This window comes from Microbacterium sp. CFBP 13617, from assembly GCF_014839445.1.
Classification (GTDB): domain Bacteria; phylum Actinomycetota; class Actinomycetes; order Actinomycetales; family Microbacteriaceae; genus Microbacterium.
On the sequence record NZ_JACYNW010000004.1, the window covers coordinates 564,556 to 622,226 of the forward strand.

A 57,671-nucleotide genomic window follows, 5' to 3' on the forward strand; every position below is an offset into this window, starting at 1 on the left:
ATCCTGGCCATGAGTGCCACGCCCATTCCGCGCACACTCGAGATGGCGGTCACCGGTATTCGCGAGATGTCGACGCTGGCGACTCCGCCCGAGGACCGGCATCCGATCCTGTCGTACGTGGGTCCGCGTAACGACAAGCAGGTGGCTGCTGCCATCCGCCGCGAACTCCTGCGCGAGGGACAGATCTTCTACGTGCACAACCGCGTGTCGTCCATCCAGCGGGTCGCCGCCCACCTCTCCGAACTCGTCCCTGAGGCGCGCGTCGTGGTCGCGCACGGGCAGATGGGGGAGCACGCCCTCGAGCAGGTCGTCGACGACTTCTGGGAGCGCCGGGCCGACGTGCTCGTCTCGACGACGATCATCGAGACCGGCCTCGACATCTCGAACGCCAACACGATCATCATCGACCGGGCCGACAAGTACGGTCTCTCGCAATTGCACCAGCTGCGCGGACGCGTGGGCCGTGGGCGCGACCGGGCTTACGCGTACTTCCTGTATGACGAGATGAAGCCGCTCTCCGAGACGGCGGCCGACCGTCTCGAGACCATCGCCGTCAACAACGACCTGGGTAGCGGCATGCAGGTCGCCTTGAAAGACCTCGAGCTGCGCGGCGCGGGAAACCTGCTCGGTGCCGAACAGGCCGGGCACATCGCCGGCGTCGGGTTCGATCTGTACCTGCGCATGATCGGCGAGGCCGTATCGACGTTCCGCGGCGAAGACGTCGACGGCCCCACCGAGCTCCGTCTCGAACTGCCGATCGACGCGCGTCTGCCGGAGTTCTACATCGACAGTGAGCGGTTGCGCCTCGAGGCGTACCAGAAGCTGTCGGCGGCGGCATCCGCCACGGCCAAGAACGACGCCATCGACCTGGTGGTCGAGGAGCTCCGCGACCGGTATGGCGAGCCACCGGCCGAGGTCGAGGGGCTCATCGCCGTCGCTCGACTTCGCCGGCGGGCCGCGCAGGCGGGTCTCGCCGACGTGGTCGCGATGGGGTCGAACCTGCGGGTCGCACCGGCGAACCTCGCCGACTCCATGCGGGTGCGCCTCCAACGCCTGTACCCCAAGGCGAAGCTCGTCGCGGGGGGAGACGCCATGGTGGTTCCGCTTCCGCAGGATGCCGATGATGCGAACCTCCTCGCGTGGGTGCGTCAGCTGCTCGACGCCCTCTGGCCGCTGCCGGTCGACAAGGCCGCCGAGCCCGCGTCGGTCTGATCGGATGAGACCCGCACCCGTGACGGGGCGGGTCTCCGGGGGAGCGGCGACTTCCGCGTCATTCCGGTGATCCGGCGCCGTGACACGCCCGGGATGTGCCTGGATTCGCCGAGTCGGTGTCCCGCACGTAATCTTTTACTTGTTCGCCCCACAGGGGAGAGCGGCTCGGCCGAAAGGCCCCGCATCCTCTCAAGTGGTGAACCACCCAGAACACGCACCGAATGGTGTAACGTTCTGGTCTGGCCTTCGGCCCGCTTCTCACGACGTTGATCTTCTACAGGTCCCACAGTGAGAGACAAGGGATCGTGGGTCGTAGGCGTGAATTGCCTCACGGGTAGGTCGAGAGATTGTTTCTGTGGGTGCGTCCGTTCCTTGAGAACTCAACAGCGTGCACTTGTCAAATGCCAATTTTATCCTCGTTGGTCTTCGGATCGCGAGAATTCCTTTGGATCAAAGTCCAATCCTCTTTTTGGGGGTTGGCATCTGGATAGTCAGTTTTGACTTCCTGTTTGGTCAGATTGAACTCGCTTGCCTTGACCTTATTCCGGTTGGGTGGGCATTTTTCTTTTACGGAGAGTTTGATCCTGGCTCAGGATGAACGCTGGCGGCGTGCTTAACACATGCAAGTCGAACGGTGAAGCCAAGCTTGCTTGGTGGATCAGTGGCGAACGGGTGAGTAACACGTGAGCAACCTGCCCTGGACTCTGGGATAAGCGCTGGAAACGGCGTCTAATACTGGATATGAGACGTGATCGCATGGTCGTGTTTGGAAAGATTTTTCGGTCTGGGATGGGCTCGCGGCCTATCAGCTTGTTGGTGAGGTAATGGCTCACCAAGGCGTCGACGGGTAGCCGGCCTGAGAGGGTGACCGGCCACACTGGGACTGAGACACGGCCCAGACTCCTACGGGAGGCAGCAGTGGGGAATATTGCACAATGGGCGGAAGCCTGATGCAGCAACGCCGCGTGAGGGATGACGGCCTTCGGGTTGTAAACCTCTTTTAGCAGGGAAGAAGCGAAAGTGACGGTACCTGCAGAAAAAGCGCCGGCTAACTACGTGCCAGCAGCCGCGGTAATACGTAGGGCGCAAGCGTTATCCGGAATTATTGGGCGTAAAGAGCTCGTAGGCGGTTTGTCGCGTCTGCTGTGAAATCCCGAGGCTCAACCTCGGGTCTGCAGTGGGTACGGGCAGACTAGAGTGCGGTAGGGGAGATTGGAATTCCTGGTGTAGCGGTGGAATGCGCAGATATCAGGAGGAACACCGATGGCGAAGGCAGATCTCTGGGCCGTAACTGACGCTGAGGAGCGAAAGGGTGGGGAGCAAACAGGCTTAGATACCCTGGTAGTCCACCCCGTAAACGTTGGGAACTAGTTGTGGGGACCATTCCACGGTTTCCGTGACGCAGCTAACGCATTAAGTTCCCCGCCTGGGGAGTACGGCCGCAAGGCTAAAACTCAAAGGAATTGACGGGGACCCGCACAAGCGGCGGAGCATGCGGATTAATTCGATGCAACGCGAAGAACCTTACCAAGGCTTGACATATACGAGAACGGGCCAGAAATGGTCAACTCTTTGGACACTCGTAAACAGGTGGTGCATGGTTGTCGTCAGCTCGTGTCGTGAGATGTTGGGTTAAGTCCCGCAACGAGCGCAACCCTCGTTCTATGTTGCCAGCACGTAATGGTGGGAACTCATGGGATACTGCCGGGGTCAACTCGGAGGAAGGTGGGGATGACGTCAAATCATCATGCCCCTTATGTCTTGGGCTTCACGCATGCTACAATGGCCGGTACAAAGGGCTGCAATACCGTGAGGTGGAGCGAATCCCAAAAAGCCGGTCCCAGTTCGGATTGAGGTCTGCAACTCGACCTCATGAAGTCGGAGTCGCTAGTAATCGCAGATCAGCAACGCTGCGGTGAATACGTTCCCGGGTCTTGTACACACCGCCCGTCAAGTCATGAAAGTCGGTAACACCTGAAGCCGGTGGCCCAACCCTTGTGGAGGGAGCCGTCGAAGGTGGGATCGGTAATTAGGACTAAGTCGTAACAAGGTAGCCGTACCGGAAGGTGCGGCTGGATCACCTCCTTTCTAAGGAGCATCTGGCATCACGGGTTCTTTGGAGCGTGTGGTGTCCAGGCGCCGGATCAGACCGAATGTGTCTGCCGGTAGCTCATGGGTGGAACATTTGATGGGGTGCTGTTCGGGTTTTCTTCGTCCTTAGTACACCGCTTGCGGTGGGAACGGGATGGGGTTGGTTCGGGTAGTACATGCACGCTGTTGGGTCCTGAGGGACCGGGCGCTGATTGCGTCAGTCTTCGGGCTGGGGTGGTTGGTGGCTGTTTCCTTGTGGGCCTCGTCTCGGCGCCGGTGTTCCGGTGGTTGGGGTGGGGTACCGCCCGTACTTTGAGAACTACACAGTGGACGCGAGCATCTTCGACATTGTCCTTCGGGATGGTGTCGTGAAGATGATCTTAAAGATCATTAGTCAATTTTTTGACGATTCAACTCATGTGATTTCAAGTCTTTAAGAGCAAACGGTGAATGCCTTGGCATCTGGAGCCGAAGAAGGACGTAGCAATCTGCGATAAGCCTCGGGGAACTGATAAGCGAGTTTTGATCCGAGGGTGTCCGAATGGGGAAACCCCGCTGGGCGGCGTGCCGACCTGGTGACTCCCGCCTGAATATATAGGGCGGGTAGAGGGAACGTGGGGAAGTGAAACATCTCAGTACCCACAGGAAGAGAAAGCAAAAGCGATTCCGTAAGTAGTGGCGAGCGAAACCGGAAGAGGCTAAACCTAGCGTGTGTGATAGCCGGCAGGTGTTGCACGTTGGGGGTTGCGGGACTTTTCTGATTGTTCTGCCGAGCAGTCGACGTTACAAGTAGGTATAGACGAACGGTTTTGAATGGCCGGTCATAGAGGGTGCGAACCCCGTAGTCGAAATGCCTGTTCTTGGCGTGAGAAGTATCCCAAGTAGCACGGGGCCCGAGAAATCCCGTGTGAATCTGTCAGGACCACCTGATAAGCCTAAATACTCCCAGATGACCGATAGCGGACAAGTACCGTGAGGGAAAGGTGAAAAGTACCCCGGGAGGGGAGTGAAATAGTACCTGAAACCGTTTGCTTACAAACCGTTGGAGCCTCCTTAGTAGGGGTGACAGCGTGCCTTTTGAAGAATGAGCCTGCGAGTTAGTGATACGTGGCGAGGTTAACCCGTGTGGGGTAGCCGTAGCGAAAGCGAGTCTGAATAGGGCGTTTGAGTCGCGTGTTCTAGACCCGAAGCGAAGTGATCTATCCATGGCCAGGTTGAAGCGACGGTAAGACGTCGTGGAGGACCGAACCCACTTAGGTTGAAAACTGAGGGGATGAGCTGTGGATAGGGGTGAAAGGCCAATCAAACTTCGTGATAGCTGGTTCTCTCCGAAATGCATTTAGGTGCAGCGTTGCGTGTTTCTTGCCGGAGGTAGAGCTACTGGATGGCCGATGGGCCCTACAAGGTTACTGACGTCAGCCAAACTCCGAATGCCGGTAAGTGAGAGCGCAGCAGTGAGACTGTGGGGGATAAGCTTCATAGTCGAGAGGGAAACAACCCAGACCACCAACTAAGGTCCCTAAGCGCGTGCTAAGTGGGAAAGGATGTGGAGTTGCTTTGACAACCAGGAGGTTGGCTTAGAAGCAGCCACCCTTGAAAGAGTGCGTAATAGCTCACTGGTCAAGTGATTCCGCGCCGACAATGTAACGGGGCTCAAGCACGCCACCGAAGTTGTGGCATTAGCATTTTTGGTAGGCCTTCGTGGTCCAGCCGTGTTGATGGGTAGGAGAGCGTCGTGTGGCGAGTGAAGCGGCGGGGTGACCCAGCCGTGGACGCCACACGAGTGAGAATGCAGGCATGAGTAGCGAAAGACGTGTGAGAAACACGTCCTCCGAAAGACCAAGGGTTCCAGGGTCAAGCTAATCTTCCCTGGGTAAGTCGGGACCTAAGGCGAGGCCGACAGGCGTAGTCGATGGACAACGGGTTGATATTCCCGTACCGGCGAAGAACCGCCCAAGTTAATCCAGTGGTGCTAAGAGTCCTAGCTCAGAATTGTTTGGATCCCTTCGGGGTGATGGACGTCTGTGTGAACGCTCGACCCCATGCTGGTGCGGCTAGCGTATTAACAGGTGTGACGCAGGAAGGTAGCCCAAGCCAGGCGATGGTAGTCCTGGTGCAAGTGCGTAGGCCGAGTGATAGGCAAATCCGTCACTCATTGAGGCTGAGACACGATGCGGATAAAAAGTGGGTGATCCTATGCTGCCAAGAAAAGCATCGACGCGAGGTTCAAGCCGCCCGTACCCCAAACCGACTCAGGTGGTCAGGTAGAGAATACCAAGGAGATCGAGAGAATCGTGGTTAAGGAACTCGGCAAAATGCCCCCGTAACTTCGGGAGAAGGGGGGCCATCCACTTATTAGGACTTGCTCCGAAAGGGTGTGGTGGCCGCAGAGACTAGTGGGTAGCGACTGTTTACTAAAAACACAGGTCCGTGCCAAGTCGCAAGACGATGTATACGGACTGACGCCTGCCCGGTGCTGGAAGGTTAAGAGGACCGGTTAGCCGTAAGGCGAAGCTGAGAATTTAAGCCCCAGTAAACGGCGGTGGTAACTATAACCATCCTAAGGTAGCGAAATTCCTTGTCGGGTAAGTTCCGACCTGCACGAATGGCGTAACGACTTCCCAACTGTCTCAACCGCGAACTCGGCGAAATTGCATTACGAGTAAAGATGCTCGTTACGCGCAGCAGGACGGAAAGACCCCGTGACCTTTACTACAGCTTGGTATTGGTGTTCGGTGTGGCTTGTGTAGGATAGGTGGGAGACTGTGAAGCATTCACGCCAGTGAGTGTGGAGTCATTGTTGAAATACCACTCTGGTCACTCTGGATATCTAACTTAGGACCGTGATCCGGTTCAGGGACAGTGCCTGGTGGGTAGTTTAACTGGGGCGGTTGCCTCCCAAAATGTAACGGAGGCGCCCAAAGGTTCCCTCAACCTGGTTGGCAATCAGGTGGCGAGTGTAAGTGCACAAGGGAGCTTGACTGTGAGACTGACAGGTCGAGCAGGGACGAAAGTCGGGACTAGTGATCCGGCAGTGGCTTGTGGAAGCGCTGTCGCTCAACGGATAAAAGGTACCTCGGGGATAACAGGCTGATCTTGCCCAAGAGTCCATATCGACGGCATGGTTTGGCACCTCGATGTCGGCTCGTCGCATCCTGGGGCTGGAGTAGGTCCCAAGGGTTGGGCTGTTCGCCCATTAAAGCGGTACGCGAGCTGGGTTTAGAACGTCGTGAGACAGTTCGGTCCCTATCCGCTGCGCGCGTAGGAAGTTTGAGAGGATCTGACCCTAGTACGAGAGGACCGGGTTGGACGAACCTCTGGTGTGTCAGTTGTTCCGCCAGGAGCACCGCTGATTAGCTACGTTCGGGATGGATAACCGCTGAAAGCATCTAAGCGGGAAGCCGGCCTCAAGATGAGACTTCCATGCCCTTCGGGGCGAGAGGCTCCCAGCCAGACTACTGGGTTGATAGGCCGGATGTGGAAGCGTAGCAATACGTGAAGCTGACCGGTACTAATAAGCCGATGACTTGATAACACACCGTTTTTGGTGCTTGCGTCCACTGAGTGGTTCTCGATGTACGGTCGGGAACTCAACAATGATCATGTCGTTGTTGGTTTTTGAAACATCAATAGTGTTTCGGCGGCCATAGCGAGAGGGAAACGCCCGGTTACATTCCGAACCCGGAAGCTAAGCCTCTCAGCGCCGATGGTACTGCAGGGGGGACCCTGTGGGAGAGTAGGACACCGCCGGACTTCTTTTAGTCGGAATGGCCACCCAATGTTGGGTGGCCATTTCGCATTTACGGGCACATTTCCCGGGAAGGCCAGTCATGTCGACGAATGACGCGAACGATCGCAAGAGCAACGGAGGACGCTCGGGCGACCGCGCGTCCGGTCGCGGGCAGTCTTCCGGAAGGGACGGGGCGTCGCCACGCGGCGACCGTCCGTTCCGTCGTGAGGGCGATGCCCGTCCTCCGCGCGACAACGACCGCCCGTTCCGTCGGGACAATGATTCGCGTCCTGCGCGTTCGGGGGATTCGCGTCCGCCGCGTGAGGGTGACCGCCCGTTCCGTCGTGACAACGATTCGCGTCCGCCGCGTTCGGGTGACTCTCGTCCATCGCGTGACGGCGACCGCCCGTTCCGTCGCGACAATGATTCGCGTCCGCCGCGTGAGGGTGACCGCCCGTTCCGTCGTGACAACGATTCGCGTCCGCCGCGTTCGGGTGACTCCCGTCCATCGCGTGACGGTGATCGCCCCTACCGTCGCGACAACGACTCGCGTCCGCCGCGTGATGGTGACCGTCCTTACCGTCGCGACAACGACTCGCGTCCGCCGCGTGATGGTGATCGTCCTTACCGTCGCGACAATGATTCGCGTCCGCCGCGTGATGGTGACCGCCCGTTCCGTCGCGACAACGATTCGCGTCCGCCCCGTTCGGGTGACTCCCGTCCATCGCGTGACGGTGATCGTCCTTACCGTCGCGACAATGATTCGCGTCCGCCGCGTGATGGTGACCGCCCGTTCCGTCGCGACAACGATTCACGTCCGCCCCGTTCGGGTGACTCCCGTCCATCGCGTGACGGCGACCGCCCCTACCGTCGCGACAATGACTCGCGTCCGCCGCGTGATGGCGATCGTCCTTACCGTCGCGACGACGACTCGCGTCCGCCGCGTGACGGTGATCGTCCGTACCGTCGCGAGGGCGACAGTCGCGGTTTCGCCGGCGGGAATGACCGTCGTCCTTCGGGCGACCGTCGTCCCGGTGCGGGCGCACCCCGCCGCTTCGATCGTGACGACGCACGTGCCACGCGTCCGCCGCAGGACCGGCGCGAGCGGGGTCCGGAGATCCCCGAAGAGATCACGGCCTGGGATCTGCCGGGCGCGGCACGCAACGAGTTGAAGACGCTGAGCAAGGACAACGCCGAGAACGTCGCCCGCCATCTCGCGATGGCCGCGCGTCTCATCGACGAAGACCCCGCGCTCGCGCACGAGCACGCGTTGGCCGCCTCTCGGAGCGCCGGCCGTGTCGGCGTCGTCCGCGAGACGGTCGCCATCACCGCCTATGCGGTGGGGGATTTCGCCCTCGCCCTGCGAGAGCTGCGCACCCACCGTCGAATCACAGGCTCCGACGATCAGGTTCCGCTCATCGTGGACAGCGAGCGCGGAGTCGGCAAACCCGACCGCGCGCTGGAAGAGGGCCGCGCGGTGGACCGCTCGAAGCTCTCCGTCCCGGTCCGCGTGCAGCTCGCGATCGCGATGTCCGGTGCTCGTCTGGACCTCGGAGAAACGGAACGGGCGCTCCAGGAACTCGACATCCCCGAGGCCGACCCCGACCGTGCGTTCGAGTGGAGCCCCGCGCTGTTCAGCGCTCGCGCCGCGGTGCTCGAGGAGCTCGGGCGTGACGCCGAAGCGGCGGAATGGGAACGCCGTGCACAGATCGCCGCCGACGCCCTCGACGCCGCAGCGGGCGTCGCCGACCGCGAAGTGATCGTCGTCGAGGAGATCGAACTCATCGACGACGAGGGCGGTGTGGACGTGGCATCCGGGGTCATCCCGACAGAAGAGCCTGGCGTCGACGACATCGAAGACCTCGGCGACACCTCCACCGATGACGCCGATGTCACTGATGCTGACGCCGATGCGGTTTTTGCTGGCGCAGTGGACGTCGACGAGGCTGACGCTGACTCTGACGCTTCGACGGAGTCCTCCGCCCCCGACGAGGACGCGCGATGATCTTCGGCCGCGGCAGGACGGCGTCGACTCCGCTCGACGGCATCGACGTCGTGCTCGCCGACCTCGACGGCGTCGTGTACGCGGGCCCCGGTGCGCTCCCGCACGCCGTCGACAGTCTCAACCGGGCCCAGGACGAGGGGCGCCGGCTCGGCTACATCACCAACAACGCCTCGCGCACCGATGCATCGGTCGCGGAGCACCTCTCGTCGCTCGGACTCCGCGTCGCCGCCGAGGACGTCACGACGAGTCCGCAGGCGGCCATGCGGCTCATGCGCGACCTCGTGCCCGCGGGCTCCACCCTTCTCGTCATCGGCGGCGAGGGTCTCGTCGTTGAGGTCGAGAAGGCCGGCTTCGTCGTCACCCGCAGCGCCGACGACGCCCCCGCGGCCGTCGTGCAGGGCTTCGCCCCCGACGTGGGATGGGCGCACCTGGCGGAGGCGGCCTACGCGCTTGCTACCCCCGTCGAAGACGGCGGCATCCCGTGGGTCGCGACGAACACCGACTGGACCATTCCGCAGGCGCGTGGCATCGCCCCGGGAAACGGCACCCTCGTATCGGCCGTGCACACGGCGGTGGGACGCCTGGCGACGATCGCCGGTAAGCCCGAGCGTCCGATCTTCGACGAGGCGATCACCCGGACAGGGGCGAAGGCGCCGCTGTTCATCGGAGACCGGCTCGACACCGACATCCAGGGAGCGCGGACCGCGGGCATGCCCTCGCTGCTCGTACTGACCGGGATCGACCGGCCGAAGCAGGTGCTCGCGGCCATTGCGTCGCAGCGTCCCGACTACATCGTCGAGGATCTGCGCCAACTCTTCGAACCGTATCCCGAGACCATCGTCAAGGGCGCACGCACCCGCGTGGGTGACGCGATCGTCGAGGTCGATGGTGTCGACCTGCGCATCGTCGCGGAGGGCGGTCGGCAGATCGACCTTCTGCGCGCCGGAGCCGCGGCGATCTGGAACTCCGGACGCGCCATCTTCGGCTTCCGCGTACCCGAACAGCTGTACGCGGACCCGTTCCGCGTGCGCTGACGTCGGTAGCATGGCATCCATGTCGGACAGCTCCGCCCCCGATGCCGTTCCCGAACTCGTTGATCGCCTGCGGATGATCGAGGAGCAGCCGCTGGGAGCGCGCGCGGAGGCCTACGCCGCCGTGCAGGACGAGTTGGCGCGCCGCCTCGAATCGGCACCGACCGACACCCCGGCAGCGCGGCGGGCGTGACTCCCCGTCTCGATGCGGAGCTCGCCGCCCGAGGGCTCGCCCGCTCCCGCTCGCACGCCGCTCAGCTCGTCGTCGACGGGCTCGTGAGCGTCGACGGGCGTCCGGTCGTCAAGACGTCGGCGCAGGTCGGCGACGACAGCGTCATCGACGTGGCCGGATCCGACCATTACGTCAGTCGGGGAGCCCACAAGCTGCTGGCGGCGCTCGACGCTTTCGACATCGTCGTGGACGGTGTCGCCGCCGTAGACCTGGGCGCGTCGACGGGCGGCTTCAGCCAGGTTCTGCGCGAACGCGGCGCTCGCCCCGTCTTGGCCGTCGACGTGGGCCACGGGCAGTTGTCCACCGTCGTCGAGTCCGACCCGGACGTGGTGTCGGTCGAGGGGTATAACGTGCGGTTCATGACCGCCGCCTCTCTCGCCGCCGCGACGGGCGTCGACGAGCGGCCACGCATCGTCACCGGTGATCTCTCGTTCATCTCGCTCCACCACGTTCTTCCCGCGATCGTCGAGACGATGGATCCGACCGCCGACGTCGTGCTGCTCATCAAGCCCCAGTTCGAAGTCGGCCGCACCGCGGTCAAGGGTGGGCTCGTCACCGACCCGGCTCTGCGGTCCGACGCCGTGCACGGCGTGCTGTGGGCCGCGTGGGACGTGGGCCTGCGCACCGCGGGTCTCATCGCGTCGCCGATCGTCGGAACCCATGGCAACCAGGAGTACGTCGCGTGGTTCTCGGCCGTCCACGGCACAGAGCCCTCACAATGGGAGAGCACCGTGACCCGACTGACCGGAAGCCGATGACCCCCAGCGATCGCCGAATCCTCCTCGTCGTCCACGCGCGCCGTGACGACACCGTCCATGCCGCCGAACGCATCATCACGGCCATCTGCGCGGCGGGGGCGACTCCCGTCGTCTCGGCCGAGGACCGCCCCGAACTCGCCGAGCGCCTCGGACTCGAGGGGGTGGCGACCCTGGGTGTCGACGTGGGCATCGACGACGTCGAGCTCGCCATCGTCCTCGGCGGGGACGGCACCATCCTGCGCGCGGCCGAGATGGTGCGCGGAAGCACGGCCCCCATCCTCGGCATCAACATGGGGCACGTGGGATTCCTCGCCGAGATCGAACGCGATGACATGGACGACGCGGTGCGTCGGGTGATCGACCGGGACTACACGGTCGAGGAGCGCCTCGCGCTCGCCGTCAAGATCGAAGACGCCGACGACCGTGTCATCTTCGAGACGTGGGCGCTCAACGAGGCCACCGTCGAGAAGGCCAGCCGCGAGCGCATGCTCGAGGTCGTCATGGCCGTCGACGGTCGCCCGCTGTCGTCGTTCGGCTGCGACGGCGTCGTCGTCGCCACCCCGACCGGCTCGACCGCCTACAACTTCTCGGCCGGGGGCCCCATCGTCTGGCCGACCGTCGAGGCGATCGCCGTCGTGCCGCTGTCGGCGCACGCGCTCTTCGCGCGCCCCCTGGTGGTGAGCCCCGAGGCCACTGTCGCGGTCGAGGTCTTGGAGCGCACGAGCGGCAGCGGCATCCTGTGGTGCGACGGTCGCCGTTCGCACGACCTGCCCCCGGGTGCGCGCGTCGTCGTGCGCCGGTCGTCCCGGCCCGTGCGGCTGGCACGGCTGCACCCGGCCGCCTTCACCGATCGCCTCGTGCGCAAGTTCCACCTCCCCGTGACGGGTTGGCGGGGCGTGGCGGGGGGACCGTCATGATCGAAGAGATGCGCCTGCGCGATCTCGGTGTGATCGCCGACGCCACCTTGCCCATGGGGCGGGGATTCACCGCCATCACGGGCGAGACCGGCGCCGGCAAGACGATGGTCGTCACCGGTCTCGGACTGCTGCTCGGCCAGCGCGCCGACTCGAGCGCCGTGCGCAAGGGCGCGGCGCAGGCGACGGTCGAGGGCGTCTGGCTCGTTCCCGAGGACGGCCCCGTGGCCTCCCGCGTGCGCGAGGCCGGCGGTGACGTCGAACCGGTGGGCGGCGGCAGCGCTGAGCTGTATCTCGGTCGCACCGTCTCGAGCGAGGGACGAGGACGCGCGACGGTCGGCGGACGCACCGCTCCGGCCGGTGTGCTCGCCGACCTCGCCGACGATCTCGTCGTCGTGCACGGGCAGTCCGACCAGCTGCGGTTGAAGTCTTCGTCGGCACAGCGCGACGCACTCGACCGCTTCGGCGGCGGCCCGGTGACGGCGGCCCGCACCGCCTACCGCGGCGCGTGGGACACCTGGCGCGCCCTCGACGCCGAGCTGACCACCCTCACCACCGATCGCGACGATCGCGCCCGAGAAGCCGCGCAGCTGCGAGCCGCGATCGCCGAGATCGAAGCCGCTGCCCCCGTCGAAGGCGAAGAAGACGAACTGGCTCGGCGCGCGGAGCGTCTGGCGAACGCCGAGGAACTGCGCCTGGCGGCGGTCACCGCGCACGCGGCGCTGTCTAACGACGACGGCACCCCTGACGTGGTCACCCTGCTCGCCGAGGCGCGCCGAGCCCTCGAACGCATCGCGGGCAGCGACGCCGCGCTCGCGGCGATCGGAGAACAGGTCGCCGATCTCGGCTACAGCGCCACCGACGCGTCGGTGGCGCTGTCGGGGTACCTCGCCGATCTCGACGAGTCCGGTCCGCACGAGCTGTCGGCCGTGGACGAGCGAAGGGGCGTGCTCGCGGGTCTCGTTCGCGCCCACGGATCGGTGGATGCCGCGATCGCACTGCTCGAGACGGGTTCGGCCCGTCTGGTCGAACTCGACGACGACGGTGACCGTATCGAACGCCTCAGCGCGCAGCGCGACGCGGCCGCGACAGAACTGGATGCGGCCGCCGAAGACCTCAGCGCCGCGCGACGGGACGCCGCCGCGCGCCTCGGTGCCGCGGTGACCGAGGAGCTGCACGCTCTGGCGCTCCCCGACGCCCGGCTCACGGTCGAGGTCGCCCCCGCTGTTCCCGCCGGGCACGGCCGCGACGAGGTCACGATCCTGCTCGCTCCGCACCCCGGCGCGGATCCGCGAGCCGTATCGCGCGGGGCCTCGGGCGGAGAGCTCAGTCGTGTCATGCTCGCCATCGAGGTTGTCATCGCCGGAGTCGACCCGGTTCCCACGTTCGTCTTCGACGAGGTCGACGCCGGGATCGGCGGTGCCGCGGCGATCGAGGTGGGCCGCCGGCTGGCACGGCTGGCGGAGTCGTCGCAGGTCATCGCCGTCACCCACCTGGCCCAGGTCGCTGCCTTCGCCGGGAACCACCTCACCGTCGTCAAGGGCAACGACGGTGCGGTCACGGCATCCAGTGTCCGGCGACTCGACGGCGCGGAACGCGAGGCCGAGATGGCTCGCCTGCTGTCGGGCCTGAGCGATTCCGACGCCGCCCTCACCCACGCCCGGGAGCTGCTGCAAACGGGACGCTCCGTTCGGTGACGCGCGCTCGCCGCACGATCTTCACGCTGCGGTGATGCGGATGTCGGAGGGTGGTGGGAGACTCCCGAACGAGGCGGATGAGATCCGCGAGAACCATCGACCGAGCTGACTGATAGGATCGAAGCCCGTGATGCAGACTTCGGACGCGGGACATTCAGACGACAAGATCTTCACGACGAAGCACATCTTCGTCACCGGAGGAGTGGTCTCCTCCCTCGGAAAAGGCCTGACGGCGGCAAGCCTCGGCAATCTCCTCACGGCGCGAGGCCTGCACGTGGTCATGCAGAAGCTCGACCCGTATCTCAACGTCGATCCGGGAACGATGAACCCGTTCCAGCACGGCGAAGTCTTCGTGACCGATGACGGTGCCGAGACCGACCTCGACATCGGGCACTACGAACGCTTCCTCGACATCGAGCTGAGCCAGGCGGCCAACGTCACCACCGGCCAGATCTACTCGCAGGTCATCGCGCGCGAGCGCCGCGGCGAGTACCTCGGCGACACGGTGCAGGTCATTCCGCACATCACCGACGAGATCAAGCGCCGCATGCGCCTGCAGGCCAGTGAGAGCCCGCAGCCCGACGTGATCATCACCGAGATCGGTGGAACGGTCGGCGACATCGAGTCGCAGCCCTTCATCGAATCGGCACGCCAGATCCGCCACGAGCTCGGCCGCAAGAACGTCTTCTTCGTGCACGTCTCGCTCGTGCCCTTCATGGGCGCGTCGGGCGAGCAGAAGACCAAGCCCACCCAGCACTCCGTCGCGACGCTGCGCTCCATCGGCATCCAGCCCGATGCCCTGGTGCTGCGCAGCGACCGTCCCGTCACCGAGTCGAACAAGCGCAAGATCGCGCTCATGTGCGACGTCGACGAAGACGCGGTCGTCAACGCGATCGACGTGCCCAGCATCTACGACATCCCCTCGATGCTGAACGATCAGGGTCTCGACGCCTACATCGTCGACGCGCTCGACCTCGACAAGGCGGCCGACGTCGACTGGTCGCGGTGGCAGCGTGTGCTGCAGGCGGTGCACAACCCCAAGCACGAAGTCACCATCGGGCTCGTCGGCAAGTACATCGACCTCCCCGACGCCTACCTGTCGGTCACCGAGGCGATCAAGGCGGGCGGCTTCGGCCAAGAGACCCACGTGACGATCACGTGGATCCCGTCCGACCTGTGCGAGACGCCCGAGGGCGCCGAGAAGGCTCTGGCGGCTGTCGACGGCATCATCGTGCCCGGCGGGTTCGGTATCCGCGGCATCGAGGGCAAGCTCGGCGCGCTGCGTTTCGCGCGCGAGCAGGGGATTCCCACCCTCGGCATCTGCCTCGGTCTGCAGTGCATGGTCATCGAGTACGCGCGCACGATGGCCGGTCTCGAGGGTGCCTCGTCCAGCGAGTTCGACCCCGACACCGTCCACCCCGTCGTGGCGACCATGGCGGAGCAGGTCGACATCCTCGAGAGCGGCGACCTCGGAGGCACGATGCGCCTGGGCCTGTACCCGGCCGCCCTCGCCGACGGCTCGCTCGCCGCAGACCTGTACGGGCAGTCGCAGATCTCGGAGCGCCACCGTCACCGCTACGAGGTCAACAACGCCTACCGCCAGCAGCTGAGCGACGCCGGTCTGGTGTTCTCGGGCCTCAACCCCGACCTCGACCTCGTCGAGTTCGTCGAGCTGCCGCGCGACGTGCACCCGTACTACATCGCCACCCAGGCCCACCCCGAGCTGCGCTCGCGCCCGACCGAGCCCCACCCGCTGTTCAGCGGCCTGGTCGCGGCGGCTCTCGACCGTCACCGTTCGAGCGAGCTGTTCGACGTCGAGGAGGACTGACGTGGAAGAACTGCGCGACGAATCCGTCGAGCTCGAGGTGCTCTCGAGCGAGCTCGTCTACGAGGGCGCGGTGTGGGACGTCCGCTCCGACACCGTGCGCTACGGCGACGGCGAGATGACCCGTCAGTACGTCGCCCACCCGGGAGCGGCCGCGGTGGTGGCCATCGACGACGACGGGCGCGTGGTTCTCATCCAGCAGTACCGGCACCCGATCAAGGAACGCGACTGGGAGATCCCGGCCGGGCTCCTCGACGTGGCCGGCGAACCCCCGCTCGAGACGGCGAAGCGCGAGCTGACCGAAGAAGTCGACCTCGAGGCGTCGCGGTGGCAGCACCTCGTGTCGATGCACACCACCCCCGGTGGCAACGACGAAGTCGTGCACCTCTTCCTCGCGCGGGGACTGACGACGGTCGAGACCGACTACCAGCGCGAGCACGAAGAGTCCGACATGCGCGTCGAGCGGGTGCCGCTGGCCGATGTCATCGACGGTGTGCTGTCGGGGCGCCTGCGCAACGGCATCCTCGCCACCGGCGCGCTCGCCGCGGCCGAGGTGCTGCGCCGCGAGGCCGCGTCGGCCTGACGTGGAGCTCGAGCGCGCGGTCGAGACCTACCTCCGCCACGTCGCGCTCGAGCGTGGGCTCTCGGACCACACGTCCGCCGCGTACCGCCGTGACCTGACGGTGTACGTCGCCTGGCTGCGGGAGCGAGGGGTGACGACGATCGATGCCGTGACGCCGGCTCTCATCGCCGACTTCGCCGCAGAACGCGCGTCGGCGGAACCTCCTCCTGCGTCGTCGTCGCTCGCGCGCCTGCAGTCGTCGGTGCGGGGATTGCACCGTTTCCTCGTGCGTGAGGGGCGCGCCGACGATGACCCGACGGGTCGACTGCGGCCCCCGAAGGCACCCCGCCGTCTCCCCAAGGCGCTCACCATCGCCCAGGTCGACCTGCTGCTGGATGCCGCGGGTCCCGCGCCCAAGACCGAAGACGCCTCAGCGGCGGAACCGTCGGCGATCCGAGATCGGGCGCTGCTGGAGCTGCTGTACGCGACCGGCGCGCGGGTGTCGGAGATCGTGCAGCTCGACGTCGACGACACCGCGCACGGTGACCTGCTGCGGGTGCGCGGCAAGGGCGACAAGGAGCGCATCGTGCCGGTGGGCTCCTACGCGCGTGCCGCGATCGAGGCGTACCTCACGCGGGTGCGTCCGGGCTTGGCATCCCGGGGACGCGCCACACCGCGACTGTTCCTCGGGGTGCGCGGGGCGCCGCTGTCGCGACAGAGCGCCTGGCTGATCATCCAGGCCGCCGCCGAACGCGCCGAACTCACCGCGCACGTCTCGCCGCACACGCTGCGGCACTCGTTCGCGACGCACCTGCTGCAGGGTGGGGCGGACGTGCGGGTGGTGCAGGAACTGCTCGGCCACGCGTCGGTGGCCACGACGCAGATCTACACGCACGTCACGGTCGACGCGCTGCGCGACGTGTACGCCACGTCGCATCCGCGGGCGCGGTGACGGGGGCGTCAGCGTGCCCTGAGAGACTAGAGGGATGACCGCAACGCTCGTCGCACAGGGCCTCGCCGGAGGCCACGGACACCGCACCCTGTTCGACGGCATCGACCTCACCGTCGCCCCCGGGGACGTGATCGGGGTCGTCGGGGCCAACGGTGCGGGCAAGTCCACGCTGCTGCGTCTGCTCGCCGGCGTCGACGAGCCGCAGGGCGGGTCGATCACCCTCGCGCCGGCCGACGCCTTCGTCGGTTGGCTGCCGCAGGAGCACGAACGCGTGCCCGGTGAGACCGTCGCCCAGTACATCGGCCGCCGCACCGGGTCTACCGAGGCGACACGCGAGATGGACGCCACCGCGGCCGCGCTCGGAGATCCCGATGCGGTGGGGGCCGACGACGCCTACGCCACCGCACTCGAACGCTGGCTCGCCAGTGGAGCCGCCGATCTCGACGAGCGGATGCCGGTGGTCCTGGCCGACCTCGGCCTGCAGGTGGGACCGGATGCCGACATGACCGGGCTCTCGGGAGGGCAGGCCGCGCGCGTGGGGCTCGCGGCGCTGCTGCTCTCGCGGTTCGACATCGCGCTGCTCGACGAACCCACCAACGATCTCGATCTCGACGGCCTCGAGCGACTGGAGACGTTCGTGAGGGGGCTGCGGGGCGGCGTGGTGCTCGTCAGCCACGATCGCGAGTTCCTCGCGCGCTCGGTCACGCGAGTGCTCGAGCTCGACTTGGCGCAGAGTTCCCACCGCGTGTACGGGGGCGGCTACGACGCCTACCTGGAGGAACGGGCGACGGTGCGCCGGCAGGCGCGCGAGAAGTACGAGGAGTACGCCGAGACGAAGGCCGACCTGGTCGGGCGGGCTCGCACCCAGCGCGAATGGTCGAGTCAGGGTGTGCGCAACGCGATGAAGAAGTCACCCGACAACGACAAGATCCGCCGCAAGGCCGCGGCCGAATCGAGCGAGAAGCAGGCGCAGAAGGTTCGACAGATGGAGAGCCGGATCGCGCGGCTCGACGAGGTCGAGGAGCCCCGCAAGGAATGGCAGCTCGAGTTCACGATCGGGTCGGCGCCACGGTCGAGCTCGGTCGTCTCTACGTTGTCCGCCGCGGTGTTCCGGCAGGGTGACTTCACCCTCGGCCCGGTGTCGCTGCAGGTCAACGCGGGCGAGCGCATCGGCATCACCGGCCCCAACGGTGCCGGCAAATCGACGTTGCTGCGCGGCATCCTGGGTCGTCAGGCGCCCGACGAGGGCTCGGCGAGCCTCGGCGCCAGCGTCGAGATCGGCGAGATCGACCAGGCGCGCTCGCTGTTCGTGGGGGAGCGCCCGCTCGCCGAGACCTTCGAGGGCTTCGTGCCGGAGCTCAACGCGGGCGAGGTGCGGACGCTGCTGGCGAAGTTCGGGCTCAAGGCCGATCACGTCGCCCGCCCCGTCGACCAGCTGTCGCCGGGGGAACGCACGCGCGCGGGGCTGGCCCTGCTGCAGGCCCGCGGCGTCAACGTGCTCGTGCTCGACGAGCCGACCAACCACCTCGACCTGCCCGCCATCGAGCAGCTCGAGCAGGCGATGGAGTCGTACACCGGCACGCTGCTGCTCGTCACGCATGACCGGCGCATGCTCGCCGCGGTGCAGACCGACCGGCGCTGGCGCGTCGAGGCCGGGGTCGTGACCGAGCTGTAGGGAGACCCGCACAAACGCTGATCCTGCACGGAAACGCTCAGACAGCGCGTTTCTGTGCAGGATCAGCGTTTATGCGTGGGGAGGGCGGGGGTCAGCGCCCCTGGCGCTTCTTGTACGGCTTGGGCTCGCCCTTGACGATGGGGGCGCGGCCCTTTCCCTTGGACGCTTTGGCTTTGCCTCCGCCGGGTGCCTTCTGGCGAGGAGCCGCGGGCGGCGCGTCGGCGATGCGGTGCCGGGCCTCGGTGAGGAGCAACTGGCCCGCGGGGGTGAGCTGCGTGGGCGGGGTGCGCGACACGAGCGGCTGCCCCACCTCTTCTTCGAGCTTGTCGATCGTCGTGTACAGCGAGGCGAGGGGGATGCGGAGCTTCTCCGCCGCGCGGGGGAAGTGCAGCTCCTCGGCGAGGGCGGTGAACCGGACGAGGTGCTCGAGCTTCATGGCATCCATTCTCGCGTGTTCGGCGGCAGCCTGTTGAGTGTCCACGACGCGCCGCCCGCGCACCGGGCCCCGCGGCGTGTTCTGGACACTCAACAGGGGGTGGGCGGCGGGGCGGGCGCGGCGGGGGCGGGTTAGGCGGCTGAGGCGAGCATACGGTCGGCGGTGCGCAGCGACAGGGCCATGATCGTCAGCGCCGGGTTCGCCGCGATCGCCGACGGGAACACCGAGTTGTCGCAGATCCAGAGGTTGGGGATCTCGTGCGAGCGACCGTCGGCGTCGACCACCCCGTCGGAGGGATCGTCCGACATGCGGCACGTGCCGATGGTGTGCGCCGAGCGGGCCAGCACCATCGTCTCGCGCGCCCCCGCAGCCTGCATCACCCGCAGCATGAACGCGGTGGCGTGGCGGTCGATCGCCTTCTCGTTCTCGCCCGCGGTGAACGTCACCCGAGCGCGAGGGATGCCGAACTCATCGGTCTCGTCGACCAGCTCGAGCCGGTTGTCGTCGGACGGCAGGCACTCGGCGTTGATGCCGATGCCGGCCATGAAGCGCGCCTGGTCGAGCCGCTGCATGAGCTCCGGGCCCCACAGGCCGCCCCCGCGGGTGAGCGTGGTGGCGAAAGTGAGGGGCATGACGCCGAGGCTCTGCACGAGGTAGCCCCCGGCGAAGTCCGCGTCGGCGGGACGCATCATGTCTTCGCTGATGAGCGACGACGGATACCCGCGGTGCCCGCGCACCGGCTCGTCGAACCGGCCCCACACCTGCGTCGCCCCGTGGGCGAGGAAGTTGCGGCCGACCTGACCGTTGTCGTTTGCCAGACCCGTGTGCAGCAGCAGTCGGGGCGTTTCGACCCCGCCTCCGGCCAGGACGAGGGTCCGGCAGCGCTGGCGTCGATCGACACCGTCCTTGCGGTAGACGACCGCCTCGACGTGACCGCGGGCGTCGAGCTCGATCCCGTGCACCATCGCCTCGCTGCGGATCTCGGCCCCGGCGGCGACCGCCGCGGGCAGATACGTGTTGGCGGTGGAGGCCTTGGCGTCGTTACGGCATCCCTGGTGGCACTCGCCGCAGTTGACGCACGCGCCGCGCTCGCCGTGGTGATCCTGCAGACGCGCCCGGGTGAGCACGGCCGCCGGCGCGTCGGCCCAGCGGATGCCGAGGGCGTCGCAGCCCTTCGCCACGAGGTTCGCCGGCGCGTTGCGCTTCGCCGGCGCGTAGGCGTACCGGCGGCTCGGGTCCCACGGGTACGGCGTGGGGCCGGAGACGCCGATGTCGCCCTCGACGCGCTCGACGTAGCTCAGCAGCTCGTCGGGGTCGACGGGCCAGTCGCGGCCCTGCCCCGACTCGGTGCGCAGCTTCAGGTCACGGCGGTCGGGACGGGGCGTGAACGCCCCCCAGTGCAGCATCGAGCCCCCGACGCCGCGCCCGCTGTTGTTGGGTCCGAACGCGGTGGGGTCGTCGCCGCCGCTGAGGCGCTCGGACATCCAGTTGATCTCGACGGCCTCGGTCTCGTCGGGGGTCAGGTCGTCGAGCGAGAAGTGGCGTCCGGCCTCCAGCGCCACGACGCTGAGGCCCTTGCCCGCCAACTCCGCCGTCAGGGGCGCGCCACCGGCGCCCGTGCCGATGACGACGACGTCGACGATCTCGTCGTCGGTGAAGGTGCGCATCTGCTCGAGGTTCATGCTGCGTCTCCCGCCGCGATCGAGCCGCCGACACCGGCGGGCTCCCAGTCTTCTCGGCGTCCCAGCCGCAGTTCCACGTAGCCGCGCATCGGACTGCCGCCGGTGGCGAACCCGTCGTACCCGACGCGCGCCATGCTCGCCGGGTGGGCCAGCCATTGCCGCACGAGGTCGTTGCGGGCGTCTTCGAGCCACGCCGTCAGCTGAGCGGCGTCGAAGGAGCCCGTCGCCTCCGTCGTTCCCTCGATCGCGGCGCGCACAACGTCTTCGCGCGCAACGGGGTCGGTCGGCCACACGGATGCCAGGGTGTCGAGCCCCGCTCGATACGCCTCGGGGTCGGGCGGCAGGTCGGCGTTTCGCCACCCGTCACCCTCACCGCGCGCGAGCTGCGCGTCGACGCGGGCGGCGAGGTCGATCGCCGGTCCCTCCTGCGGGACGACGATGTCGGCGATCTCGCGGAGCAGCATGAGTTGTGCGACGTCGAGCACTTCGGGGGCGTAACCGCGGTCGTCGGGAACCGCGCGACGGTTCAGGATGCCACGCACGCGGGCATCCACGCGCTCGCCGGCGATGAGGGTCGCCCACTCTGCGGGGACGACGGGGCCGAGCAGCGCCTCGTCGGTCGCGAACCGTGCGATCGCGTCGGCCGCTTCGGGTGCGCGCTCCAGGGGGATCATGTGCCCCGTGTCGTCGAGGGGGACGAACCGCGCGCGCGGGTACACCGCGGCGAGCAGGCCCGGCTGCGCCGCGGCTCCGAGATCGGCGTCGTCGGTGCCCGCCAGCACGAGCGCCGGGAGGTCGAGGGTGCCGACCTCGGCGGTCGCGTCGATGCGGCTGCCCGTCTCGAGCCACGCGCGCCACGCGGCGGGAGAGGTGCGTCCGAGATCGGCCAGGGCGAGGCGGCGGGCTTCGGGATCGAGCGGCTCGGCGGTGTTCTGCTCGAGGAAGGTCTCGGCATCCGTCTGCGAGATCGCCCCGTCGGACACCCACGACAGCATGAGCTCGCGGCGCTCCTCGTCCATCGGCTCGGGACGCGGGGGCGACGGCGCCATCAGCACCATGCCGCTCAGGCCGACCAGGGGGGCGTCTCCGCGCAGGATCCGGGAGGCCACGAGTGCGGCGACCTTGCCGCCCATGCTGTGGCCGCCCAGCATCCACCGGCCGCGCGCGTGGGCAGCGAGGTGGCGGACGACGTGGGCGACGGTGGCGTCGAGGGAGGAGTCCGTCGCGGCCGCCGCCGAGCCGAAGCCGGGGAGGTCGATGCCCTCGACGCGCACCCGGCCCGAGAGCTGTGCGGCGACGCGATCGAAGGAGTCGGCGCTCGCGCCGAGCGCGTGCAGCATGTACAGGGTGATGGGCGCCTCGCCCGGGGCGACGGCGTTCTCGGAGGGCATGTCTTCACGCTCGCTTACCGCGGGGGTGCGGAAGGGTCGGTTGCGGATCGGGATGTTTTGCGCAAGGGCACCGCGGGCCTCGCGGCGGTGGCGGCGGGATGCGTTCCGAACTCCTGAGAAACCGGCGCCACCGGGCGGGTGAAGGGCGCGCGGCATCGGCGGAGGTGGAGAAGTCAGGAGTTCGGCCCGGGGCGGGGCCGGGCGCGAGGCGGGCCGGTCAGGGCGTGACCATGCCGCCGTTCACGTTCAACGTCTCGCCCGAGACGTAGCTGGACTCCGCCGATGCCAGGAACACGAACGCCGGGGCGATCTCGGCGGGCTGCCCCGCGCGCTGGTAGGTGCTCTCGTCGTCGAAGTGCTCCATCTGGTCGTCGGAGACGCCCTGGCTCACCTGCAGCGCCGACCACGTGGGACCGGGGGCGACGACGTTGACCCGGATGCCGCGGGGGGCGAGCTGCTGGGCGAGGCCCTTCGACAGGTTGTTGATGGCCGCCTTGGTGGCGGCGTAGTCGAGGCGGTCGGGGGCGGGGACGTAGGCCTCGAGAGACGCGGTGTTGATGATCGTGCCGCCCTCGGGAAGGTGCGCGAGCGCGGCCTTGGTGATCCAGAACGGGGCGAAGACGTTCGTGCGGAACGTCTGCTCGAACTGCTCGTCGGACAGGTCGTCGACCTTGTCGACCATCACCTGCTTGCCCGCGTTGTTCACCAGGATGTCGAGGCCACCGAGCGCCTCGGCGGCCTGGGCGACGAGCTCACGGCACGCGCTCGGATCGGAGATGTCGATCGCGATCGAGACGCCCGTGCGCCCGGCATCCCGGATCTGCTGCAGGATGTGGTCGGCGTCGCGCTGCTCGGCGGGCAGGTGAACGATCGCGACATCGGCGCCCTCGCGGGCGAACGCGATCGCCACGGCCCCGCCGATGCCGGAATCGCCGCCCGTGATGAGTGCCTTGCGTCCGACCAGGCGGCCCAGGCCGCGGTAGGTCTTCTCGCCGAGGTCGGGCACGGGGGTCATATCGGCCTGCACGCCGGGCTCGGGCTGATGCTGAACGGGCGGCTCGACGCGGGCGTAGCGGGTGACCGGGTTGTCGAAGGTGAACTGGTCGCGAGCGGAAGTCATGGCCCGACGGTACGCACCGGCCCCCGTGTCGGCCGGGGGCCTTGACGGAATTGCGGATGCCGCGCACGCCACGCTTCACCCGGGGGCGCCGCCGCCCTCGCCCGCCGGTGACGGCGCGGGGGATCCCTAGCGTCGACGGGTGACCGCCCCCGCGCCCCGCCGTGTCCTGCACCTCGTCGACCGGGTGACGGGAGGTGTCCCCGTCGCGGTGCGGACGTACGTCGCGAACTCCCCGGCCGGCGTCGACCACGTCATCGCCGCGCCGTTCTCGGACGGCGCCCCCGCCGCGGTGTGGGAAGGAACCACCGCGAGCCATCGGGAGTGGGACACGGCATCGATGGGGCGGGCGGTTCTCGGGCTGCGACATCTGCTGCGCACCGCGTCGTTCGACGTGGTGCACGCGCACTCGACCTTTCCGGGTGCGTACCTCCGGCTGTGGGGAGCGCCGCGCCGCGCCCGCGTCGTCTACACCCCTCACTGCTACGCCTTCGTGCGCACCGACGTCGCCCCACCGGTGCGCGCGGCCTTCCGCGCCGTCGAGACGCTGCTGCGTGGGCGCGCCACCGTCGTGGCCGCGTGCGGCCCGGGGGAGAGCGCCGAGGCCCTCGGCCTGGGTGTCGCGCCGGAGCGCATCGTCACGGTCCCGAACGTCTCGTCGCTTCCCGACGCCGCCGCGCCGATCGCCGCTCGGCGGGCGCGGACGGCGGCAGCGTCGCTGCGCGTGGGCATGTTGGGGCGCTGGGCGGCCCAGAAGGACCCCGACTACTTCCGCGCGCGGGTGCAGGAGCTGCGCGCGGCGCTCGCCGAACCCGTGGAGGCCCGGTGGATCGGCAGCGCCGACGGGGGCGCCGCCGCCGCGGGGCACGACGAGCCGCGGGTGCACGTGACCGGCTGGCTCCCCGCGACCGAGGTCGGTGCGCAGCTCAGAGGGCTCGACCTCTACCTGCACACCGCGGCGTGGGAGGGATTCCCGATCGCGCTGCTCGATGCCCACGCGGTGGGGGCGCCGATCCTCGCGCGCGCCATTCCCGCCTTGCCCGGGCTTGCGCCCGCGTTGACGATCGAGCAGGGTCTCGGCGGCTTCGTGGATGCCGTTCGCGCCGGCCGGCTCGGGGCGTGGAGCGCCGCGAATCACGCGGCGTGGGGCGCCTACCTCGGGGATCGCACCGCGCGGGCGCAGCGGGTGGCGCTGGAGCGCGCGTGGTTCGGCGAGGTGGCCGACGGCGGGTCTCGCTGACGGGCCGTCGTCTGACGCGCCCGCGGAACGGCGCCGGTCAGGGGCGGAGCTCGGCGCGCACCTCCGCCACGATCGCGGCCACGCGCGCGGCGGAGTCGGCCCACGAGTACAGGCTCTCGTTCAGGCGACCGCGACGGGAGAGCTCGGCCCGCAGCGCGGGGTCGCCGTCGAGGCGCTCGATCCCCCGGCGGATGTCGTCGGGGTCGCTCGGGTCGACCCACAGGGCGGAGTCGCCGAGCACGGTGGGAAGAGAGGCCGCCCGCGCGGCGAGCACCGGCGTACCCATGCGCTGCGCCTCGAGCGGGGGGATCCCGAAGCCCTCGTAGAGCGACGGGAAGGCGAACGCCGTCGCGCCGCGGTACAGGCGCGCGAGCTCGTCGTCGTCGACGCGACCGAGGAAGCGCACCCGGTCGCCGGCGGTGGCGCTCATCGACGTGTGGAAGGCCCTCGCCTGGTTGCCGACGATGAGCAGGCGGCGTATCTGCCGCAGATCGGCCCGGTCGAAGGCCGTGAGCAGGGCGTCGAAGTTCTTGTGGCGGTTCGGTGAGGACACCGCGAGCAGGTACGGGGACCCCTCGTCGTGCGCGGGGCCGTCGGCGGGGAAGTCGCTCGAGACGGCGTTGGCGACCACGCGGAGCTTGTCGGCCGGCACTCGGTAATGCAGGGCGATCTCGCGCGCCGAGAACCCGCTCACGGTGATGACGCGGGCGCTCGAGCGCAGCAGGGGCGGGATCAGGGCGCGGTAGAGCAGGCGGAACGATCGCGCGAAGCTCTCGGGATGACGCACGTAGGTGATGTCGTGGTGCGCGACGATCTGCGGCCGATAGCGCACCGGCCCGGTCGTGGCCAGGCCGAGCAGCAGGGGAGTGCCCGACCGGCGGAGGTGCGCGGGCAGATCGATCTGCTCCCAGAGGTGACCGCTGCGGCGTCCGACCTGTCGGATCTCGACGCCCAGGTCGGCGTCGAGGAGACGACCGGGTGGGGCGACGACCACGAGGTCGGTGAGGGGGGCGAGCTCGCGCACGATCTCGCGGGCGAATCGTTGGACCCCCGTCGTGGGGTGGGTGAGGAAACGGCCGTTGACGACGAGCGGGGTGTCGGAAGCAGACATGCGGGAGGGCTCCGGAGTGAGACGGCGGTGAGTGGGGAGGGCGGGCGCACGCGGTGCGACGACGTCTCAGCTTCGGCGCCGCGCTCGCCGCGGTTGGCGCGCCCCGAAAGGTGAGCACCCGGGTGAAGCGCGGGCCGCGCCCGGGTTCATCGACGGAGGGGGATACGCGCGGCGGCGGTGCTCATCGTTCGTTCACGCTGCTCCTCACCCCTCGACGCCGGGCGCGTCGTCATCCGCGCGCGCGGAGCCATTCGCGCAGGCCCCGGACCAGGCGCCGGCGGCGTGCCCGGTCGGGGTCGTCGGTGGCCTCACCCGCGCGGCGGGCCGAGGCGAGAGCGATGTCGTCGGGCGGCCAGACGAAGCGCAGGAGCAGACGCGCCCGCGTCGTCGGGGGCTCGCCCCGAAGCGCCGCCCAGTAGGCGCGGGCCCGGCTGGACTCGGCGCGCCAGGCCCAGTCGCGCGGGACGCCGTGGTCGCCGTCGAGCGACCCCGGGGGAGCCAGGGGGGCGAGCTCGTCGCGCAGCACGCCGACCGCGCCGAGCTCGCGCGCGCGATCGAGGGAACCGGGTGCCCGGGCGAGCAGCAGGGCGGCCGTGTCGGACGCCGCCCGCGTGCGCGGTCCCGCCCCGATGACGGGGCGCACGGCGTGCACGGCGGCGAGGACGGCGTGCGTGTCGGCGCGCGGCACCCGGATCTCGACGCCGGCGAAGCGCATCGGCTCGGCGTCGCGGAGCACGATCGCGAGAGCGTCGGCGTCGGCGAGGGTGAGTCCGGGGAAGCGGCGATGCACGTCGATCTCGCAGCCCCAGCCGTGTGGCGTCATGGTGGCGGTGTGGTGCACCGAGGTGCCGCGCCACGGATCGGGCTCGCGCGACCACCCCCACGGCTCGAGGGCCGCGGCCAGGATGTCGCCCTGCGCCGGGTCGCACCACACGTCGACGTCGCCGGAGTGCTCGCGCTCGCGCAACCCCTGGAGGAAGAGCGCCGGGCCCTTCGTGAACACGCAGGGGATGCCGTGCTGCGCGGCCACGCGGGCCGTCAGGGCGTACACGAGCTCGTGCAGCGGCGACGACAGCGTCGGCGGGTCGAGCCGGAGCACTCGCGCGGGGTGGGAGGGATCGCGGGAGACGAGGCCCGCGACGCTCATCTGGGCCAGCATCTCGCGCTCCGCCGGCTCGAGGTCGGCGTCGCCGACGGGGGCCCGCTCGATCAGCCGACGCCAGAGGGCGGCGCCCGCGCCCACCAGGCACAGGGCATCACCGGGGTCGGTCGGAACCATCAGGATCTCGGCACCGGCGTCGAACAGGGCCGACCCCCGCACGTCGAGGGCGCCGTGGGCGATCGCGAACCACCCGTCGGCGGGCGGGGAAGAACTCATGCATCGCTCCCGGGTGGGTGGTGGGCGATCTCTCACTCTTCCGCGTGCCACGGCGCGCGCGGATCGATGTGCGCCCTCCGCCGTCGGACGGCAACGAGAAGTTCGTCCGCGACATCACCCGCGACGCGCGTTCCCTCGCCACGGCACGTGCGCGAGGCGCGTCGACTCAGCGCACGCCGCCCCGGTCCACCAGGCGCGTCGGAACGAGGTGCGTGTGCGACCCCGTCGCGGGAGAGGCCCTGCGGGCGAGGAGCGTCTCGGCCGCGCGCGTGCCGAGGTCGGCCACGTCGTAGTCGACGATCCGTATGCGCCGGGGGAGCAGACGTGAGAGTTCGAAGTCGTCGAAGCCGGCGATGGCGACGTCGGCTCCGCGGGGCAGGATGGCCTCGAGTGCGCCGATCGTGACGCGGTTGTTCGCGCAGAACACGGCCGTGGGCGGATCGTCGAGGTCGAGCAGGCGCTGCATCGCCTCGTGGGCGACCGCCGGGGTGTGGAGGCCGTCGACGACCATCGCGGGATCGGGCTCGCGTCCCGCGGCGCGGAAGGCTTCGTGGACCCCCGCCCAGCGCTCGGCCATCGTGTAGATCCCGCGGGCGTCCATCAGGACGGCGATGCGGCGGTGTCCGGCCTCGAGCAGTTCGGCGACGGCGGCGCGCGCCCCGCCGCGGTTGTCGAGCAGGATCGCGTCGGCGGGCACACCGCTGCCGGGACGGTCGAGGAAGACGACCGGGGTGCCGAGCTCGACCTCGCGCCGCAGATAGGAGTGGTCGTCGGCCGTCGGCACGACGATGAGCCCGCCGACCTGGCGCTGGCACAGGTCGAGGGCGAGGGTGCGCTCGGTGTCGGCGTCTTCTTCGCTGGAGGCCATGACCAGGTGCATGCGCTCACGGGCCGCGACGGTCGAGACGGCGGCGGCGACGGCCATGTAGAAGGTGTTCGACAGGTCGGCCGCGATGAAGCCCACGGTGTCGCGATTGCCGGAGCGCAGGCTCGCGGCGAGGGCGTTGCGGTGGTAGCCGAGTCGTGCGACGGCCGACTGAACCCGCTCGGTCATCGCGGGGTCGACGTTCGGTTCGCCGTTGATGACGCGCGAGACGGTCTTGAGACTCACGCCCGCGTCGGCGGCCACGTCGACCATCGTGGGGCGGCCGGTCTTGCGCATGAGTCTCCTCGGATGCCGTCGGGCACGGCATCCTCCGAGCATAGGGACCCGGGCAGGCCGACTTCGGGATCCGGGCTGGCCGACTTCGGGATCCGCGCGTCGGCGGGGGCTGATGCGCCCGTCGAGTGTCCAAGACACGCCGCTGCCAGCGCGACGGATGCGGCGAGTCCTGGACACTCGACGGGTTTGGCGGGAGCAGGTCAGACAGAGCTCGGAGCGACGAGCGTGCCGGTCTCGTGCGAGGCGATGGCGGCGGCGAACAGCCGGTGCGTCAGCGCGGCCTCATCCGGGCGGACGCAGCCGAAGCCGTCGCCGAGCTCGCCCACGTACTCGGCGAGGAAGGCCGCCCACATCTGCAGGATGGCATCCGAGAAGCCGGACTCGAAGTTGGCTCCGGTCACCGTGGGCCACACCGACTGGCTGCCCGCGTCGATCTTCTGCCAGCTCTGCTCTCGCCCGACGCCGGGGACCTCGATGACGGCGAAGACCTCGACCTGCTTGGGGTTCTTGGTGCTGAAGCGCACGCCGCCCGACATGCCGATGGCCTCGAACTCCCACGTGTTCTTGTGGCCCGGCGCGATGCGCTTGGTCTGGGTGGTGAGCGGGAAGGGGGCGCCGTCGTGGCGGGCCCAGGAGTGGATCACGGCGTTGTCCCAGGTGTCGCACGGCTGCGGGGTGCCGTCGGGACCGGGGCGCTCGGTGACGATGTCCTGCAGGATGCCGACCACCTTCTCGGGCGTCCACCCCAGGCGCAGCGGCACGTGCCAGGTGTGCATGCCGAGGTCGTTGAGCACGCCCGCGTCGCCGCAGAACTGCTTCTGCCGCTTCCAGTTCAACGGCTTGTCCACGTCGATGTCACTGGAGTGCAGGAACGAGCAGTTCGCCTCGACGATGCGGCCCAGGGCTCCCGAGCGCACGTAGTCGACGGCCCACTGGGCGCCGGGGAAGAACGGCATCTCGCTCGAGACCCGCACGAACGACACGGGGTTGTCGGCGATGGCGGCGACGACCGCGTCGGCGGCGGCCCGGTCGATGCCGAACGGCTTCTCGGCCAGCAGAGCTTTGCCCGCGCGGATGGTGTCGACGTACAACCGCTCGTGCAGGTCGTGGCGCACCGCGATGTAGACGACGTCGACGCGGGGGTCGGCGAGCAGCTCGTGGTGGTCGGTCGTGGTCAATTGCACGGTGTCGATGCGCTCGAAGAATTCGAGCGCCGCGGGGTTGATGTCGCAGACGGCCACGAGCTCGGGCTCGACGGGGTGGTCGATGAGGGCGGGCCAGCGGCGCAGCGCCGCGGCGATCTCGCGGCCCATCAGCCCTCCGCCGATGATGCCGATGCCTACCTTCTTGCCGGTCATGCGGCACCGCCGATCAGGCTCAGGGCCTCGTCGACCGAGGCGTCGTCGTGCACGACGGCCATGAGGGCCGCGGTGATGCCGGCGGGGTCGCGATGCTGGATGACGTTGCGGCCGTAGACGATGCCGCGGGCGCCCTGTTCGAGCACGGCGCGCGTGCGCTCCAGGAGCGTGCGGTCGTCGACGCGCCCCCCGCCGCGGACCAGCAGGGGAGTGTCTCCGGCGGCCTGGATCACCCGGTGGTACTCGGTGATGTCGTCGGTGGGGTCGGCCTTGATGAGGTCGGCGCCGAGCTCGCGTGCCTGACGCACGAGGGTGACGATCTTGGCGGTGTCGCCGTCGACGCCGTACCCGCCGCTGCCGGGCTTGGTCTGCATGACGAGGGGCTCGATCATCAGCGGCATCCCGTACCGCTCGGCGTCGGTGCGAAGAGCCAGGATCGACCGGATGCACTGCTCGCGCACCTGGGGTTCCCCGGGCAGATCGAGCAGGTTCACGCACACGGCGACGGCGTCGAGGCGCACGGCGACCTCGATCGCGTCGGGCACGTGGATGCTGTGCAGGGGGGATTCGAGCGGGTCGCCGTACACGTTGGCGATGTCGGTGCGCAGCACCAGGCCGGGCTTCTGCTTGCCGGGGACGCTCTGCAGCAGCGGAGCCTGGCCGAGCGTGAGCTGCACGGCGTCGGGGCCGGCTTCGACGAGCGTCCGGACGGTGGCGGCCATGTCTTCGATACCGGTGAGGAAGCCGTGTTCGTGGAACGCGCCGTGGTCGACGGCGACGTCGAGCGCGCGGCCGGAGGTCGCGTTGAAGAGGCGGTGGAGGCGGGGTTTCGACATGGGGTGTGGGTCTCCGAGACGTCGGGTCGGGGCGCGGCTCTGCGCTCGACCGTCAGTATGCGGGGCGCGAGACAACGTTGTCAACGACTGCTAACGTGGGCCGCGCAACGGCGAGGAAGGCGGCGCTCATGGGCGAGCTGTACGGATCGACGATCGACGAGGCGCGCCGCAGGGCGGGGTGCACGGCGCAGGTCGCGAGCGTGGAGGCATCGGTGCGCACCGACGGACCGGATGCCGGAACCCGGCGCCTGCGCGTGATCGCGGGCGACCTCGAGGTCGAGCTGCTGCCCGACCGCGGCCTCGATCTCGGTCAGGTGCGTCACCGTGGTGTGCCGCTCGCCTGGGTGTCGCCCACGGGCTGGCCGCGGCCGGGAGCGGGGGGCTTCGGCGCCTCGTTCGGGGGAGGCCTCGTCACGACCTGCGGCTTGCTGTCGTTCGGCCCGCCGTCGGTCGACGCCGAGGGGGAGCACCCCCAGCACGGGCGGTACAGCGGGCTCTCGGCATCCGTCACCCGAGCCGAGGTGACCCCGGACGCCGTGGTGGTCGAGGCGGTCGTTGTGGAGGCCACGGTGCTCGGCGCCCATCTGGAGCTGCGGCGGAGCGTGCGGGTTCCGCTCGGTGAGGGGCGGATCGAGCTGCGCGACGAGATCGTCAACCGCGGCTCCCGCGAGGTGGAGCCCATGGTGCTGTACCACGTCAACCTCGGCTGGCCGCTGGTGGCGACGGGCTCGGTGCTGCGCTCTCCCGCCACGGGGGTGCAGCCGCGTGACGCCGCGGCCGAGGCGGGACTGTCGTCGTGGGCGGAGTTCCCCGAACCCGTCGCGCACTACCCCGAGCAGGTGTTCGCGCACGAACTGCCGACCGACCGTCGGGTGAGCGCCGAGGTGATCGCGCCGTCGGGGCTCGGCATCCGGATCTCGTTCGACACCTCGGTGCTGCCGGGGATGTTCCAGTGGCGCGTGGCGCAGGAGGGCGGGGTGGTGCTCGGGGTGGAGCCGGCGACGGCCGCGACGATCCTCGGTCGCGGCGACGCGCGGGCGAGGGGGCTGCTGCGCGCACTCGCCCCCGGAGCCTCGTGGGAGCTCGGTCTCGACATCGCTGTCATCCGAGATGCTTCCGTGACTTGACAACGTTGTCCCATCGGGCTCATGCTGACTCCAGCGCAGCCCGCCCGAGGGTTTCGTCCCCAATGACAACGATGTCGGAGATGCGATGACGCACGACGAGCGACCGGCCGCCACGGCGGCCACCGAGGCCATGGCGCCCCGGTCGCGCGCCCGACTCATCGACGTCGCCACGGCCGCGGGGGTCAGCCCCAAGACGGTGTCCCGTGTCGTCAACGACGAAGCCGGCGTGCTGCCCGCCACCCGCGATCGCGTGCTGTGGGCCGTGCGCGAACTGGGCTTCGTCCCCGACCGCAGCGCTCGGGAACTCAAGCGGCGCGACGCCGACACGATCGGCATTCTGATCGACGCGATCAGCGACCCGTTCTTCGCCGCGTTCGTCAGCGTCGTCGAAGAGCTCGCCGTCGCCGAGGGACTCAGCGTCATCTTCGCCAGCACCGGCTACGACGCCGCCCACGAGCGCACCCAGCTCGACCGCCTCACCGGGCACCGCCTCGCGGGCCTCATCGTCGCGCCCGTCGCCGTGGACGCCGCGACCCTCGCGGGGCTGCGCACCCGCTTTCCGGTCGTCTGCATCGACCGCTCGCGCCCGGGTATCGACGCCGTCGTGATCGACGACTTCGGCGCCGCCGCGGAGGCCACCGCCGCCCTCGTCGCCCACGGGCACCGTCGGATCGCCTTCATGGGCGAGGACGTGCCCTATCCCACGGTCGACGATCGCCTGGCCGGCTACCGCTCGGCTCTGAAAGCGGCGGGTCTGCCGTTCGATCCCTCGCTCGTCGTCACCCACGAGCGCTTCGGCCGAGGCGAGGCCGCCGAGGCCTCGCGCCTGCTCGAACGCGGCGACGCCCCCACCGCGCTGCTCTGCGCGACCAGCCTCGCGGCGATCGGAACGGTCCGGGCGATCCGCGCGAAGGGCCTGCGCATGCCGGCGCTCATCTCGTTCGGCGATTTCACCCTCGCCGAGGTGCTGGAGCCGGCGATCACCTACGTCGACCACGACCCGCGCCTGCTCGCGGTCGCGGCGTTCCGGCTGCTGCGGCAGCGCGCCGCGCGCCCCGACGAGGGTCCCGCGCGCATCGTCGTGCCGACCCGCCTCGTCCCGCGGGGATCGGGCGAGGTCGGCGTCGGTGCCGGATCCCTGCCCGCCGTCGCCGCGGAGGGGGCGTCCGTCGCGCAGCCCGCGTCCGCCGGGCGGCCCGCCGTGCCCTCGGCGCCTGCCGGGGAGCCCGCCCCCTCGGCACCTGCCGGGCAGCCCGCCCCGTCGGCGTCGGCCGGGCAGTCCGCCCCGCCCGAGGCCGCCGCCCTCTCCGTCGCCGTGATCGAGCCCGCCGCGGCGCTCGTGGCGACGGCCTTCGCCCTCGCCCGCACCGAGACCTCCGGCGTCGCCGCCGTGTCGTCCTCCGAACCGATCGGAGCCTCGTGATGAAGCCCGTCCTGCTGCCCCCGAACCCCGTGCAGCACTTCTACCTCGGCGGTGACCGCATCGCGGCCCTCCGCGGCATCGTGCCCGAGACCGACCGCCAGCCCGAGGAGTGGCTCGGCTCGACCGTCTCGCGCTTCGGCTCCGACACCATCGGCCTCGCGATCGCCGAGGACGGCGCGTTCCTGCGCGACCTGGTCACGGCCGACCGCGCCGCGTGGGTGGGGGCCCGCGGGGGACGCGACGCCGCGGATCTCGGCATCCTGGTCAAGCTGCTCGATGCGCGCCAGCGTCTTCCCGTGCATGTGCACCCCGACCGCGAGTTCGCGCGCGGGCACCTCGACTGCCCGTACGGCAAGACCGAGGCCTGGTACGTGCTCGAGACCGAGGACGACTGCGCCGTGCACGTCGGGTGGAACCAGGCCGTCGACCGCGACGAGCTCGACCGCCGCCGCGACGCGCAGGACAGCGAGTGGATGCTCTCGCGGATGAACCGCGTGGTCGTCCGCCCCGGGATGGGCGTGCTCGTGCCCGCCGGCACCGTGCACGCGATCGACGGTGGGATCTTCGTCGCCGAGGTGCAGGAGCCCACCGACTTCTCGATCCTGCTCGAGTGGTCGGTCACGACCTCGACCCGCGACGAATCGCACCTCGACCTGGGCTTCGACGCCGTCATGCCCGCCGTGTCGACCGAGAAGCTGGATGCCGCAGCCCTCGACGCCCTGATCAGCACGGCCGGCGCGACGCCGGCGGGGAACGACTTCCGCTCGCTGCTGCCCGCCGCCGCCGACCCGTACTTCCGCCTGTTCGACGCGGCCGGCGAGACCGCCGCCCGTGAAGCCGGTTTCGCGGTGGTGCTGGTGCGCGAAGGGGCCGGCGCGTTGGTGTCGGACGCGGGCTCGGTCGACGTCGAGCGCGGACAGGTCTACGCCGTCCCGCACGCCTTCGGCGCCTGGCGCCTGACGGGCGCGGCCGACGTGCTCGTCGCGGCGCCCGGCGCCGGCTGGCCCGGGACCCTGCGCGGCGGGGGAGTGCGGTGAGCGACTACGTCGTCGGCATCGACATGGGAAGCACCAGCACCAAGCTGCTGGTCGCCACCCCAGACGGGCGCCAGGTGCTCGTCGCGAGCCGCCGCTCACCCTGGACCAACCTCGACCACGGCCAGGCCGAGATGCCCGCCGACCGCGCTATCGCTGTCGTCCGCGAGCTCGCGGCCGAGGCCGACCAACGCCTCGACGCGGGCTATCGCATCGTCGCCCTCGGGGTGTCGGGCATGGCCGAGGCGGGAGTGCTGCTCGACGCCGACGGCACCGCGCTCGCCCCGATCATGGCGTGGTTCGACCCGCGCGGCGCCGCTCAGATCGCGGCGACCCCCGACGCGTTCCGCGCCGAGTTCCCCGGCCGCACGGGGCTGCCGGTCGGGCCCCTGGCATCCATCGCCAAGCTCCTGCACCTGCGGGACCGGGGGATCGCGCTCGCCGGGACGACCTTCCTCAACGTTCCGGAGTTCGTCGTGCACGCCCTCGGCGGGCCCCGCGTGGCGGAGTACTCGCTCGTCTCGCGCACAGGACTCATCGACCAGGACGACAGCACCCCCTGGCAGGCGGCGCTCGACGTGCTCGGGGTGGACGAGACGATCCTCGGCGCTCGCGTCAGCGCCGGCGAGGCGGTCGGCACGCTGAGCGACCCGGCCATGCCCGCGGGCTTCCGCGGCGCCGCCCTCACCATCGCGGGACACGACCACCTCGTCTCGGCCGTCGCCGTCGGCGCCACCCACACGGGACAGCTGTACGACTCGATGGGCACCGCCGAGGCGCTCGTGCGCGTGCTCGACGACACCCTTCCGTTCGCCGCGCGCGAGCGTCTCGCCCACGCCGGTATCAACTGCGTGCGCCACGTCATCCCGGGCAAGTACGTGCTGCTCGCGGGCACCAAGTCGGGACTGCTCATGCGGCGGGTGCTGCAGCTGCTCGGGATCACGGATGCCACGGGGCGCGCGGTCATCGACGACGCGGCCGTGGCTCTTCCCGTGGACGGCACGCTCGCCGACGGCGGTCTCGTGGTGTCGGGCGCCCGCAACGATGACGGCGTGCTCAGGATCGTCGCGCAGAGCGACGGACTCAGCCCCGCCGAACTGTTCGCGGCCAGCCTGCGTCACGGCAACGAGATGCTCGCGGAGTGCATGGCCGTGATGGACCGCGAGGTCGCCCCTCCCACCTCGACGGTGCTCACCGGTGGCTGGTCGACCATGGCGTCCGTCGTGCGCTCGCGCTCGGCGCTGCTGCCCGAGGTCACCGTCTCGACCCACGACGAGGGCACCGCGTACGGCGCGGCGCTGTTCGCCGCGTTCGCCGCCGACGCGGCATCCCGGTCCTTCGAGGACGTCGCCGAGGCGTTCCTCTCTTCTTCTCTCGTCGCGGACGAGAGCCCTCTTCTCACCAACGAAAGGAGCTGACGATGTCGTCAGTCACCACCGCCGTTCCCGTGCTGCAGGCGCGGGGACTGTCGCGGCAGTTCGGTTCTGTCCGGGCGTTGAGCAATGTGGATTTCGAGGTCTATCCGGGGGAGGTCACCGCCCTGATCGGTGACAACGGTGCGGGGAAGTCGACGCTGGTGAAGGCCTTGTCGGGCAATCTCGCCGTCGATGAGGGCGAGATCCTCTTCGATGGGCAGCCGATCGAGATGTCGAATCCGCAGGTCGCGTCGGCGTTGGGGATCGAGACGGTGTACCAGGACCTGGCCTTGGCCCCGCATCTCGATCCGGTGCAGAACATGTACCTGGGCCGCGAGATCCGCCGCCCGGGCCTGGCCGGTGCGCTGGGGTTCATGAAGACGAAGGACATGGCGGTCGCCTCCCGTGCGGCGTTCGATGAGCTTGGCGCGACGGTGCGTTCGCTCACCTCTCCGGTGGGGGAGATGTCGGGTGGGCAGCGGCAGGCGATCGCGATCGCCCGTGCCGTGCACTGGGCCGGACGCCTGGTGTTCCTCGACGAACCCACCGCCGCTCTCGGTGTGCGTCAGACGAAGAACGTGCTCGAGACGATCCGGCGGGTGCGGGACAAGGGCATCGCGGTGGTGTTGATCTCCCACTCCATGCCGCACGTGATGGAGGTGTGCGACCGCATCCAGGTGCTGCGCCTGGGGACCCGGGTGGCGAACATCGACGCGAAACAGACCTCCATGGAAGAACTCGTCGGGCTCATGACCGGCGCCGTCACGAAGGACGACCAGAAATGAGCACCACGACACCTCCGACGGAGACCGTCGCCATCGGCACGTTCGACGATTCGAAACCGAACTTCTTCGTCGGTTTGCTGAAGGCGCAGGCCTTCCAGATCCTCATCATCCTCATCGTCATCGTGCTGATCTTCAGCGCCCTGGCGCCGGACTCGTTCGCCCAGTGGTCCAACTTCCGCCTCATCATCCAAAACGCCTCGATCCTCGCCGTCCTCGGCGTCGGCATGACGTACATCATCATCACCTCCGGCATCGACCTCTCCATCGGATCAGTGCTCGTGTTCTCCGGCGTCGTCTCGGCCCTCGTGATGCGAGCGCTCGGCGGTGAAGGGTGGGGCGTCGCCACGATCGGCATCCTGGTGTCGATCCTCAGCGGCGTCTGCTGGGGGCTGCTGAACGGCTTCCTCATCGCCAAGGCGAAGATCCCGCCGCTCATCGTCACGCTCGGTTCGCTCGGCATGGCCCTGGGCCTCGCGCAGATCCTCACCGGCGGCGTCGACGTGCGCGACGTTCCCACCGTGCTGACGGTGTCGATCGGGTACGGCAACGTGTTCGGGTCGCTGCCGATCATCAGCGTCATCGCCCTCGTCGTGGTCGTGATCGGGGCGATCGTGCTGCACTTCACCAAGTTCGGGCTCTACACCTACGCCGTCGGCTCCAGTGAGCTGGCCGCCCGCCGCGTCGGCGTGAAAGTCGACCGCCACCTCATCTCGGTCTACACCCTGTCGGGAGCACTCGCGGGCCTCGCCGGCATCCTCGCCCTCTCGCAGTTCTCGACCACCGCCATCGCGGGACAGTCGCAGACCAACCTCAACGTCATCGCCGCCGTCGTCATCGGCGGAACGTCCCTGTTCGGCGGTGTCGGCACGATCTTCGGCACGGTCGTGGGCCTGTTCATCCCCGCCGTGCTGCAGAACGGCTTCGTCATCACCGGCGTGCAGCCGTTCTGGCAGCAGGTCGCCGTGGGCGCGGTGCTGATCACCGCCGTCTACGTCGACCAGGTGCGCCGCACCGCCGCGACCCGCGGCAACACCCAAAGCCTCTGGCGAAAGTTCGTCAGCGGAGGACGCCGCGGCTGAGGCCCGGCATCCGACCCCACCAAGAGAGAACGGTCATCACAATGAAGTGGAACAGCAAGGTTCTCGCGTTCGCCACCCTCGGCGCCGCAGCCACCCTCGTCCTCGCCGGGTGCTCCGGCGGAGCCTCGTCGGGCTCCGCGTCGGGCGGCGCGGAGGGCGGGTACAAGATCGCGTTCGTGCAGGGCGTCGCCGGAGACGAGTTCTACATCTCCATGCAGTGCGGCATCCAGGACGAAGCCGCCAAAGAAGGCGCCACCGTCACCACCCAGGGTCCCGAGAAGTTCGACCCCACCCTGCAGAAGCCGATCGTCGACGCGATCGTCGCGTCGAAGCCCGACGCGCTGCTCATCGCCCCGACCGACGTGTCGGCCATGCAGGCGCCGATCGCGGCGGCGGAGGCGGCGGGCATCAAGGTCGTGCTCGTCGACACGACGCTGGAGGACCCCTCGGGCGCGGTCTCGCAGATCTCGTCCGACAACGAGGGCGGCGGAGCGGCCGCGTTCGAAGCCATTCAGGAGGCCAACCCGAACGGCGGCAAGGTGCTCGTCGTCTCGGTCGACCCCGGCATCTCGACCACGGACGCCCGAGCGAAGGGCTTCGAAGACGCCGTCGCGAAGGACAGCAAGTTCGAATCCGTGGGTGTGCAGTACTCGCACAACGAGCCCTCCACGGCAGCGGAGATCGTGACCGCCGCGCTGCAGAAGGACCCCGACATCGTCGGCATCTTCGCCGCCAACCTGTTCGCCGCCGAGGGCTCCGCCACCGGTGTGCAGCAGGCCGGTAAGCAGGGCGCTGTCACCATCGTCGGCTTCGATGCCGGCCCCGCCCAGGTCAAGGCCCTCCAGGCCGGCACGGTCCAGGCCCTCGTCGCGCAGGAGCCCGCCACCATCGGCTCCGACGGTGTCAAGCAGGCCATCGCCGCCCTCAAGGGCGAAGCGACGGAGGAGAAGATCCAGACCGGCTTCACCATCCTGACGAAGGACAACATCGACACCGACGGCAAGGACGCGGTCTACAAGTCCACCTGCTGACACCCCGGATGCCGGGGCTCCCACATCCGCGTGGGGGTCCCGGCATCCCCCCTCCGCTCTTCGCGTGAGTCGCCACACTTTGTCGCATCAACCACCACGTCAGCGACAGATTCTGGCGACTCACGCGCGCGCGAAGCGCCGAATACGCGAAGCGCCACCGATCACCACCGACGAGAAAGACACCGCCGTGCCGCTGGCCGACATGCCCGAACTGCTCGCCGCGCACCGCGCGGTCGGGGCCTTCAACTTCATCACCCTCGAGGTCGCCGAGGCGATCGTCGCCGGGGCCGAAGCCGCCGACCGCGGCGTGATCCTCCAGCTGTCGCAGAACGCCATCGCGTTCCACGGGGGGCTCGCCCCGGCGGCGTCCGCTGCACTGCGGCTGGCCGAGGCCGCCCGGGTGCCCGTCGTCGTGCACCTCGACCACGCCACCGACGAGTCGCTCGTCGACGAGGCGTTGGCCGTCGGCATCCGGTCGGTCATGTTCGACGCGGCTCACCTTCCGGATGCCGAGAACCTCGACCGCACCGCCGCCGTCGCCGCACGCGTGCACGCCGTGGACGCCTGGGTCGAGGCCGAGCTAGGCGAGATCGGGGGCAAGGGCGCGCACGCACCGGGCGTCCGCACCGACGTCGCCGAGGCCGTGCGCTTCGTCGGCGAGACCGGCGTCGACGCCCTCGCCGTCGCGGTCGGCAGCGAGCACGCCATGCGCGAGCGCACGGCGCGGCTCGACGAAGCCCTGATCGCCGACCTCTCCGCCGCCCTGTCCGTGCCCCTCGTGCTGCACGGTTCCAGCGGCGTCGCCGACGCCGGCATCGACGGCGCCGTGCGCGCGGGGGTGCGCAAGGTCAACGTCGGCACGCACCTGAACCAGGTGCTGACCTCCGCGGTGCGCGCGGAGCTCGACCGGGACCCGGATGCCATCGACCCGCGCCGCTGGCTCTCGCCCGGCCGCGAGGCGGTCGCGGGCGAAGTGCATCGACTGCTCGACGTCATCACCGGACGCACCGCATGACCGGCATCGTCACCCTCACCGCGGCGGGGGCCATCGACGCGACATACCGCGTCGGCATCCTGCGCCGCGGCGCCTTCGCCCGCGCCGACAGTTACACGCGGGAGGTGAGCGGCAAGGGCGTCAACGTCTCGGCCGCCCTCGCCGCGGGCGGCGCGCCTACGGCCGCCGTCGTGGTGCTCGGCGCCGACGACGTGCGCTTCGCGCGCTGCGGACTCACCGCCCCCCTGCTGCGCATCGTCGAGGTGCCCGGCGCGACACGCGTGAACACGTCGATCGTCGACGCCGACGGAGCGACCACCAAGGTGAACGCTCCCACCCCGCCGCTGTCGGCGGAGGCGTGGGATGCCACGGTGTCGGCCGTGCGCGACGAGCTCGCCGCGCGGGAGCAGCCCTGGCTCGTCATCTCGGGCAGCCTGCCGGAGCTCGCGGGAACCCACGCCCTCGTCGACCTCACCGCCGTCCGCGCGGCGGCCCGCGAGCGCGGTGCCCGCGTGGCCGTCGACACCAGCGGAGCCGCGCTCGACGCGCTGCTCGCCGACCCCGCCGGCATCGACCTGCTCACCCCGAACGTCGACGAGCTGTCCGCTGCGGTCGGGCGCCCCCTCACCACCCTGGGCGACGTCGTCACCGCCGCGCGCGAGATCGTCGCGCGCGGCGTGGGCATCGTGCTGGCGAGCATGGGCGCCGACGGCCTGCTCGCCGTCACCGCCCAGCGGGTGGTCTTCGCCCGCGCCGAGGCCCCGCACGTCGCCAACACGGCGGGGGCGGGGGATGCCGCCCTGGCGGGGTTCCTGCTCGGTCTCACCCGCGCGCCCGCCGCGGCGGCGGCCGGCGCCGATTCGCTCGCGGTCGCCGCAGCCTCGGCCGCGGAGTGGGGAGCCCATGCGGTGGCGCACGCGTCGACCCTCGTCGCGGGACCGCCCCAGGGCATCCGGGCCCTCGTCGACACCGAGCCCGACCTCACTCGCGCCCTGAGCCCGGAGGGCGACGCGTGAGCGTCCTCGCTCCCGAGATCACCGCGGCGGTCGCCGACGTGTCGCGCGTCCGCACGCGCGCGATCGACCGGGTCGCCTACGCCAACGACGCCTCCCATTACCTGCTGACCCCGGATGCCGTGGTGGTCGCCGCCGACGCGGCCGAGGTGGGAGCGATCCTGCGGGCGGCCACGGCATCCGGTACCCCCGTCACGTTCCGCTCGGGCGGCACCAGCCTGTCGGGGCAGTCGTCGGGTGCGGGGCTGCTCATCGACGTGCGGCAGGGCTTCGGGCGCATCGACGTGCTCGACGGCGGGCGCCGCGTGCGCTCTCAGCCGGGCGCCACGGTGCGCCAGGTCAACGCGCGTCTGCTGCGGCACGGGCACCGGCTCGGCCCCGATCCGGCGAGCGAAGCGGCGTGCACGATCGGCGGGGTCGTGGCGAACAACTCCAGCGGCATGGCGTGCGGAACGGAGGAGAACTCGTACCGCACCCTCGAGGGACTGGTGCTGGTGCTGGCATCCGGGACCGTCGTCGACACGGCCGCCCCCGACGCCGACGCGTTGCTGCGCGATCGCGAGCCGGCGCTGGTCGCCGGACTGATGCGGCTGCGCGAGAGAGTCGTCGCGAACAGCGCGAGCGTCGCGCTCATCGAGCGGCAGTTCGCGATGAAGAACACGATGGGCTACGCCCTCAACGCGTTCCTCGACTTCGACACCCCGGCGGCTCTGCTCGCGCACCTCACGGTGGGATCCGAGGGGACGCTCGCGTTCGTCGCCGAGGCGACGTTCCGCACGGTGCCGATCCGCCCGGCCGTCGCCACGACGCTCGCGGTGTTCCCCACGCTCGACGCGGCCACCCGCGCTCTTCCCGCCCTGGTGTCGACGGGAGTGGCGACGCTGGAGCTGATGGATGCCACCTCCCTGCGCGTCGGACAGCGTCTGGCCGGCACCCCCGCCGCCATCCACGGGTTCGAGGCCACCACGCAGGCGGCGCTGCTCGTGGAGTACCACGCGGACGACGCTCCCGCGCTCCGGGAGCTCGCCGGGGCGGGCGCACGCGTGCTCGCCGGGGAGGACCTGCTCGACGCGGCCGTCTTCTCCCGTGACCCGGTGCAGCGCGCCGCCGCGTGGACCTTCCGAAAGGGCCTCTACGCCTCGGTCGCCGGGGCCCGCCCCTCGGGCACGACGGCGCTGCTCGAAGACGTGGTCGTGCCCGTCGCGCGTCTCGCCGACACCTGCGAAGGGCTACGGCAGCTGTTCGCGCGATTCGGCTACGACGACAGCGTGATCTTCGGCCACGCCAAGGACGGCAACATCCACTTCATGCTCACCGACCGCTTCGAGGGCGCGAAAGCGCTCGGTCGGTTCGAGGGGTTCACCGAGGCGATGGTCGACCTGGTGCTCGACGCCGGGGGCAACCTCAAGGCCGAGCACGGCACCGGTCGCGCGATGGCGCCGTACGTGCGCCGGCAGTACGGCGACGAGCTGTACGACGTGATGGTCGAGCTGAAGCGTCTGCTCGACCCGAGCGGCATCCTGAACCCGGGCGTGATCATCAGCGACGACCCCGGTGCGCACATGCGCGACCTGAAGACGCCGGTGTCGATCGAACCCGAGGCCGACCGGTGCGTGGAGTGCGGGTACTGCGAGCCGGTGTGCCCGAGTCGATCGCTCACGTTGACGCCGCGCCAGCGGATCGTCGTGCGGCGGGCGTCGACCGCAGCCCGCGAGCGCGGCGACGGGGCTCTCGTCGCGGAGCTCGAGCGCGACTACGACTACGACGGCGTGCAGACCTGCGCCGTCGACGGCATGTGCCAGACGGCCTGCCCCGTGCTCATCAACACCGGGACGCTGATGAAGCGCTTCCGTCGCGAGGATGCCAACCCGGTGCTGGCCGCGGGATGGTCGGCGGCGGCGACCGGATGGGGAGCGGTGACGCGCGCGGGATCCGCCGCGCTGACGGTCGCCGCGGCGCTGCCCACGCCGCTCGTGCGGACGGTGACGGATGCCGCCCGCGCGGTGCTCGGCGCCGAATCGGTGCCGCGGTACTCGGCGGAGCTTCCCGCCGGTGGGGCATCGCGGCGGTCGCTGGGGTCTCGGGTCGGCGCGGCGGGTGTGGAGCCCGTGGCGGTGTTCCTGCCGGCCTGCGTGGGCAGCATGTTCGGTGCCTCCGAGGGCATCGGCGCGACCGCGGCGTTCACCCGGCTATTGGAGCGCGCCGGCGTCTCGGCGGTCGTCCCCGACGGCATCGACGCGCTCTGCTGCGGCACCCCGTGGTCGTCGAAGGGCTACGCGAAGGGGCACGCCACCATGTCGGCCCGCGTGCGTGCGGCCGTCCGAGAGGCCACGCGCGACGGCGCCCTCCCGGTGGTGTGCGACGCGTCGAGCTGCACCGAAGGTTTCGCGGCGACGCTGCGCGACGACGGCATCCGGGTTCTGGATGCCGTGGCCTTCACGGCATCCGATCTGCTTCCGCGTCTCACCCCGACACCGGTGGCCGAGCTGCTGGCGCTGCACCCGACCTGCTCGTCGACGCAGTTGGGCATCGACCCGGCACTCCGCGCGATCGGTGCGGTCGTGGCATCCGAGGTCCGTGTTCCCGACGCCTGGGGCTGCTGCGCGTATGCGGGCGATCGCGGCATGCTGCACCCGGAGCTGACCGAGGCCGCGACCGCTCCCGAGGCGGCCGAGGTCGCCGGCTGGGGCGCCGACGCGTACGCCTCGTGCAACCGCACCTGCGAGCTGGGCATGACGAAGGCGACGGGGGAGTCGTACGTGCACGTGCTGGAGCTGCTGGAGCGGGCGACGCGGTCGGGCGCGTGAGGCGTCAGGCCCCGCCGCCTCGGGAGCCCCGCGGCGACGGGAATCGACCCCTCACTCGAAGGCGGGTGCGGCGGCGGCGCGGCGGCGCTCACTCACGATCAGGGCGATCAGCAGAATCAGCCCGGTGAGCACGACGATGTAGGTGCTGAGCGTGGGAACGACGCCGAGCAGGCCGTTGGCCGGGAACAGGGCGTGCAGTTCGAGGGTCGGGTCGGTGCTCGCGTGCACGAGCATCGGGGCGATCAGCGTGCGGGTCACCCGCAGCACGAGGTACATGCACAGGCCGAAGAAGAAGGTGTACACGACCTGCTGCAGCACGACGGCGACGCCCTCGGTCGAGGTGAATAGGTTGGCGAGGTGCAGCGCGGCGAAGATCCCGGCCGAGGCGAGGGCCACGGCGATCTCGCGGTGACCGGCCTTGCGCATGAGATCGACGACGAAGCCGCGCGTGACGAGCTCTTCGACGAAGCCGATGAACAGTCCCGTCACCAACCAGGCGCCGACGAGCGGGAGCCCCGCGGCCGCGTAATCGATCGAGAGCAGGGCGAAGACGTTGATCGCCAGCACGACGATCACGGCGGTCCACATCCACCGGCGCCCACCGAGCGTCTGCCGCGAGAACAGCTCGCGGCGCCACCCGACCGACGCCGCGAAGGCGACGAGCAGTACCCCGGTGACGAGGATCGGGACGCCGGTGCCGAAGAACACGTCGCCGGCGCTGCCCGTCTCGCCCCGCAGGCTTCCGCCCGGGGCGAGCACGCGGCTGAGCAGAAAACCGATCAGCAGATAGACGCCGAGATAGACGACCGCGAGCAGGAGTGCCCGCCAGAACCCGCCCCTGTTCCAGAATCTCGACCAGCTCGATGCGCCGTGCGCCATGTCTGCCCCCTTGAATGCCCTGCCGCCCGTTCGTGCTTCATCGTGACAGAGGGGCCGCGATGCGGGGGCGTGCGCTGCGGCTTCGGCACAACTCCTGCGTTTTGCGGGGGAAGGGTGGGTGGGAGCGGGTGGTGGGGCGGGTTGCCGGAGGTGTGCGGGGCGGGGCTCGGGGCCTGGGTCGCGCGGCGGGGCTCGGCGGCCGGGCCGCGGGGCCCGAGGTTTGCCGCAGGGGTGGTCGGGAACACCTATCGACGCGGAGACTGATCCGCCCGGTACATGGCGATCCCGCGCCACACGATCCACAGCCCCCCGCCGATTCCCAGGCCAGCCAGCAGCCAGACCGGGATGCCAAGGCGGGTGACGTCGTCAAACCGGCCGAAGGCGAGCGTGGACCACAACAGGATGCACGACGCGGCCGTCACCAGCGAGCCGAACACGGTGAGGATCTGAGCGGCGGCCCGATCACGGGGTGCGCTGTCGTTCCAGGCCATGCCCGAACGGTACTCGACCGCCTTGAGCTCGGCGCGATCGGACGCCCGTGACTTCCACAACCCCCTCTCGACGGTGGGCGCGGGTCGTACGGTTGCCGCGAAGCTAATCGGTGATGAGGGGTGACCATGAGCGCGCGTGGTGTGGCGGTAGTGACGGGAGGGTCTGCGGGCCTGGGGCGGGCGATCAGTCGGGAGCTGGCGGATCGGGGGTGGGATGTTGCCGTGCTGGCGCGTGGCGGGGACGGTCTCGCTGCCACCGTCCGGGAGATCGAGGCACGGGGTCGTCGAGGCTATGCCGTGAGCACCGATGTTGCGGACTGGGCCGCCGTCGATGCGGCCGCGTCGGCGATCGAGGACGAGCTCGGTCCCATCGACCTGTGGGTGAACAATGCCATGGCGGGCTCCATCTCGGAGTTCCTCGATACGTCCGTCGAGGATTTCGATAGAGCGACACAGGTCACCTACCTCGGGGTCGTCAACGGTACCCGTGCAGCGCTCAGTCGGATGACGTCGCGAGGAGCGGGGCACGTCGTCCAGATCGGGTCAGCCCTCGCCCACCGAGGGATTCCGTTGCAGGCGGCTTACTGCGGCGCGAAACACGCAATCCATGGGTTCACCGACGCCGTCGTCGCGGAACTCACGCACAATCACAGCGACGTAGCGGTGTCCCTGGTGGATATGCCCGCGCTGAACACGACGCAGTTCGGCTGGGTGAAGTCCAGCTTCCCCGAGCACCCCCAGCCCGTGCCGCCCATCTTCGAACCCGAAGTCGGTGCACGTGCGGTCGCGGACGTTGCGGACGTACCGCGTCGACGTACCTGGGTGGGCGAACCCACCGCGGCCACCATCCTCGGCGCGCGGTTCGCCGGGCGGTTCCTCGACTGGTTCCTCGCGAAGACGGCGTACAGCGGGCAGGTTGAGACGGGCAAGCCGCGCTCCACCCAGCCGTCCAACCTGTGGGAGCCCGTTGCAGGTGACCACGGTGCTCGGGGCATCTTCTCCGATGACGCCCACTCCTTCAGCCCTCAGACGTGGGCCATCCGCCACCGCCGGCCCGTCTTCTCTGCCCTCGCTCTTACCCTCGCCGCCGCGGTCGGGGTGACGGCGGCAGCGGCCAGAAAACGCTAGTCAGCGCCCCCGCGCGCCCGCAGTATCCGGGGAGACCTCGTGGTGGGGCTGGCGTAGATCGCGACGGCTCGCGCGGTGATTCGGCAGCAGAGCTCATATTGACGAGGAGTCTCCACCCGGCACGCGGACGCGGCTGAGGCAACGCAGCAGGTCCGTACCCCGCGGACGGTGACCCGCGGCGAGAACTCTTGCCTCGTGTCAGGTGGAAGCGGGGCACGAACCCGCGCTTCGTGCCCGGGTCAGTCGCGGCGCCCGGCCGGCACCAACCGCAGCGCTCCCGATGCCGCGACCTCGAGCCGCACGGCATCCAGTCCGTCCACCACCAGGTCGGCGGTCAGCTCCTCCTCCGCCGTCGTGCCGGTCAGCGCCAGCACGGCGCATCCCGCCGCGCGGGCTGCCGCGATGCCGGCCGGCGCGTCTTCGACGACGAGGCAGCGCGCGGGGTCGACGCCGAGGCGGGCAGCGGCGGTGAGGAACGGCTCGGGGTGGGGTTTGCCGTTCTCGACGTCGTCGACCGTGACGAACACCGCGGGACGCTCGTAACCCGCGGCGGCGAGGCGGGCGGTGGCGATCGGCACCGACCCCGATGTCACGATGGCCCGTCGCTCGGCCGGCACCGAGGTGAAGAACGCGTCGGCGCCTCGGATGGGGAGAAGGCCCACGGCATCCGTGATCTCGAGGTCGGTGACGTGCGCGAGGGCTTCGGCATGCCGGTCGGCGGGCAGCAGATGACCCACGAGCGTGCGCGCGGGCTGGCCGTGGTTGGCGTGCAGGGCCTCCATCGACACGTCGAAGTGCTCGGCGAAGCGGCGCCACGACCGCACCACGGATGCCGTGGAGTCCACCAGCGTGCCATCGAGGTCGAACAGCACGGCGTCGAACTCGCGCGTGAAGATCTCGGCGTCCGCATCGATCGGCCGCCGGATCCCCAGCGCCGGCAGGACGCGGGCCAGCTGCTGCGCCGTCGACAGCTCGGCATCGACGGCGGTGACCGGGATCGAGGGTGCCACGGGAGCGGTGTCGGGGCGGTGGGCGTCGCGAGACGCGCCGCGGGAGGAGCGGCGGGATGCCAGCACGGCGGGGTCTCCGTCGACGTGCACGACGTGCGGCTCGGCGGGGGCGAGGGCCTCGCATAGGGCGTCCCATTCGGGGCCCCCGGTCAGCTCGGCGGTGAACGGCGCCACGACCACCACGCGGCCCGCCGTGGAGAGGGCGTCGGCGGCGGTGGCGCGCAGGGCGGCATAGCGTCCGGCGCGGATCGCGGGGGAGTGCGGCGATGTGAGCCAGTGGTCGCCCAGTGCGCCGTCGGGCAGGGCGTCGAGCAGCGGCGTGGTCACGCTGTCGAGGTCGACGAGGGGCGCCCGCAGGCGCTCGGCGATCGCCCGACCCAGGGTGCTCTTGCCGCTGCCGGCGGTGCCGGCGACGACGACGGCGAGCGATTCGGGTATTTGACACGGCGACGGCATACCCCCACCATAGACGTAGCAAGTCACCGGTGTCATGCTTGAAATTCCGGGACTCGAAGAAGTTCCGGAAAGGACGGCCGCTCATGCGAGACACCGGTGACATGGTTTCGGGGTCAGCGCGCCTCCACGCCGGGCTCGACCTCGGCAGCACCGCGATCAAGATGCTGGTCATCGACGACGACGGCACCGAGATCGCCGGCGCTCAGGTACCCACCCCGTGGCGGGTCGGAGCGGGCGGAACCACCGACATCGACGCCGCCGACCTGCTGGCCTCCGTGCATGCGCTCGTCGACCTCGTCGACGCCGATCTCGCCCCGCTGACCGCCGAGCCGCTGACCTCGCTCGCCGTCGCCGGCATGGGGGAGACCGGCATCCTGATCGACGAGAGCGGTGCCGCTGCGGGCCCGGGCTTCGCCTGGTTCGACCCGCGCGGCCTCGAGCAGATCGCGGCGTTCCCGCGGGCGGTGCGCGAGGAGTTCGCCGGCCGCACGGGCCTGCCCCTCGGAGCGCAGGTGAGCGTCGCCAAGCTGGCCTGGTTGCGCGATCAGGGCACCGACCTCGCGGGTCTGCGCTGGCTCGACCTGCCCGAGTTCATCGTCGCCGCCCTCGGCGGTGACGTCGCCCTCGAGCTCTCGCTCGCCTCACGCACCGGCCTCATCGACCAGGACTCCGGCGCCGCGTGGCCCGCGATGCTGGACGCCCTCGGCGTCGACGACACGCTGCTGCCCCCGCTCCGTGGCGGAGGCCTCTCGTGGGGCGTCGCCTCCGGTGTCTTCGGCCCGCGCGTCGCGGGTGCCGCCCTCACCGTCGCCGGCCACGACCACCTCGTGGCCGCTCAAGCCAACGGCACGCTGGATGCCGACGGGTACCACGTCTCGCTCGGCACGGCCGAGGTACTGCTGCGTGTGCTCGATGCGCCCCTGGGGTACGCCGCGCGCCAGCGCCTGGCCGACGCCCTCATCAACGAGGTGCGCCACGTCGTGCCCGGCAAACACGTGCTCGTCGCCGGCGTCAAGACCGGGCTCCTGCTGCGGCGCGTGCTGCACGCGAGCGGCATCAGCGATCGCGCGGGGCGCGACGCCCTCGACGCCGCGGTGATGGCGCTTCCCTACGAGGGTGAGCTGCCGGCCGGCGCGATCGAGGTCACCGGGGCGCGCAACGACGACGGCGTCCTGCGCCTGACGCTGCACGCCGAGGCCTCTCCCGCCGAGATCTTCGGGGCCGCCCTCCGGCACAGCAACGCCGAGATCGCCGAGCTCATCGCCGCGATGGACCGCGAGGTCGCCCCGGCGACCCACTCCACGCTCACCGGCGGGTGGGCGGGCATGGCCTCGGTCCGACGCGCCCGTGCCCACGCCCTGCCCGACCTCGCCCTGTCCGCCCGCGAACAGGACGTCGCGTGGGGAGCCGCCGACATGGCGCGGCGCCTCGTCTCGGCATCCGTCCCCTCCTGACCCGACCCTCGCGCCTGCCCCGACCGCACGCGCGCGCACACCCCAGAGAAGAGAGAAACATGAACGAACTCACCACGCTCGAGCGCCGCGCGCTCCAGTCGATCAGCACCCCCGACGGTCACATGCTCATCGTCGCCGCCGACCAGCGCAACGGTATGAAGGCCGCGATCAAGGACGCCCCGAACGGCTCCGACGCCATCACGCGCGAGGAGCTCGCCGAGGTGAAGGCCGACCTCGTCCGCCACCTCGCCAACCACGCTCCCGCGATCCTGCTCGACCCCGAGGTCGCGCTGCCGCAGATCGTCGACGACGGCGTGCTGGATCGCGACACCGGCCTCGTCGTGGGCCTCGACGCCTCGGGCTTCGAGACCGTCGACGGCCTCAAGTACACGCGCTTCGTGCCCGGCGTCACCCCCCGCACGGTCCGCGACATGGGCGGCACCGTCGCGAAGATGCTCTACTACACGCGCCCCGACAAGCAGGATGCCGACTCCCGCGTCGCTCAGGAGATCCGCGACCTGGTCGCCGCCTGCGAGGCCGAGGGCCTGCTGCTCATCGTCGAGCTGCTCACGTACCAGCTCGAGGACGAGAGCGACGAGGAGTACAAGGCGAAGTTCGCCGACCTCGTCGTCGACGGCGCCGAACTGGCGGTCGCGTGCGGCTCGAAGATCCTGAAGCTCCAGTACCCCGGCTCGGCCGAGGCCAGCGCCCGCGTGACCGAGGTCGCCCAGGGTGTGCCGTGGGCCGTGCTGTCGGCCGGTGTCGACCACGAGACCTTCATCGAGCAGGTGCGCACGGCCGTCGCCAACGGTGCGTCGGGCGCGATGGCCGGTCGGTCACTGTGGAAGGACAGCCTCTCGATCGACGCCGAACGCCGCGAGGAGCTGCTCTCGGGCCGCGCCCTGCCGCGCCTGCGCGAGCTCGCCGACGCCGTCGACGGCCGCTGAGATGACCACGCCCGCCCGGCGCCGGGTCCGTCCATGATCGCGTCCGACGCCCGTCGGCCGATCTCGCCGCGGGTGCGCGCGGGGGACGGATGCCACGGTGCCGGGCGGGAGGGCGCCTCTTCCGCCCGGCGGGGGGCGGCGTCGGCCCCCGCCGTCTCGGCGCTGGTCGGCGGTGACCGCCGGATAGGGTGGCTCGTCGGACCCGCCACTCGCCCACACCTCGGAGGTGCCTCGTGACCACGATGCGCGACGTCGCCCTGCGCGCCGGTGTGAGCACCAAGACGGTGTCGCGCGTCTTCAACGACGACCCCCACGTACTGCCCGACACCCGCGCGCTGGTGGAGGCGGCCATGCGCGACCTCAACTACGTGCCCAACGCCCTGGCCACGACGTTCCGCGCCGGTCGCGCCTCGGTCATCGGCGTCGCGGTGCCCGACGTCGTCGACCCGTTCTTCGCGGCCATCGCGCGCTCCGTCGAGGACACCGCGCGCCGCCACGGTCTGTCGACCCTCGTCACGAGCCTCGGCGAGGATCCCGACGACGAACGCCCCGCGCTCGAGTCCCTGCTCGGCCGCCAGCTGACCGGGCTGGTCATCGCGCCCGTCGGCACCGACCACTCGTGGCTCGAGCGCTGGCGCGGTCACACGCCCATCGTCTTCGTCGACCGTGCCCCCGTGGGTCTTCTCACCGACACCTTCACCGAGAACGACGAGGCCGGCGCTCACCTCGCCACCAGCCACCTGCTCTCGCACGGTCACCGCCGCATCGCGTACGTCGGCGACATGGTGCACCTGTCCACCGAGACCAAGCGCGTCGAGGGCTGGCGCCGGGCGCTGCGCGACGCCGGCGTCGAGATCGACGAGCAGCTCGTGGCCTCACAGGTCTCCGACCGCGAGTCCGCGGCATCCGCCCTTGCACGTCTCCGCGATCTGGCGGAACCGCCGACGGCGCTGTTCTCGGCTAACGCCCGTTCCTCGATGGCGCTCGCGCACGTGCTGCGCGGGGCGCCGATGCCCTTCGTCGGCTTCGGCGACTTCCCGATGGCCGACACTCTCACCCCGGCCGTCACCGTGATCGACCAGGATCCGCGTCGCATCGGAGCGCTCGCCGCGGAGCGCGTCTTCGCCCGCCTGCGGCCCGACGCCGGCCTCGGCCTCGACGAGCTCACGGTGATCGACGTGTCGCTGGTCGAGCGGGAGTCCTGCCGCCTCTGACCCGCGCGCCGCGGCCGGTGGCGCTGCCCCGCGGCCGGTGACAGGCGGAGGGCGTGGGGCGAGGGGAGGACCCGTGCGGGTGGTGAGTCCTCCGTTCGTCCCTGCTCCTCCGCTGGTCACGCGACGCGGCACGACGCACATCGCCGCAGCCGAGGCAAGAGGCCGCCGATGATCAGGTGCGGTGGGTAGAACGAAGGGGACCAGCCGCCACCGCTCCCGAGAAGAGGGCTCCGATGACGACCTCCGCGACCACCGCGCGCCACCCCGACATCGCGACGGGGGTGACGACGGCATGAGACTCACCGACACCAGCGACCTGTGGTGGAAGACCGCCGTCTTCTACAACCTCGACGTCAAGACCTACCTGGATGCCGATGACGACGGCATCGGAGATCTTCGGGGCCTCGCGCAGCGCCTGGACCACCTGGCCGAGCTCGGGGTCACCTGCCTGTGGCTCGCGCCGTTCTACCCCTCTCCGCAGCGCGACAACGGGTACGACATCGAGGACTACTACGGCGTCGACCCCCGCTACGGCTCACTGGGCGACATGGTGGAGGTGCTGCGGACCGCGCACGACCGGGGAATGCGCGTGATCGTCGACCTCGTGGTGAATCACACCTCCGACCAGCACCCCTGGTTCCAGCAGGCGCGGACCAGTCGCGACAACCGGTACCGCCACTTCTACCAGTGGCGCGACGACGTGCCCGACGACGCCCCCGCGAGCATGTTCCCCGACGTCGAAGACGGCGTGTGGTTCTTCGACGAGACGGCGGGGCAGTACTACAAGCACTCGTTCTACCGGCACCAGCCCGATCTCGCGACAGACCACCCCGAGGTGCGCGAAGAGATCGCGAAAGCCATCGGCTTCTGGCTCGAACTGGGCATCGACGGCTTCCGGGTGGACGCCGTGCCCCACCTCATCGACGGGCAGGAGGGACCCGAGCACGAGTTCCTGCGCGAGCTCCGCGGCTACGTCTCGCGCCGCAGCGGTCACGCCATGCTGCTCGGCGAGGTCAACCTGCCCTACGACGAGCAGCTGCGCTTCTTCGGCGACGCCGACGGCGACGAGCTGACCATGCAGTTCGACTTCGTCGGCAATCAGCGGCTCTTCCTCTCGCTCGCCCGTCAGGATGCCGGTCCCCTCCGCGATGCGCTGCTCTCGCGGCCCGACATCGCCCGGGGCAATCAGTGGGGCAACTTCGTGCGCAACCACGACGAGCTCACCCTCGACCAGCTCACGGCCGACGAGCGCGACGAGGTGTTCGAGGCGTTCGCACCGAACGCGGGCCAGCGCATCCACGGCCGCGGCATCACCCGCCGCCTGCCGTCGATGCTCGAGGGCGACCCTCGTCGCATCCGCATGGTCTACAGCCTGATCTTCTCGCTGCCGGGAGCGCCCGTGCTGTACTACGGCGAAGAGATCGGCATGGGCGAGAACCCCGAGATCGAGGGCAGCCGCGCCGCCGTTCGCACGCCCATGCAGTGGACCGGCGTCGACGATGCGGGCTTCTCGCACGCCGACGGCGATGATCTCGTCGCGCAGGTGGTTCCCGGCGGCTTCGGTCCGCAGCACGTCAACGTCGCCCAGCAGCGCCACGACCCCGACTCGATGCTGAGGTTCGTCCAGAATCTGGTGCGCCACTACCGCGCTTCGCCCGAGATCGGGTGGGGGGAGCTCGGCATCCTGGATCAGCCGCACGCCTGCGTGCTGGCTCACTCGGTGACGAGCGAACTCGGCATGGTCGTCGCCGCGCACAACTTCGCCCCCGATGGACGGACTTTTCACCTCACTCTCGAGGGAGCGGATGCCGAGGGGTGGAGCGTGGTGAACCTGCTGAGCGACACCGAGGGTCCCGTGCCGCTGAAGGACGGGAGGTTCGAGGTCGCCCTCGAGGGCTACGGCCACAGCTGGTGGCGGGTCATCCGCCCGGGGGAGCGGCGCATCGCCTGACCTTCACGCTGAGAGGGGAGAACGGGCGCGGCGTCCCCCAATGCCGCCGCGCCCGTAGGCGAGAAAAGCGGCAGCCCCGCGTCATCCGACGCACGCGGGCGGAACGAGCCGGGGGGCCGCACGCGATGTCTCGCATTCATCCAAGCACAGAGGATCGTAAATAGCACTCCCGGCGTCACGTAAATACGATCACCTCCCCCCGGGTGAGGGTCGTCTACGATCGAAGGCGTGGGTCGTGGCGCTGTCGGACCACCCTCTCGGTACTCCCGACGAGTGGTGGCGAATGTGGATCGCCTGCGGAAGGCGAAAGGGCTCACCGTGGGTGAGCTCATCAGTCGCGCCGGAATGACGAAGAGCTATTACCAGTCGCGGGCCGGTTTCTCGCTGCCGTACAACACCAACGACATCGAGTCGCTCGCCGCCGTCCTGGGCGTCGCCCCCGAAGAGCTCGCGAGCCCGGAGTCGGCTCCGCGCGTCGAGATGCGGGTTCCCGCCGGTGCCGTGAGCGACCGCGTGCGCCGACTCATCTCGAGCCAGGCCGCCACCGAGACCGAGCTCCTGGGGCACCTCGACGATGCCGACCCGTCGGTCGCCGCCGGTGCCCGAGGCCTGCTCGACGCCACGACGAACACGGTCGTGGTCGACGAAGAGGTGCTGCGGCAGATCACGCAGTGGGCCGACGTGCCCGTCGAATACCTCACCGACCACACCGACGAGGCGCTCACCGACCGCACCGAGGCCGAGCTCGAACTGCGCGAGGCGATGCGCGCGGCGGGGGCCGAGAGCATCCAGTTCCGTGCCCTCGGGCAGATGTCGCCCGACGCCCTGCGCGCCATCGCCCACTCGCTCCGCGGCAGGCCGCCGACACCATGATCGACCGCGAGGGGGACCGGCGATGACGCAGGCCGACGAGACGCGTGCCCGGGTGCAGGCCCGGGTCGATCGCGCGCTCGCGCGCGCCGCGCTCGCGCCGGGGATGACGTTCGCCGAGGTCGTCCGCGCCGTCGAAGCGGCCGTCGACATCCGTCTCACCGTCGTCGCGGAGTCCGACACCGCCACGTGGGGGACCCTGACGGGATTCCTCGCCTACTTCCCCGACCGCCGTGAGGGCACCATCCACGTGCGCGCCGCCGACGCGCCGCTGTACAGCCAGTTCGCCGCGTCGCACGAGCTCGGCCACCTGCTCGACGACGCGCACTGCACGGGAGCGTTGCACGAGCGTTCCTCGGTCTCGCCCCACGCGAACCCCGCCCTCACCACACCCGAGGTCGAGGCGGAGCTGGTGGCCGAGCACGTCGCTCACGCCATCGCGAAGCTCATGTACACCAGCCCCCGGGTCGCCGAGCTGTCGTGGTGACCGTGCTGCTGATCGATGCGGCGCTGGTCGGACTCGTCCTCGTCGTGGTGGGACGTGCGCGCGTCGCCTGGCGACAGCCCCGCGCCCGCATCGCCTGGCTCGCCGCGCTCGTCGGCGCGATCGCCCTGCTGACCCAGGGGACGGTCATCCCGATCGAGGTGCTCGACGGGGCACTGGGCGGCACGAACATCCTCAAGCTCGTGCAGAACGTGCTCACCATGGTGGCCCTGTGGCTCGGCATCCAGGCGGGAACGGCCCCGGCGACCGCGCGCATCCCCACCCTGCGGTGGCGCTTCCCCCTGCTGCTCGGGGCGCTGTTCGCGGTCGTGTTCTTCGTGGCGGTGCCCGATCGGGGCCCCTCGTCGTTCTTGTTCCTCGAGACCGCGGCCGAGACCTCGACCGGGGCGTGGGCGTACGGCGTGCTGCACATGGGCGGGATCGCGCTCGTGGGCGTGCTTCTGCTGCGCTCGGCACGCGGTTCGCTGCCCGTGAGTCGGCTGCTGTTCCGTCTCGGGGCCGTCGCCATCGTGCTCGGTTGCCTCAGCGAGATCGTCGACCTCACCCTCACGCGGTTCTTCACCGCGAACGCCGTGGTCAGCGCCCTGTTCGACCCGCTGTTCTACCTGGGCGTCGTGTCGTTCGTGGCGGGGATCTTCGTCGCGTCGCGCGCCGCGACCGCCATCCGGCGTCGGGGCGCGTCGTTGCTCGAGCGACTCGAGAACCTCGCTCGCGAGCGCGGCGCCACCGACCTCTCGGGCATCGCCCTCGACCCGGCCGTCGACACGCGGCTGTACGCCCTGCGTGTCGCCATCGAAGACGACGCGATCGCGCGGTCCGTGCCCCTGACGCCCGCGCAGCGTGCGCTGCTCGACGACGTCGACGCCCACCTGACCCGCCGAACCCCGGGAGTCCGCGCATGATCCGACCGCTCGTCATCGGCGCGGGTGTGGCCGCGGCCACGCTCGCCGTCGCGCACACGGCGCTCGCCGGCTACGTCGCACGGCGTCTGATCGCGCCGCGCGCCGCGAAGGTCTTCGAGCCCGTCACGATCGCCGGCGACACGGTGTCGGTGCCGGCGACCGACGACAGCCGACAGCCCGGCACCTACGGACTGCGCCTCGACGACGGAGCGCACCTGATGGTCGGCGACGTCATCCGCGTCGAGGGGGACCGTGTGGTCCGCTCGATCCTCACCCGCCCGGCGGGGCTCGGCGATGGCACCGCAACAGCGGCATGGACCTCGCAGAACATCGGCGCGCCCGAAGACGTCGGTCCCACGCGTCACGTCGCGATTCCGCTGCGCCGAGGCGGGACCGCCGAGGCGTGGGAGATCGGCGACCCCGAGAACGCCGACGGCGGCTGGACCATCCACGTGCACGGGCTGCGCTCGAGTCGCCACGGCGCGCTGCGCTCGGCTCCGGCCTCGAACGACGCCGGATGGATGTCGCTCGTGGTGTCGTACGCCGGTGACGAGGAGGCCGCCCCCGCCGACGCCCTGCCCTCGACCCTCGGCACGCGCGAGTGGCGCGACGTCGACGACGCCATCGCCTACGCGGTCGAGCGGGGGGCTCGCGAGGTCGTGCTGGTCGCCTGGTCGATGGGGGCGACGATCGCGATGCTCGCGCTCGAAGAGTCCCGGCACCGCGAACGGATCACCGGCCTCGTGCTCGTCGCGCCCGCGTTGGATTGGACCCGCATCGTGCGCAGCGCCGTCGACGGCGCGCACCTGCCCCGCTCGATCGGCGCGTCGGCTCTGCGGGTGCTCGGCAGTCGTGCGGGCGCCAGCGCCCTGGGCCTGGTCGAGGCCGTCGACGCCCGCGCCCTGAACTGGGTCGACGGCCCGCGCCCGGGGGCGGACCTGCCGACGCTCATCGTGCACGGCCGCGCCGACCCGGTGGTGCCGTTCGCGGGTTCGGCGGCGTACGTGGCTCGGCATCCCGAGGCCACCCTGGTCGCGTTCGACTCCTCGGGGCACTGCAACGAGGCCAACCAGCAGTCCGAGCGATTCCACGACGCCATCGCCGGCTTCCTGCGCGAGGTCACCCGCGCGGCGGGCGTCGGCGCCGCGCACGGGCAGAGCGGAGCCTCGAGCCCGCGCTCAGGCGTCGAGGACGGCCTGGATCGCGCCGCGAGCGCCTCGCTCGGCGAGTGAGGCCCGCGCCGCCAGGTACGCCTCGCGCAGTCGCGCGTTCCGGCCGAGGTCGCCGAACACGGGCGCGTAGTCGAGCAGGGCTGCCGGGTCCTCGGCGATGATCGCCCGAAGCTCGTCGAGACGGCTGTCGACGGCCGGGGTCGCCTCGCCCGCTTCAGTGCGTCCCTCGAGGAAGACGCTCCAGCCCGCCAACACGAGCGCGGCGTGGTCGATGCGTCCGCCCGCGGCGAGCTGCTCGCGCACGACCGGCAGCAGGAACTTGGGCAGACGATCCGAGCCGTCGACGACCTGACGCGCGAGGGTGTCGCGGATGGCCTCGCTGCCGAAGCGTTCGATGAGTTGGTCGCAGTAGGCATCGAGGTCGATGCCCGGCACCGGGCGCAGGGTCGGGATGGCCTCGGTGTGCATGTACCCCTGCAGGAACGCCACGAACAGCGGGTCGGTGCAGACCTCGTGCACGAACTCGACTCCCGACAGGATGCCGAGGTAGCTCATCGCCTGGTGCGACGCGTTCAGCAGCCGCAGCTTCATCAGCTCGTACGGCTCGACGTCGGCGACCAGCTGCACCCCGACCTCGTCGAGGGGCGGTCGACCCGCCGAGAAGGAGTCCTCGAGCACCCACTGCTCGAACGACTCCGAGCGCACGGGCCAGAGGTCCCGGATGCCGAACTCCTCGGCGATCGCGTCACGGGTGGCGTCGGTGGTGACCGGGGTGATGCGGTCGACCATGGAGTTCGGGAATGACACGTTCTCGGCGATCCAGGCGGCGAGCTCGGGGTCGAGCCGTTCGGCGAAGCCCAGCAGAGCGGCACGGGCGACGTGACCGTTGCCCTGGATGTTGTCGCACGACATCACCGTGAAGGCCGGGGTGCCGGCATCCCGTCGGCGGCGCAGCCCCTCGGCGAGGAAGCCCATGACGCTGCGCGGGGCGTCGGTGCCCTCGAGGTCGGCGAGGGTGGCCTCGTCGCGCGGAGCGTAGGCACCGGTCGCGTCGTCGATGCCGTAACCGCCCTCGGTGATGGTCAGCGAGACGATGGCCGTGTCGGCGTCGGCGAGCTTGGCGACCACGGCCTCGGGGTCGTCGGGGGCGAAGAGGTACTGCGCGATCGAGCCGACCACGCGTGCGGTCGAGGTGCCGTCGGGAGCCTCGGTGACGAGCGTGTAGAGGGTGTCCTGCGCGCGCAGCGCATCGCGCATGGCGGCATCGAACGACAGCACGCCGACGCCGCAGAGGGCCCACTCGGTGTGCCCGGCCTCGAGCAGTCGGTCGAGGTACATCGCCTCGTGCGCGCGGTGGAAGCCGCCGACGCCGAAGTGCACGATCCGCGGGCGCACGGCCGCCCGGTCGTACGTCGGGACGGAGACGTTCGCCGCGAGGGAGGGGAGGGCGGCGGCGGTGAGATCGGTCATGCGGGACTCCGGGGGTGCGGCGGTGGCAGGGGGCCCGAGCCGTCGACGGGCTCGGGAGGGGTCTTTCGCGGCGGTGGCGCTTCGCGCCGCGCGTGAGTCGCCAGGATTTGTCGCCGGCG

Annotated in this window: 45 protein-coding genes and 3 rRNA genes (1 of these 48 running past the window's edge); 35 read left to right on the forward strand and 13 right to left on the reverse strand. The window is 70.0% G+C overall.

The window, feature by feature from the left end:
- The 15 genes from mfd to IFU40_RS14635 all read left to right on the forward strand — a co-directional run.
- On the forward strand, positions 1-1,212 hold the 3' end of the coding sequence (gene mfd, locus IFU40_RS14565; RefSeq protein ID WP_191926780.1) for a transcription-repair coupling factor. It extends 2,376 nt beyond the left edge of the window; only the last 1,212 of its 3,588 coding nucleotides appear in the window; its start codon lies off the left edge, out of view; the stop codon is at positions 1,210-1,212.
- 566 nt (positions 1,213-1,778) lie between these two features.
- Positions 1,779-3,300, forward strand: a 16S ribosomal RNA gene (locus IFU40_RS14570).
- Between the two features lie 426 nt (positions 3,301-3,726).
- Positions 3,727-6,838: ribosomal RNA gene (locus tag IFU40_RS14575) — 23S ribosomal RNA — on the forward strand.
- Positions 6,839-6,939: 101 nt separating this feature from the next.
- Positions 6,940-7,056: ribosomal RNA gene (rrf, locus tag IFU40_RS14580) — 5S ribosomal RNA — on the forward strand.
- The 16S, 23S and 5S rRNA genes sit together here, the layout of an rRNA operon.
- A gap of 255 nt (positions 7,057-7,311) precedes the next feature.
- Complete coding sequence (locus tag IFU40_RS14585; RefSeq protein WP_191926781.1) at positions 7,312-8,205, forward strand: hypothetical protein; 894 nt, start codon at positions 7,312-7,314, stop codon at positions 8,203-8,205.
- A complete protein-coding gene (locus tag IFU40_RS14590; protein WP_191926782.1) occupies positions 8,202-9,038 on the forward strand; it encodes a hypothetical protein in 837 nt (278 codons plus the stop codon). The genes IFU40_RS14585 and IFU40_RS14590 overlap by 4 nt, the downstream gene beginning before the upstream one ends.
- Positions 9,035-10,072, forward strand: coding sequence for an HAD-IIA family hydrolase (locus IFU40_RS14595; protein ID WP_070409253.1), 1,038 nt, complete (start codon positions 9,035-9,037; stop codon positions 10,070-10,072). Before IFU40_RS14590 ends, IFU40_RS14595 begins: the two co-directional genes overlap by 4 nt.
- A gap of 19 nt (positions 10,073-10,091) precedes the next feature.
- Positions 10,092-10,262, forward strand: a complete 171-nt coding sequence (locus IFU40_RS14600; protein WP_181015925.1) for a hypothetical protein — start codon at positions 10,092-10,094, stop codon at positions 10,260-10,262.
- Positions 10,259-11,059 carry an SAM-dependent methyltransferase gene (locus IFU40_RS14605; RefSeq protein WP_191926783.1) on the forward strand — a complete coding sequence of 267 codons (801 nt, stop codon included), beginning with the start codon at positions 10,259-10,261 and terminating at the stop codon, positions 11,057-11,059. Before IFU40_RS14600 ends, IFU40_RS14605 begins: the two co-directional genes overlap by 4 nt.
- Complete coding sequence (locus IFU40_RS14610) at positions 11,056-11,976, forward strand: NAD kinase (protein ID WP_055939285.1); 921 nt, start codon at positions 11,056-11,058, stop codon at positions 11,974-11,976. Before IFU40_RS14605 ends, IFU40_RS14610 begins: the two co-directional genes overlap by 4 nt.
- Positions 11,973-13,670 (forward strand): DNA repair protein RecN, encoded by a 1,698-nt coding sequence (recN, locus tag IFU40_RS14615; RefSeq protein ID WP_191926784.1) that lies wholly within the window; start codon positions 11,973-11,975, stop codon positions 13,668-13,670. Before IFU40_RS14610 ends, recN begins: the two co-directional genes overlap by 4 nt.
- A gap of 130 nt (positions 13,671-13,800) precedes the next feature.
- Complete coding sequence (locus tag IFU40_RS14620; RefSeq protein WP_070409257.1) at positions 13,801-15,498, forward strand: CTP synthase; 1,698 nt, start codon at positions 13,801-13,803, stop codon at positions 15,496-15,498.
- Position 15,499: 1 nt separating this feature from the next.
- Entirely contained in the window at positions 15,500-16,078 is a 579-nt protein-coding gene (locus tag IFU40_RS14625; protein ID WP_055839970.1) for an NUDIX domain-containing protein, read from the forward strand.
- A gap of 1 nt (position 16,079) precedes the next feature.
- Positions 16,080-17,009, forward strand: coding sequence for a site-specific tyrosine recombinase XerD (gene xerD, locus IFU40_RS14630; protein ID WP_055939282.1), 930 nt, complete (start codon positions 16,080-16,082; stop codon positions 17,007-17,009).
- A gap of 34 nt (positions 17,010-17,043) precedes the next feature.
- Positions 17,044-18,684 carry an ABC-F family ATP-binding cassette domain-containing protein gene (locus tag IFU40_RS14635; RefSeq protein ID WP_191926785.1) on the forward strand — a complete coding sequence of 547 codons (1,641 nt, stop codon included), beginning with the start codon at positions 17,044-17,046 and terminating at the stop codon, positions 18,682-18,684.
- A 91-nt stretch (positions 18,685-18,775) separates the two neighbouring features.
- Here IFU40_RS14635 and IFU40_RS14640 read toward each other — a convergent pair whose 3' ends face one another.
- The 4 genes from IFU40_RS14640 to IFU40_RS14655 form a co-directional block, all read right to left on the reverse strand.
- Positions 18,776-19,120 (reverse strand): LysR family transcriptional regulator, encoded by a 345-nt coding sequence (locus IFU40_RS14640; RefSeq protein WP_055839982.1) that lies wholly within the window; start codon positions 19,118-19,120, stop codon positions 18,776-18,778.
- Between the two features lie 131 nt (positions 19,121-19,251).
- The gene (locus tag IFU40_RS14645) at positions 19,252-20,802 is read right to left on the reverse strand and encodes a GMC family oxidoreductase (protein ID WP_191926786.1); all 1,551 of its coding nucleotides are present in this window, start codon (positions 20,800-20,802) and stop codon (positions 19,252-19,254) included.
- Positions 20,799-22,193, reverse strand: coding sequence for an alpha/beta fold hydrolase (locus tag IFU40_RS14650; RefSeq protein ID WP_191926787.1), 1,395 nt, complete (start codon positions 22,191-22,193; stop codon positions 20,799-20,801). Before IFU40_RS14650 ends, IFU40_RS14645 begins: the two co-directional genes overlap by 4 nt.
- 217 nt (positions 22,194-22,410) lie before the next feature.
- Positions 22,411-23,313: an SDR family oxidoreductase gene (locus IFU40_RS14655; RefSeq protein ID WP_055839994.1), complete on the reverse strand. Its 903-nt coding sequence runs from the start codon at positions 23,311-23,313 to the stop codon at positions 22,411-22,413.
- A gap of 139 nt (positions 23,314-23,452) precedes the next feature.
- On the opposite strand from IFU40_RS14655, the gene IFU40_RS14660 reads away from it, so the two are divergent.
- Positions 23,453-24,550: a glycosyltransferase gene (locus IFU40_RS14660; RefSeq protein WP_191926788.1), complete on the forward strand. Its 1,098-nt coding sequence runs from the start codon at positions 23,453-23,455 to the stop codon at positions 24,548-24,550.
- A gap of 37 nt (positions 24,551-24,587) precedes the next feature.
- Here the strand turns inward: IFU40_RS14660 and IFU40_RS14665 are convergent, their stop codons facing one another.
- The 5 genes from IFU40_RS14665 to IFU40_RS14685 form a co-directional block, all read right to left on the reverse strand.
- Positions 24,588-25,661: a glycosyltransferase family 4 protein gene (locus tag IFU40_RS14665; protein WP_191926789.1), complete on the reverse strand. Its 1,074-nt coding sequence runs from the start codon at positions 25,659-25,661 to the stop codon at positions 24,588-24,590.
- Between the two features lie 229 nt (positions 25,662-25,890).
- A complete protein-coding gene (locus tag IFU40_RS14670; RefSeq protein WP_191926790.1) occupies positions 25,891-27,039 on the reverse strand; it encodes a nucleotidyltransferase family protein in 1,149 nt (382 codons plus the stop codon).
- 166 nt (positions 27,040-27,205) lie between these two features.
- Complete coding sequence (locus IFU40_RS14675; protein ID WP_191926791.1) at positions 27,206-28,201, reverse strand: LacI family DNA-binding transcriptional regulator; 996 nt, start codon at positions 28,199-28,201, stop codon at positions 27,206-27,208.
- Positions 28,202-28,401: 200 nt separating this feature from the next.
- Positions 28,402-29,559 carry a Gfo/Idh/MocA family protein gene (locus tag IFU40_RS14680; RefSeq protein WP_191926792.1) on the reverse strand — a complete coding sequence of 386 codons (1,158 nt, stop codon included), beginning with the start codon at positions 29,557-29,559 and terminating at the stop codon, positions 28,402-28,404.
- Positions 29,556-30,395, reverse strand: a complete 840-nt coding sequence (locus tag IFU40_RS14685; protein WP_070409265.1) for a class I fructose-bisphosphate aldolase — start codon at positions 30,393-30,395, stop codon at positions 29,556-29,558. The genes IFU40_RS14680 and IFU40_RS14685 overlap by 4 nt, the downstream gene beginning before the upstream one ends.
- A gap of 128 nt (positions 30,396-30,523) precedes the next feature.
- Here IFU40_RS14685 and IFU40_RS14690 point away from each other — a divergent pair, with 128 nt between their 5' ends.
- The 10 genes from IFU40_RS14690 to IFU40_RS14735 all read left to right on the forward strand — a co-directional run bounded on the left by IFU40_RS14690 (position 30,524) and on the right by IFU40_RS14735 (position 43,103).
- On the forward strand, positions 30,524-31,522 hold the full coding sequence (locus IFU40_RS14690) for an aldose 1-epimerase family protein (protein ID WP_191926793.1): 999 nt from the start codon (positions 30,524-30,526) through the stop codon (positions 31,520-31,522).
- 85 nt (positions 31,523-31,607) lie between these two features.
- Complete coding sequence (locus IFU40_RS14695) at positions 31,608-32,945, forward strand: LacI family DNA-binding transcriptional regulator (protein WP_191926794.1); 1,338 nt, start codon at positions 31,608-31,610, stop codon at positions 32,943-32,945.
- On the forward strand, positions 32,942-33,982 hold the full coding sequence (locus tag IFU40_RS14700; protein WP_198424688.1) for a class I mannose-6-phosphate isomerase: 1,041 nt from the start codon (positions 32,942-32,944) through the stop codon (positions 33,980-33,982). The genes IFU40_RS14695 and IFU40_RS14700 overlap by 4 nt, the downstream gene beginning before the upstream one ends.
- Positions 33,979-35,397 carry an FGGY family carbohydrate kinase gene (locus IFU40_RS14705; RefSeq protein ID WP_198424689.1) on the forward strand — a complete coding sequence of 473 codons (1,419 nt, stop codon included), beginning with the start codon at positions 33,979-33,981 and terminating at the stop codon, positions 35,395-35,397. Before IFU40_RS14700 ends, IFU40_RS14705 begins: the two co-directional genes overlap by 4 nt.
- Positions 35,398-35,399: 2 nt before the next feature.
- Positions 35,400-36,179, forward strand: coding sequence for an ATP-binding cassette domain-containing protein (locus tag IFU40_RS14710; protein WP_070409269.1), 780 nt, complete (start codon positions 35,400-35,402; stop codon positions 36,177-36,179).
- Positions 36,176-37,258 carry an ABC transporter permease gene (locus tag IFU40_RS14715; protein WP_070409270.1) on the forward strand — a complete coding sequence of 361 codons (1,083 nt, stop codon included), beginning with the start codon at positions 36,176-36,178 and terminating at the stop codon, positions 37,256-37,258. Before IFU40_RS14710 ends, IFU40_RS14715 begins: the two co-directional genes overlap by 4 nt.
- A 41-nt stretch (positions 37,259-37,299) precedes the next feature.
- Positions 37,300-38,289, forward strand: coding sequence for an ABC transporter substrate-binding protein (locus tag IFU40_RS14720; RefSeq protein WP_070409271.1), 990 nt, complete (start codon positions 37,300-37,302; stop codon positions 38,287-38,289).
- A gap of 187 nt (positions 38,290-38,476) precedes the next feature.
- Positions 38,477-39,304, forward strand: a complete 828-nt coding sequence (locus IFU40_RS14725) for a class II fructose-bisphosphate aldolase (protein WP_342343540.1) — start codon at positions 38,477-38,479, stop codon at positions 39,302-39,304.
- On the forward strand, positions 39,301-40,299 hold the full coding sequence (locus IFU40_RS14730; protein WP_191926795.1) for a 1-phosphofructokinase family hexose kinase: 999 nt from the start codon (positions 39,301-39,303) through the stop codon (positions 40,297-40,299). Before IFU40_RS14725 ends, IFU40_RS14730 begins: the two co-directional genes overlap by 4 nt.
- Entirely contained in the window at positions 40,296-43,103 is a 2,808-nt protein-coding gene (locus IFU40_RS14735; protein WP_191926796.1) for an FAD-linked oxidase C-terminal domain-containing protein, read from the forward strand. The genes IFU40_RS14730 and IFU40_RS14735 overlap by 4 nt, the downstream gene beginning before the upstream one ends.
- A gap of 51 nt (positions 43,104-43,154) precedes the next feature.
- On the opposite strand, the gene IFU40_RS14740 is transcribed toward IFU40_RS14735, so the two are convergent.
- Together IFU40_RS14740 and IFU40_RS14745 are read right to left on the reverse strand one after the other, a co-directional pair.
- On the reverse strand, positions 43,155-43,982 hold the full coding sequence (locus IFU40_RS14740; protein WP_191926797.1) for a CPBP family intramembrane glutamic endopeptidase: 828 nt from the start codon (positions 43,980-43,982) through the stop codon (positions 43,155-43,157).
- 245 nt (positions 43,983-44,227) lie between these two features.
- Positions 44,228-44,473 (reverse strand): hypothetical protein, encoded by a 246-nt coding sequence (locus tag IFU40_RS14745; RefSeq protein WP_191926798.1) that lies wholly within the window; start codon positions 44,471-44,473, stop codon positions 44,228-44,230.
- Positions 44,474-44,599: 126 nt separating this feature from the next.
- On the opposite strand from IFU40_RS14745, the gene IFU40_RS14750 reads away from it, so the two are divergent.
- Entirely contained in the window at positions 44,600-45,601 is a 1,002-nt protein-coding gene (locus IFU40_RS14750; protein WP_191926799.1) for an SDR family oxidoreductase, read from the forward strand.
- A gap of 239 nt (positions 45,602-45,840) precedes the next feature.
- On the opposite strand, the gene IFU40_RS14755 is transcribed toward IFU40_RS14750, so the two are convergent.
- Positions 45,841-47,067: an HAD-IA family hydrolase gene (locus IFU40_RS14755; protein WP_191926800.1), complete on the reverse strand. Its 1,227-nt coding sequence runs from the start codon at positions 47,065-47,067 to the stop codon at positions 45,841-45,843.
- An 83-nt stretch (positions 47,068-47,150) separates the two neighbouring features.
- Here IFU40_RS14755 and IFU40_RS14760 point away from each other — a divergent pair, with 83 nt between their 5' ends.
- The 8 genes from IFU40_RS14760 to IFU40_RS14795 all read left to right on the forward strand — a co-directional run bounded on the left by IFU40_RS14760 (position 47,151) and on the right by IFU40_RS14795 (position 56,142).
- Positions 47,151-48,521, forward strand: coding sequence for an FGGY family carbohydrate kinase (locus IFU40_RS14760; protein WP_198424690.1), 1,371 nt, complete (start codon positions 47,151-47,153; stop codon positions 48,519-48,521).
- Between the two features lie 59 nt (positions 48,522-48,580).
- The gene (locus IFU40_RS14765) at positions 48,581-49,468 is read left to right on the forward strand and encodes a tagatose-bisphosphate aldolase (RefSeq protein ID WP_191926801.1); all 888 of its coding nucleotides are present in this window, start codon (positions 48,581-48,583) and stop codon (positions 49,466-49,468) included.
- A 242-nt stretch (positions 49,469-49,710) separates the two neighbouring features.
- On the forward strand, positions 49,711-50,682 hold the full coding sequence (locus IFU40_RS14770) for a LacI family DNA-binding transcriptional regulator (RefSeq protein WP_083285975.1): 972 nt from the start codon (positions 49,711-49,713) through the stop codon (positions 50,680-50,682).
- A gap of 292 nt (positions 50,683-50,974) precedes the next feature.
- Complete coding sequence (locus IFU40_RS14775; protein ID WP_191926802.1) at positions 50,975-52,633, forward strand: alpha-amylase family protein; 1,659 nt, start codon at positions 50,975-50,977, stop codon at positions 52,631-52,633.
- A gap of 318 nt (positions 52,634-52,951) precedes the next feature.
- Positions 52,952-53,506, forward strand: coding sequence for a hypothetical protein (locus IFU40_RS16630; protein ID WP_194717100.1), 555 nt, complete (start codon positions 52,952-52,954; stop codon positions 53,504-53,506).
- A 22-nt stretch (positions 53,507-53,528) separates the two neighbouring features.
- Complete coding sequence (locus tag IFU40_RS14785) at positions 53,529-53,990, forward strand: hypothetical protein (RefSeq protein ID WP_055839366.1); 462 nt, start codon at positions 53,529-53,531, stop codon at positions 53,988-53,990.
- Positions 53,984-54,910 (forward strand): hypothetical protein, encoded by a 927-nt coding sequence (locus tag IFU40_RS14790; RefSeq protein WP_191926803.1) that lies wholly within the window; start codon positions 53,984-53,986, stop codon positions 54,908-54,910. Before IFU40_RS14785 ends, IFU40_RS14790 begins: the two co-directional genes overlap by 7 nt.
- Positions 54,907-56,142, forward strand: a complete 1,236-nt coding sequence (locus IFU40_RS14795; protein ID WP_191926804.1) for an alpha/beta hydrolase — start codon at positions 54,907-54,909, stop codon at positions 56,140-56,142. Before IFU40_RS14790 ends, IFU40_RS14795 begins: the two co-directional genes overlap by 4 nt.
- On the opposite strand, the gene IFU40_RS14800 is transcribed toward IFU40_RS14795, so the two are convergent.
- A complete protein-coding gene (locus IFU40_RS14800) occupies positions 56,089-57,552 on the reverse strand; it encodes a mannitol dehydrogenase family protein (RefSeq protein ID WP_191926805.1) in 1,464 nt (487 codons plus the stop codon). The genes IFU40_RS14795 and IFU40_RS14800 overlap by 54 nt on opposite strands.
- Between the last annotated feature and the right edge of the window lie 119 nt (positions 57,553-57,671).

Excerpts from the sequence above, each read along its gene's own strand:
- IFU40_RS14720 (WP_070409271.1), top strand. The coding sequence starts at position 37,300 with ATGAAGTGGAACAGCAAGGTTCTCGCGTTCGCCACCCTCGGCGCCGCA.
- IFU40_RS14755 (WP_191926800.1), bottom strand. The coding sequence starts at position 47,067 with ATGCCGTCGCCGTGTCAAATACCCGAATCGCTCGCCGTCGTCGTCGCC.
- IFU40_RS14775 (WP_191926802.1), top strand. The coding sequence starts at position 50,975 with ATGAGACTCACCGACACCAGCGACCTGTGGTGGAAGACCGCCGTCTTC.
- IFU40_RS14685 (WP_070409265.1), bottom strand. The coding sequence starts at position 30,395 with ATGTCGAAACCCCGCCTCCACCGCCTCTTCAACGCGACCTCCGGCCGC.
- IFU40_RS14675 (WP_191926791.1), bottom strand. The coding sequence starts at position 28,201 with ATGCGCAAGACCGGCCGCCCCACGATGGTCGACGTGGCCGCCGACGCG.
- IFU40_RS14745 (WP_191926798.1), bottom strand. The coding sequence starts at position 44,473 with ATGGCCTGGAACGACAGCGCACCCCGTGATCGGGCCGCCGCTCAGATC.
- IFU40_RS14740 (WP_191926797.1), bottom strand. The coding sequence starts at position 43,982 with ATGGCGCACGGCGCATCGAGCTGGTCGAGATTCTGGAACAGGGGCGGG.
- IFU40_RS14690 (WP_191926793.1), top strand. The coding sequence starts at position 30,524 with ATGGGCGAGCTGTACGGATCGACGATCGACGAGGCGCGCCGCAGGGCG.
- IFU40_RS14730 (WP_191926795.1), top strand. The coding sequence starts at position 39,301 with ATGACCGGCATCGTCACCCTCACCGCGGCGGGGGCCATCGACGCGACA.
- IFU40_RS14770 (WP_083285975.1), top strand. The coding sequence starts at position 49,711 with ATGCGCGACGTCGCCCTGCGCGCCGGTGTGAGCACCAAGACGGTGTCG.
- IFU40_RS14640 (WP_055839982.1), bottom strand. The coding sequence starts at position 19,120 with ATGAAGCTCGAGCACCTCGTCCGGTTCACCGCCCTCGCCGAGGAGCTG.
- IFU40_RS14610 (WP_055939285.1), top strand. The coding sequence starts at position 11,056 with ATGACCCCCAGCGATCGCCGAATCCTCCTCGTCGTCCACGCGCGCCGT.
- IFU40_RS14650 (WP_191926787.1), bottom strand. The coding sequence starts at position 22,193 with ATGCCCTCCGAGAACGCCGTCGCCCCGGGCGAGGCGCCCATCACCCTG.
- IFU40_RS14585 (WP_191926781.1), top strand. The coding sequence starts at position 7,312 with ATGATTCGCGTCCTGCGCGTTCGGGGGATTCGCGTCCGCCGCGTGAGG.
- IFU40_RS14680 (WP_191926792.1), bottom strand. The coding sequence starts at position 29,559 with ATGACCGGCAAGAAGGTAGGCATCGGCATCATCGGCGGAGGGCTGATG.
- IFU40_RS14760 (WP_198424690.1), top strand. The coding sequence starts at position 47,151 with ATGCGAGACACCGGTGACATGGTTTCGGGGTCAGCGCGCCTCCACGCC.
- IFU40_RS14655 (WP_055839994.1), bottom strand. The coding sequence starts at position 23,313 with ATGACTTCCGCTCGCGACCAGTTCACCTTCGACAACCCGGTCACCCGC.
- IFU40_RS14710 (WP_070409269.1), top strand. The coding sequence starts at position 35,400 with ATGTCGTCAGTCACCACCGCCGTTCCCGTGCTGCAGGCGCGGGGACTG.
- recN (WP_191926784.1), top strand. The coding sequence starts at position 11,973 with ATGATCGAAGAGATGCGCCTGCGCGATCTCGGTGTGATCGCCGACGCC.
- IFU40_RS14765 (WP_191926801.1), top strand. The coding sequence starts at position 48,581 with ATGAACGAACTCACCACGCTCGAGCGCCGCGCGCTCCAGTCGATCAGC.
- IFU40_RS14795 (WP_191926804.1), top strand. The coding sequence starts at position 54,907 with ATGATCCGACCGCTCGTCATCGGCGCGGGTGTGGCCGCGGCCACGCTC.
- IFU40_RS14600 (WP_181015925.1), top strand. The coding sequence starts at position 10,092 with ATGTCGGACAGCTCCGCCCCCGATGCCGTTCCCGAACTCGTTGATCGC.
- IFU40_RS14750 (WP_191926799.1), top strand. The coding sequence starts at position 44,600 with ATGAGCGCGCGTGGTGTGGCGGTAGTGACGGGAGGGTCTGCGGGCCTG.
- IFU40_RS14665 (WP_191926789.1), bottom strand. The coding sequence starts at position 25,661 with ATGTCTGCTTCCGACACCCCGCTCGTCGTCAACGGCCGTTTCCTCACC.
- IFU40_RS14635 (WP_191926785.1), top strand. The coding sequence starts at position 17,044 with ATGACCGCAACGCTCGTCGCACAGGGCCTCGCCGGAGGCCACGGACAC.
- IFU40_RS14620 (WP_070409257.1), top strand. The coding sequence starts at position 13,801 with ATGCAGACTTCGGACGCGGGACATTCAGACGACAAGATCTTCACGACG.
- IFU40_RS14785 (WP_055839366.1), top strand. The coding sequence starts at position 53,529 with ATGACGCAGGCCGACGAGACGCGTGCCCGGGTGCAGGCCCGGGTCGAT.
- IFU40_RS14645 (WP_191926786.1), bottom strand. The coding sequence starts at position 20,802 with ATGAACCTCGAGCAGATGCGCACCTTCACCGACGACGAGATCGTCGAC.
- IFU40_RS14595 (WP_070409253.1), top strand. The coding sequence starts at position 9,035 with ATGATCTTCGGCCGCGGCAGGACGGCGTCGACTCCGCTCGACGGCATC.
- IFU40_RS14670 (WP_191926790.1), bottom strand. The coding sequence starts at position 27,039 with ATGAGTTCTTCCCCGCCCGCCGACGGGTGGTTCGCGATCGCCCACGGC.
- IFU40_RS14800 (WP_191926805.1), bottom strand. The coding sequence starts at position 57,552 with ATGACCGATCTCACCGCCGCCGCCCTCCCCTCCCTCGCGGCGAACGTC.
- IFU40_RS14715 (WP_070409270.1), top strand. The coding sequence starts at position 36,176 with ATGAGCACCACGACACCTCCGACGGAGACCGTCGCCATCGGCACGTTC.
- IFU40_RS14695 (WP_191926794.1), top strand. The coding sequence starts at position 31,608 with ATGACGCACGACGAGCGACCGGCCGCCACGGCGGCCACCGAGGCCATG.